At 30.1% G+C, this 47,247-nt stretch carries 45 protein-coding genes and 1 pseudogene; 27 read left to right on the forward strand and 19 right to left on the reverse strand.

Annotation, left to right across the window (positions count from 1 at the left end):
- The 3 genes and pseudogenes from ACVC2P_RS17470 to ACVC2P_RS17480 all read right to left on the reverse strand — a co-directional run.
- Positions 1 to 288 (reverse strand): annotated as a pseudogene (locus ACVC2P_RS17470) (DUF418 domain-containing protein); the annotation flags it as partial.
- Positions 289 to 738: 450 nt separating this feature from the next.
- Complete coding sequence (locus tag ACVC2P_RS17475; protein ID WP_452599733.1) at positions 739 to 1,113, reverse strand: DUF2200 domain-containing protein; 375 nt, start codon at positions 1,111 to 1,113, stop codon at positions 739 to 741.
- Positions 1,114 to 1,570: 457 nt separating this feature from the next.
- The gene (locus ACVC2P_RS17480; protein WP_452599734.1) at positions 1,571 to 2,242 is read right to left on the reverse strand and encodes an RNA polymerase sigma factor; all 672 of its coding nucleotides are present in this window, start codon (positions 2,240 to 2,242) and stop codon (positions 1,571 to 1,573) included.
- Positions 2,243 to 2,364: 122 nt separating this feature from the next.
- Here ACVC2P_RS17480 and ACVC2P_RS17485 point away from each other — a divergent pair, with 122 nt between their 5' ends.
- The gene (locus ACVC2P_RS17485; protein ID WP_452599735.1) at positions 2,365 to 2,748 is read left to right on the forward strand and encodes a hypothetical protein; all 384 of its coding nucleotides are present in this window, start codon (positions 2,365 to 2,367) and stop codon (positions 2,746 to 2,748) included.
- Positions 2,749 to 3,235: 487 nt separating this feature from the next.
- Here the strand turns inward: ACVC2P_RS17485 and ACVC2P_RS17490 are convergent, their stop codons facing one another.
- Positions 3,236 to 4,138 (reverse strand): T9SS type A sorting domain-containing protein, encoded by a 903-nt coding sequence (locus ACVC2P_RS17490; protein ID WP_452599736.1) that lies wholly within the window; start codon positions 4,136 to 4,138, stop codon positions 3,236 to 3,238.
- A gap of 263 nt (positions 4,139 to 4,401) precedes the next feature.
- On the opposite strand from ACVC2P_RS17490, the gene ACVC2P_RS17495 reads away from it, so the two are divergent.
- The 6 genes from ACVC2P_RS17495 to ACVC2P_RS17520 are packed head-to-tail and all read left to right on the forward strand — an operon-like array spanning position 4,402 to position 9,010.
- A complete protein-coding gene (locus tag ACVC2P_RS17495; RefSeq protein ID WP_452599737.1) occupies positions 4,402 to 4,818 on the forward strand; it encodes a thioredoxin family protein in 417 nt (138 codons plus the stop codon).
- Positions 4,818 to 5,813: an FAD:protein FMN transferase gene (locus ACVC2P_RS17500; RefSeq protein WP_452599738.1), complete on the forward strand. Its 996-nt coding sequence runs from the start codon at positions 4,818 to 4,820 to the stop codon at positions 5,811 to 5,813. Before ACVC2P_RS17495 ends, ACVC2P_RS17500 begins: the two co-directional genes overlap by 1 nt.
- Entirely contained in the window at positions 5,814 to 6,023 is a 210-nt protein-coding gene (locus ACVC2P_RS17505; protein ID WP_452599739.1) for a DUF4266 domain-containing protein, read from the forward strand. It abuts the gene before it with no gap.
- On the forward strand, positions 6,014 to 7,465 hold the full coding sequence (locus tag ACVC2P_RS17510) for a DUF3570 domain-containing protein (protein ID WP_452599740.1): 1,452 nt from the start codon (positions 6,014 to 6,016) through the stop codon (positions 7,463 to 7,465). The genes ACVC2P_RS17505 and ACVC2P_RS17510 overlap by 10 nt, the downstream gene beginning before the upstream one ends.
- Before the next feature lie 32 nt (positions 7,466 to 7,497).
- On the forward strand, positions 7,498 to 8,259 hold the full coding sequence (locus ACVC2P_RS17515; RefSeq protein ID WP_452599741.1) for a hypothetical protein: 762 nt from the start codon (positions 7,498 to 7,500) through the stop codon (positions 8,257 to 8,259).
- Between the two features lie 25 nt (positions 8,260 to 8,284).
- Positions 8,285 to 9,010: an outer membrane beta-barrel protein gene (locus ACVC2P_RS17520; RefSeq protein ID WP_452599742.1), complete on the forward strand. Its 726-nt coding sequence runs from the start codon at positions 8,285 to 8,287 to the stop codon at positions 9,008 to 9,010.
- Positions 9,011 to 9,099: 89 nt separating this feature from the next.
- On the opposite strand, the gene ACVC2P_RS17525 is transcribed toward ACVC2P_RS17520, so the two are convergent.
- Both ACVC2P_RS17525 and folK read right to left on the reverse strand, forming a co-directional pair.
- Positions 9,100 to 11,472, reverse strand: coding sequence for a hypothetical protein (locus tag ACVC2P_RS17525; RefSeq protein ID WP_452599743.1), 2,373 nt, complete (start codon positions 11,470 to 11,472; stop codon positions 9,100 to 9,102).
- Positions 11,473 to 11,566: 94 nt separating this feature from the next.
- Positions 11,567 to 12,691 carry a 2-amino-4-hydroxy-6-hydroxymethyldihydropteridine diphosphokinase gene (folK, locus tag ACVC2P_RS17530; protein ID WP_452599744.1) on the reverse strand — a complete coding sequence of 375 codons (1,125 nt, stop codon included), beginning with the start codon at positions 12,689 to 12,691 and terminating at the stop codon, positions 11,567 to 11,569.
- A gap of 75 nt (positions 12,692 to 12,766) precedes the next feature.
- Here folK and ACVC2P_RS17535 point away from each other — a divergent pair, with 75 nt between their 5' ends.
- The 4 genes from ACVC2P_RS17535 to rpsU all read left to right on the forward strand — a co-directional run bounded on the left by ACVC2P_RS17535 (position 12,767) and on the right by rpsU (position 17,261).
- On the forward strand, positions 12,767 to 13,474 hold the full coding sequence (locus ACVC2P_RS17535; protein WP_452599745.1) for a queuosine precursor transporter: 708 nt from the start codon (positions 12,767 to 12,769) through the stop codon (positions 13,472 to 13,474).
- A gap of 98 nt (positions 13,475 to 13,572) precedes the next feature.
- On the forward strand, positions 13,573 to 16,251 hold the full coding sequence (locus tag ACVC2P_RS17540) for an AsmA family protein (RefSeq protein ID WP_452599746.1): 2,679 nt from the start codon (positions 13,573 to 13,575) through the stop codon (positions 16,249 to 16,251).
- 100 nt (positions 16,252 to 16,351) lie between these two features.
- Entirely contained in the window at positions 16,352 to 16,975 is a 624-nt protein-coding gene (locus tag ACVC2P_RS17545; protein WP_452599747.1) for a LysE family transporter, read from the forward strand.
- Between the two features lie 91 nt (positions 16,976 to 17,066).
- Positions 17,067 to 17,261 (forward strand): 30S ribosomal protein S21, encoded by a 195-nt coding sequence (gene rpsU, locus ACVC2P_RS17550; RefSeq protein WP_452599748.1) that lies wholly within the window; start codon positions 17,067 to 17,069, stop codon positions 17,259 to 17,261.
- Between the two features lie 162 nt (positions 17,262 to 17,423).
- Here the strand turns inward: rpsU and ACVC2P_RS17555 are convergent, their stop codons facing one another.
- Positions 17,424 to 18,218, reverse strand: coding sequence for a DUF2797 domain-containing protein (locus tag ACVC2P_RS17555; RefSeq protein ID WP_452599749.1), 795 nt, complete (start codon positions 18,216 to 18,218; stop codon positions 17,424 to 17,426).
- Between the two features lie 42 nt (positions 18,219 to 18,260).
- On the opposite strand from ACVC2P_RS17555, the gene ACVC2P_RS17560 reads away from it, so the two are divergent.
- The gene (locus ACVC2P_RS17560) at positions 18,261 to 19,775 is read left to right on the forward strand and encodes a GH3 auxin-responsive promoter family protein (RefSeq protein WP_452599750.1); all 1,515 of its coding nucleotides are present in this window, start codon (positions 18,261 to 18,263) and stop codon (positions 19,773 to 19,775) included.
- Between the two features lie 319 nt (positions 19,776 to 20,094).
- A complete protein-coding gene (locus tag ACVC2P_RS17565) occupies positions 20,095 to 21,702 on the forward strand; it encodes an OmpA family protein (RefSeq protein WP_452599751.1) in 1,608 nt (535 codons plus the stop codon).
- A gap of 493 nt (positions 21,703 to 22,195) precedes the next feature.
- Here ACVC2P_RS17565 and clpX read toward each other — a convergent pair whose 3' ends face one another.
- From clpX to ACVC2P_RS17595, 6 genes are all read right to left on the reverse strand, one after another.
- Positions 22,196 to 23,428, reverse strand: a complete 1,233-nt coding sequence (gene clpX, locus ACVC2P_RS17570) for an ATP-dependent Clp protease ATP-binding subunit ClpX (RefSeq protein ID WP_452599752.1) — start codon at positions 23,426 to 23,428, stop codon at positions 22,196 to 22,198.
- Positions 23,429 to 23,489: 61 nt separating this feature from the next.
- On the reverse strand, positions 23,490 to 24,164 hold the full coding sequence (clpP, locus tag ACVC2P_RS17575; RefSeq protein WP_452599753.1) for an ATP-dependent Clp endopeptidase proteolytic subunit ClpP: 675 nt from the start codon (positions 24,162 to 24,164) through the stop codon (positions 23,490 to 23,492).
- Positions 24,165 to 24,258: 94 nt separating this feature from the next.
- The gene (gene tig / locus ACVC2P_RS17580; protein ID WP_452599754.1) at positions 24,259 to 25,587 is read right to left on the reverse strand and encodes a trigger factor; all 1,329 of its coding nucleotides are present in this window, start codon (positions 25,585 to 25,587) and stop codon (positions 24,259 to 24,261) included.
- Between the two features lie 98 nt (positions 25,588 to 25,685).
- On the reverse strand, positions 25,686 to 26,030 hold the full coding sequence (locus ACVC2P_RS17585; RefSeq protein ID WP_452599755.1) for a phage holin family protein: 345 nt from the start codon (positions 26,028 to 26,030) through the stop codon (positions 25,686 to 25,688).
- A 31-nt stretch (positions 26,031 to 26,061) separates the two neighbouring features.
- On the reverse strand, positions 26,062 to 26,826 hold the full coding sequence (locus ACVC2P_RS17590) for an alpha/beta fold hydrolase (RefSeq protein WP_452599756.1): 765 nt from the start codon (positions 26,824 to 26,826) through the stop codon (positions 26,062 to 26,064).
- Between the two features lie 132 nt (positions 26,827 to 26,958).
- On the reverse strand, positions 26,959 to 27,675 hold the full coding sequence (locus ACVC2P_RS17595) for a pyridoxine 5'-phosphate synthase (protein ID WP_452599757.1): 717 nt from the start codon (positions 27,673 to 27,675) through the stop codon (positions 26,959 to 26,961).
- An 88-nt stretch (positions 27,676 to 27,763) separates the two neighbouring features.
- Here ACVC2P_RS17595 and ACVC2P_RS17600 point away from each other — a divergent pair, with 88 nt between their 5' ends.
- The 9 genes from ACVC2P_RS17600 (at position 27,764) to ACVC2P_RS17640 (ending at position 36,555) form a co-directional block, all read left to right on the forward strand.
- On the forward strand, positions 27,764 to 28,423 hold the full coding sequence (locus ACVC2P_RS17600) for an acetoin utilization protein acuB (RefSeq protein ID WP_452599758.1): 660 nt from the start codon (positions 27,764 to 27,766) through the stop codon (positions 28,421 to 28,423).
- Between the two features lie 4 nt (positions 28,424 to 28,427).
- Positions 28,428 to 29,303, forward strand: a complete 876-nt coding sequence (locus ACVC2P_RS17605; protein ID WP_452599759.1) for an NAD kinase — start codon at positions 28,428 to 28,430, stop codon at positions 29,301 to 29,303.
- Positions 29,304 to 29,403: 100 nt separating this feature from the next.
- A complete protein-coding gene (porG, locus tag ACVC2P_RS17610; RefSeq protein ID WP_452599760.1) occupies positions 29,404 to 30,093 on the forward strand; it encodes a type IX secretion system protein PorG in 690 nt (229 codons plus the stop codon).
- Between the two features lie 56 nt (positions 30,094 to 30,149).
- A complete protein-coding gene (locus tag ACVC2P_RS17615) occupies positions 30,150 to 30,833 on the forward strand; it encodes an isoprenyl transferase (protein WP_452599776.1) in 684 nt (227 codons plus the stop codon).
- Positions 30,805 to 33,417, forward strand: coding sequence for an outer membrane protein assembly factor BamA (gene bamA, locus ACVC2P_RS17620; RefSeq protein ID WP_452599761.1), 2,613 nt, complete (start codon positions 30,805 to 30,807; stop codon positions 33,415 to 33,417). Before ACVC2P_RS17615 ends, bamA begins: the two co-directional genes overlap by 29 nt.
- Positions 33,418 to 33,656: 239 nt before the next feature.
- Positions 33,657 to 34,658, forward strand: coding sequence for an OmpH family outer membrane protein (locus tag ACVC2P_RS17625; RefSeq protein WP_452599762.1), 1,002 nt, complete (start codon positions 33,657 to 33,659; stop codon positions 34,656 to 34,658).
- A gap of 44 nt (positions 34,659 to 34,702) precedes the next feature.
- Positions 34,703 to 35,212 (forward strand): OmpH family outer membrane protein, encoded by a 510-nt coding sequence (locus ACVC2P_RS17630; RefSeq protein ID WP_452599763.1) that lies wholly within the window; start codon positions 34,703 to 34,705, stop codon positions 35,210 to 35,212.
- Between the two features lie 127 nt (positions 35,213 to 35,339).
- Positions 35,340 to 36,122: a glutamate racemase gene (gene murI, locus ACVC2P_RS17635; RefSeq protein WP_452599764.1), complete on the forward strand. Its 783-nt coding sequence runs from the start codon at positions 35,340 to 35,342 to the stop codon at positions 36,120 to 36,122.
- A gap of 76 nt (positions 36,123 to 36,198) precedes the next feature.
- Entirely contained in the window at positions 36,199 to 36,555 is a 357-nt protein-coding gene (locus ACVC2P_RS17640; RefSeq protein ID WP_452599765.1) for a GTPase, read from the forward strand.
- A gap of 53 nt (positions 36,556 to 36,608) precedes the next feature.
- Here ACVC2P_RS17640 and ACVC2P_RS17645 read toward each other — a convergent pair whose 3' ends face one another.
- Genes ACVC2P_RS17645 through ACVC2P_RS17660 form a run of 4 tightly spaced genes read right to left on the reverse strand, consistent with a single transcriptional unit; the run spans position 36,609 to position 40,934 of the window.
- Positions 36,609 to 37,121, reverse strand: a complete 513-nt coding sequence (locus ACVC2P_RS17645) for a gamma carbonic anhydrase family protein (RefSeq protein WP_452599766.1) — start codon at positions 37,119 to 37,121, stop codon at positions 36,609 to 36,611.
- Between the two features lie 16 nt (positions 37,122 to 37,137).
- The gene (locus ACVC2P_RS17650; protein WP_452599767.1) at positions 37,138 to 37,875 is read right to left on the reverse strand and encodes a LytR/AlgR family response regulator transcription factor; all 738 of its coding nucleotides are present in this window, start codon (positions 37,873 to 37,875) and stop codon (positions 37,138 to 37,140) included.
- 1 nt (position 37,876) lies between these two features.
- The gene (locus ACVC2P_RS17655; RefSeq protein ID WP_452599768.1) at positions 37,877 to 38,752 is read right to left on the reverse strand and encodes a DUF4349 domain-containing protein; all 876 of its coding nucleotides are present in this window, start codon (positions 38,750 to 38,752) and stop codon (positions 37,877 to 37,879) included.
- Positions 38,753 to 38,774: 22 nt separating this feature from the next.
- Positions 38,775 to 40,934 carry a tetratricopeptide repeat-containing sensor histidine kinase gene (locus ACVC2P_RS17660; protein WP_452599769.1) on the reverse strand — a complete coding sequence of 720 codons (2,160 nt, stop codon included), beginning with the start codon at positions 40,932 to 40,934 and terminating at the stop codon, positions 38,775 to 38,777.
- A gap of 212 nt (positions 40,935 to 41,146) precedes the next feature.
- On the opposite strand from ACVC2P_RS17660, the gene ACVC2P_RS17665 reads away from it, so the two are divergent.
- The 3 genes from ACVC2P_RS17665 to ACVC2P_RS17675 all read left to right on the forward strand — a co-directional run bounded on the left by ACVC2P_RS17665 (position 41,147) and on the right by ACVC2P_RS17675 (position 44,334).
- Positions 41,147 to 42,163 carry an SIMPL domain-containing protein gene (locus tag ACVC2P_RS17665; RefSeq protein WP_452599770.1) on the forward strand — a complete coding sequence of 339 codons (1,017 nt, stop codon included), beginning with the start codon at positions 41,147 to 41,149 and terminating at the stop codon, positions 42,161 to 42,163.
- Between the two features lie 58 nt (positions 42,164 to 42,221).
- Entirely contained in the window at positions 42,222 to 43,076 is an 855-nt protein-coding gene (locus tag ACVC2P_RS17670) for an SIMPL domain-containing protein (protein WP_452599771.1), read from the forward strand.
- Between the two features lie 103 nt (positions 43,077 to 43,179).
- The gene (locus ACVC2P_RS17675; protein WP_452599772.1) at positions 43,180 to 44,334 is read left to right on the forward strand and encodes a vWA domain-containing protein; all 1,155 of its coding nucleotides are present in this window, start codon (positions 43,180 to 43,182) and stop codon (positions 44,332 to 44,334) included.
- Positions 44,335 to 44,416: 82 nt separating this feature from the next.
- On the opposite strand, the gene ACVC2P_RS17680 is transcribed toward ACVC2P_RS17675, so the two are convergent.
- Positions 44,417 to 45,427 carry a PorP/SprF family type IX secretion system membrane protein gene (locus tag ACVC2P_RS17680; protein WP_452599773.1) on the reverse strand — a complete coding sequence of 337 codons (1,011 nt, stop codon included), beginning with the start codon at positions 45,425 to 45,427 and terminating at the stop codon, positions 44,417 to 44,419.
- A gap of 266 nt (positions 45,428 to 45,693) precedes the next feature.
- Between ACVC2P_RS17680 and ACVC2P_RS17685 the strand changes: the two genes are divergently transcribed.
- Together ACVC2P_RS17685 and ACVC2P_RS17690 are read left to right on the forward strand one after the other, a co-directional pair.
- Positions 45,694 to 46,596: a NifU family protein gene (locus ACVC2P_RS17685; RefSeq protein ID WP_452599774.1), complete on the forward strand. Its 903-nt coding sequence runs from the start codon at positions 45,694 to 45,696 to the stop codon at positions 46,594 to 46,596.
- Positions 46,597 to 46,717: 121 nt separating this feature from the next.
- Positions 46,718 to 46,918, forward strand: coding sequence for a dodecin family protein (locus ACVC2P_RS17690; RefSeq protein ID WP_452599775.1), 201 nt, complete (start codon positions 46,718 to 46,720; stop codon positions 46,916 to 46,918).
- 73 nt (positions 46,919 to 46,991) lie between these two features.
- On the opposite strand, the gene ACVC2P_RS17695 is transcribed toward ACVC2P_RS17690, so the two are convergent.
- Positions 46,992 to 47,247, reverse strand: a 256-nt coding sequence (locus ACVC2P_RS17695; RefSeq protein WP_452597130.1) for a T9SS type B sorting domain-containing protein, incomplete at its 5' end; no start/stop codon positions are given.

Here is a 47,247-nt window from a genome sequence, read left to right on the forward strand (position 1 = left end):
GGAAAATGACAGTGTATTGTCATCTAACATTTTTAAAGCTTGCATTGAAATTCCTAATCCGAAAAGTAAAGAGAAGATAGGAAAGAATTTAGTATAAAAAAATAACTGGAGAATTTTCTCTGAAATTAGATCTATATTTGATGTCCATTGTTTTGCAAATTCATCTTGGTTAAGAAAGGTAGAATTCATTATTACAATATTGACTACAAAAATTCCGAGAATTGCAAATCCTCGATATAGATCTAATAAATCAATTCTTTTTTTTGCTTTAGTTGGTTTTTCGTTCAATTTAAGGTTGTTTTTTTGTATCACATTTAAATTGTTTGTGATAAAATCTCATTGTATATTTCTGCAACTAATTTAGCTAATACGGATAGAATAGAAAATCTTAAAGGTTTTTTGAGAACTCTACATTGGAGATAAAATTGGAGATAAAAATTTCGCCACTTGATGATGAAATATAAGCAGAAGTATGATAAAGTTTACTTCTCTATTTATTTAAAGATTCTTTCTTACTAATACTAAACTCAAAAAAAGGAGCTAGCTTAAAATAATTAAAAGAGTTTTTATCTTCTAATTGTTTTTTGAATAACAAATCTCTCTTAAGCCGTTAGCCTCATTAAAAGTTACTATGTAATTATATTCTTCAGGGTATTTGTCAAACCCAAACTCTATTTTATTTTTTAGGCTAATATTGTATAGCGTGGTGGGCAAACGAGTTTTAATGCAGTGTAGGTTTTATTTTTCTTTACGTAAAATTTTTTCCATTTTACGGCCTCTTGCCAATTCATCAATAAGCTTTTCCATACGTCTACATTGTTTATACAATTCAAATTCATCCTCTATTTCTTCAATTCGATAACCACAAACGACTCCTTTAATTAAATGCGCGTTTGGATTTATTTTAGCTTTTTGAAAAAATGTCTTAAAGGTTACTTTTTCATCTATAAGTACTTGTAAATCATCTTGATTATAACCTGTAAACCATTCAATTACTTGGTTAAGCTCTTCTTTTGTTCTACCATTTTTCTCCAATCTATTAAGGTAAAGTGGATAAATGGATGCAAATATCATACTGGCAACCTTTTCATTCTTTTCGGCTGTAACTTTCATTTTTTATTGATTTTTTTAACTGATTCAACTAACAATACTGTGCATGTCTAGCTATTTACGAGTACAAAATTAGTTTTTTGTAATACAATATAATAAATTGTAATAAAACATTCTACACGCAGCCATTAGTAGTCACTAATTATACACGACTTAAGTTAGTTTTTTAATATAAATACCAAGTGTAGCAAGATGCTTTAAAACAACTTACATTATTAGTGGTAATACACAAAAACAGCACAAATATTCGTTGGTTATCTATGCGTTTATAAGTCATTGAATGATTTTCCTATATTCCATTTATTCTTTATACTCTTCAGGAAGAATGGTGATGAAATTAGAGCTGGTTCGTTTTTAATTTCTGCAGCATCAAAAAACACCTTTAGGTTTTTCGTTTTTTAAGACCAATACTTTGTGGCTTGTTTTTTCAATTAATAGCATTTTTATTTAATCCTTTACGTTATATATTTTTCATTACATTTTCAGTTATTCGGTCGCAATGGCTAAAGCCAAATTCAAAAATATCCTTGGTGCTCGATAGTTTATAAAGTATTTCTTTGAGCATATCCTTTGCTCGATGTAATCTTATTTTTACATTGGCAAGACTAATATTTAAAGTTGTTGCTACTTCCTTTAAACTCATTTCTTCCACTTCTTTCATTATATAAACCGTTCTATATTTTAATTCCAATTGGTCAATAGCATTTTCCAACAGTTGCTTTGCTTCTTTTTGAGCCATTTTTTCTTGCGGGTTTAATTCTTTGTGGTCTAGTAGTTCTAAAACAAAATCATCATCGGTGTTTTGGTTGAAACTATTTAAATGCAGTGTTTTATCTTTCTTTTTTAATTCTGCTAACGATTCGTTAATAGCAATACGAATTAACCAAGTTGAAAATTGAGACTGTAAATTAAACTGGTGTAATTTGGTATATGCTTTTATATAGCTATTCTGCATTACATCTTCAATCTCGGTTTCATCTTTAAGGTAACTTCTAATAATTCGATACAGTTTTTGGTTATTACGCCTTACCAAGATTTCATACAGTTCCTTCTCACCACTTAAAATACGCTGTATTACGGCCTCTTCTTTTATTTTATGGTTGTTGTAATCATTAATATTTATTGCTTCCATTTCCTGTTTGCTTTTCCTTTTAGATGCTGAAACTAAAAAAAAGATACAAAATTCTGTATCCTTTTTTTGATTATACCATCAAAAGGAGGTAACAACTTTTTAACACTTAAAATTTTCAGATTATGAACTCGAATGTACAATTAGTAAAAACTCTTTTAAAATACACTTTTGTGCTTGTCCCTATTGTGGCTGGACTAGACAAGTTTACCAACATTTTAACAGATTGGTCTCAATATCTTTCAGAGGGATTTGCAGGAATGTTACCTTTTGAGTCATCTACATTTATGATGATTGTTGGCTTTATTGAAATTGTAGCAGGTGTGCTTGTTTTAACCAAAACAAAAACTGGTGCTTATGTCGTTTCTGCTTGGTTAATAGCAATTGCACTAACTTTAATTTTTAGCTGGTCTTATGTAGATGTGGCTGTTAGGGATTTAGTGATGGCCATTGCTGCTTTTTCTTTAGCTAAACTCTCAGAAGTGTCCTTTGATAAAGCCAAGAATTAATATGACAAAATTTAAAGAAAACACACTCTTTGCAAAAGAAAAGTAAACAATTCTAATCATCACGTAACGGACGAAAACCCGTTGCGCGATGATGATTTAAAGATTAAGTTAATTGCAGAGAAATTTAAGGATATCGTAGAAATATTAGGTTTTGGTCTTACTAATATATAGTGTAAGAGGTTCTGTTATTTAAAAGCAAGTTAAAACACCCTAGAACTAACTAAAAAAATACAAACCAAAAATGTACAAATATGTGCCATTGAATAAGCCAAACAGTCCACTATGCATAATACCTTCTCTCCATAACCAGAAACTACTTATGTATTGGTTTTTGACAATGAAGAAAAAGGTATTACACAAGAGGTTTTTAGTGCTAGCGGTATACTGTAGAAATTCCTCAATTTGGCACTAAACATCTCTGTAAACTCTATGTTGTTTTGGTTTAGGAATTAAAGCGCCTAATTAATAAAACATATTATATACTTATTTATATAACTATTTTCTTTGTAATTACTCCTTTACTACACCTAGCTTTTACAATATAGACACCTTTATTTAAAGTAGATAAGTTAATAGTATGGTTAGGCATTTTATCATTAACATTTTTTGTTTTTACAAGTTTACCACTTATTGTAAATATTGATAATTTTAAATACTCTATGTTTATTATTTTTAGCTCTTTTGTTTTATTATAAAAATAGATTCCGCTATTAATTGACTCATAAGAGCTCACAGATAATATGCTACTATCTATTGTTAATTGTAATAATGGTGTTTGATTACTATAACTTCCTACTGCTGGTGCTGCACCTGTATACCCTCTAGCATATATTACGGCATTATCGCCTAAATTATTAACTAAAAAAGAAGGCGATTCTCCACACCCAAAGAAACCGCCTAATGCATCATCATAATTATTTTCGAAATAAATAAGAAGATTAGATGTGCCATCGTATACAAAAGGCGTCATTAAATTTATAGTTGTCCATTCGTGTGGAGATCCTGTACCACGAAGCCAAGTAACATCTCCCTCAAAAACTTTTGTCATTGTATTAGCATCTGGTCTATTTGTAGAAGTAAATGAATTTGCAGATGTTAACATTATATAAACTTTTTGATTGGTTGCTGTATCAAAACTACAAGCGCTGCTTCTACAATCTGCAATAAAAGAAATTGCTGTTATTAAACCTTGATTTGTATAATTAATGTCTGATGCTTTATAAATTATACTACTCCAACTATTCTGGCCAGAAAAGCCATTATAATTTGCTGGAGCTAAACTCGATGTAGAACTCCCACATAAAGGATTATTACCAATTGTAAATGTAGTAGTTTGAGCAAACATAATTCCTGTAATTAAGTAAAATGCAAAGGTTGTAATTTTTTTCATTGTCTTTTGTTTTAACTGTTTCTCACAGTTATATTATTCTTAATAATTAAACTTTATTTTATAATAAAAAGTAACCTCCTAACTATCAATCAACAAACTTTTAAACCTTTGTTAAATCAACCAATTTTTTAAAAAAAATGTAAATAAATTTGTTCTATTTAGTCTTGGAGATTACTTTTGCCAAAAATACTATTATTATTTAGACTAAATAAAAATAATGTTTTTTTTATTAAAAAAAATTAACGTCTTAACATCAATAGCTTATGAAATTCATGATTGTTTTATCCCTATTCACTTTACTTTTCTCTACTAAATGGCACACAAATCTGGAAGAAGGAATCCAAGAAATAAAAAATACGGATAAAAACATTCTTCTAGTTTTTTCAGGTTCTGATTGGTGCAAACCATGTATTCAACTTAAGGAAAATGTTTTTCAATCTGAAGCTTTTAAAAGTGTAGCTTCCCAAAAATTTGCTCTTGTTAATATCGATTTTAAAAGAGATCAGAAAAACACATCTAAAGACATTATACAATACAACGAATCTATTGCTGAAAAATATAATCCAAATGGTTTTTTCCCTTACGTTCTAATTTTAAATCAACAAGGAGAAGTTATAAAATCCATAGAAGGATACAAAGGGGAAACTTCTAATTATTATATAGATTCTTATTTAAAATAATGGCATTAAAACATTTACAAACCATCATAGTTGCAACAATTATGATGTTCTCTCTTATAGTTAATGCTCAAGATATCTATAAAAAAAATGCCAAACTAATGGGTGTTGATTTTCAATTTGCTGTCGTGGCAAATTCTAAAAAAGAAGGTGAGTATTTTTTACAGGTTGCAATAGATGAAGTAAAACGAGTTGAAGCACTTATATCTTCATGGAATGATAACTCTCAAACTTCATTAATTAATAAAAACGGAGGTAAAAAAGCTGTAAAAGTAGACATAGAATTATTTAACCTCATAAAACGTAGTAAACATATATCAAAATTAACAGATGGGCACTTTGATATTTCTTTTGCTTCTATTGATAAAATATGGTATTTCCATAAACCTTTAGTTACAGTTCCAGATAGTATAGCTATAAAAAAATCAATACAATACATTAATTATAAAAATATCATTTTAGATGATAAGACTCAAACTGTTTTTTTAAAAAAAGAAGGAATGAAAATTGGTTTTGGGGCCATAGGTAAAGGTTATGTTGCAGAGAAAGTAAAAGAAAAATTAAAAAGTGTAGGGGTTACAGCTGGTCTTATAAATGCATCAGGAGATATTAGCTGTTGGGGAGATCATCCTATAACAAAAACATGGAAAGTAGCAATTACTAATCCTGACAAAACAAAGAACGATTTAGCATCTTTTGATTTGTATAACTCATCTGTTGTTACTTCTGGTAATTACGAAAATTACGTAACTATAAACAATAAACGTTACTCACATATTATAAACCCAAAAACAGGTTGGCCTTGTCAAGGCATTAAAAGTGTTACTGTATTTTCTATGAATGCTGAATTAGCAGATGCCTTATCAACAACAGTATTTGTTATGGGGAAAGACAAAGGCTTAAACCTAATAAACCAATTAAAAAATATAGAGTGTTTAATTGTTGATGACAACAATAATATGCATTACTCAAAATCTTTAAAAACGAAATTTAATTAAATGAAATACTTAATTGTACTATGCCTAACCATTTTGTGTGTTAGCTCGTGTAAACCCATAAAGGCTTATCAAAAACAACATTTAAATGACGAGGATATGCAACTATCGTCAAGCGCAATAGAACGTTTCGAAATTAATTTTCAAAATTACCGCGAAGGTGCATCTGGTGCTAATGGTGGAAAAACAGGAGGAGGATGCGGATGCAACTAAAATATATTTTATTTACGGTATTATTTATAGGTTTTTATAATGTTTGTCTCTCTCAAGAAACAGTAAAACAACTTCCGCCAACAGAAGTTAGTATTCTATACAACTATTATGAACAAGATGGTAATAATGGAGCGGTAACAGGTGGCCTTGGTACTGAAGCTTTAAAAAACTCCTCACCTATTGTAATTATTAATGCTCCTTTAAGCGAAACAAATGCTATATCTGTATCTGCTGGTATAGATTATTACACCTCAGCATCTAGTGCCAATATAGATAAATACTCTACTGGAGCTAGCTCTAATACAGAATCTGCAATTTCTGCAAAAGATGTTCGTAAACACATCTCTTTAGATTATTCTGAATTTAATACAGAAAATAATACAACTATAGGGTTTGGAGCTGGTTACTCTAAAGAGTATGATGTTACCTCAATTAATTTTGGGATTAATTGGAGTAAGAGCTTCAACAACAATAATCAAAAATTATCTATAAAAGCTAATATGTTTATAGATCGTTGGTTATTAATTTACCCCGGAGAAATTAGAAATCCTAACTCTAATAATGGCTATGACGATGATGAGGATGATGACGATGATGAGGATGATGACGATGACGATGATAACGACGATAATGATGATAACGATGACAATGATGACGATGATGACAATGATGACGATGATGATGATGATGATGATGACGAAGATGACGACGATGATGATGATAAAAGAAGTTATTCTAATAAAGATGATGACGATGATGATGAGTATGGTAACGCCAACACTTCCAATGTTGATTTTGAAAAAGACACGAGATATACTTACAATATTGGAATAGATTTTCAAACCAATATTACTAAGCGACTTAACTTTGCTACTATTTTAGATCTTACATACCAAAACGGAATTTTATTTACACCTTTTCATAGAGTATACTTTAATGATGGTATAACTAATGAAGAAGATAAAATTGTAAGAGTAGAAAGTCTACCAAGAAGCCGTGTAAAAATGGCATTAGGTTTTAGAGCTAATTATTTTTTAACCAATAGAGTCATTACACGCTTATATTATAGATATTATTATGACACTTTTGGTTTATATGGGCATACTTTTAATATAGAAGTTCCTTTAAAACTAACTCCTTCTATAACATTTTATCCTTTTTTTAGATACCATTATCAAGATGATAACGACTATTTTCAACCATACGGGCAACATGATTTAAATGCTATTTATTACACATCTGATTATGACTTGTCTACTTTTTCAAGCACTAAAGCTGGATTGGGTATAAAGCTTTCCCCTCCAAAAGGCATTTTTAGCTTTAATACTTCTAGCTCAAATCGATTTAGGATGAAACTTCTTGAGTTTAGATATGGCCACTATAAAAGAACAACTGGTTTAAGTGCAGATTCATTTACGCTTAATACAAAGTTTACTTTTTAACATAGATCTATAAAATTGTTATACACAAAACCATGAGACAATTACATGTATTCCTTTTATTCTTTTTTTTATTAATTATCTCTTGTTCTAAACGAGATTTAGATGTTATTTATAATGGAGATACAACAATAACCAACCCTAATTTAGGTTCAGGTAATGAAGATGAGGAGGAGGAGGAGAATGAAGAAGATGAGGAAGATGAAACTATAACTATTGTTGGAGAAAATTATATATGCGGTTCTTCTATAACTTCATTTGTACCTGCTCGATATAACGGTTTTGGAATAAACAGCTGGTCTGTGGTTATTTATAGAGCCGAGAATATAGATTACGATAGTAGCGGTACAATAACATCTTTAAGCTACCTAATAGACTGTAAATCTGGCGCTTGCGAAGCCTCTCCAGTAACAAACCAACGTATCTTTTTTAAACTAACAACCGAAGATACTATTACCTCTACAAGTTACCCAAACATAGACAGTATGACTGAAGTCTATAATGGAAACATTATATGGAAAGCGGGTACGACCATAGATTCTAGCTGGACAGATATAGAGCTAAACACTCCTTTTGTTTACGATGGGAGTTCAAACATTATGGTATATTTTGAAAATGGCAACGCAGATACTGTAGGCAGTATTTTAAGTTGTGTTGGAGAAACACCTGCTTTCCTTTGGGACTATCTAGGAGAAAACAGATCGTTACATGCCACCTATAACACAACACCATCTACTCCAGCCAGTACTCCTACTATAGATACATTAACACCAATTACAAGATTCACCTTTAATTAACTCTACTTTAAAAGGTAATAGCTCTATGAAAAATTCTATAACAAAATACATTCTATATATATTATTGCACGTTTCTATTATACTAAACGCTCAAAACAAGTTTTATCTTGCGGGAGAGTTAGAAGGGGGACAGCTTTCTACATCTTACAACTCGATTAGCAAGTTAAACACTTCTACTCCATCTGTAGTTAGTTCAGAACGAAATAATATGGCTATAAAAGTGTCTATTTCTGGAATAGTAGATTTTAAAAACAAGATATCTGCTGAGCTAGGAATTAGTCAAAATATTAGGTTTTGGAATTTAGAAGGGCAAAAACTAAATAATAACCTTATAGTTAAACATCGCTTATGGTATACTTCTATTTTTTTAGGCGGATGGTATGAGCTTCCTATACTCTCAAAATCATCTAAGTTTCAAATATATGGTGGTTCACGTTTTTCTTTAGATTTTTTAAATTTTGATTCTGTTAATGACTCCGATGGTAGTGATGACAACTATGTGATTTCTTCCACAAAACAGTCTAAAACAACTAGTATAACTATAATCCCTGAGATTGGCTTGAAAGGAACTTTTAAAAATGGAGATCAATGGTTATTAGGTATTAAATATTATGTTCCCATAAACGCCAATCTTATTGAAGGTACAATAAAACATTATGTAAATAATAATTTAAATGAAACCATTAATTATAAGTCAACAGGTCAAGTTTTAGCTGCTTCATTTAGATACAATTTTAAATGGGTTAAGTAATTATTTTTCAGCATACTAAAAACATTACTATTTAAGCTAACCATGGCTTCAACATTCCTAAACGTTTTATTTCTACTACAACATACTATTTAGTCTAAAAAAACACTACTACTAATCAATTTTCCATGTTCCGTATAACCTTGAATAACAAACATTTTTCTATTATTAGCTTCATTGTTCTTTATCTTAAAAACAGTTTCTCCTAATGCATTAGTTACTAAATTAGGTTTCCAGTCTATTTCTTGATTTTCTGTTCCCGTGGCATAATTATAAAGTGGACTATAATATTTTTTAGATTTATCGTATCCGTTTTTAAAAACATAGTGTTTAAATACTTCTTTAATCCCTTTTTTATAGTTTTCTGTTGTAAAAATGGCAATTCTATCGTATGGATGTTTTGGTCCAGCACCATGGTTAAATGCAACAGTTTTTATATTTTCCATTTTAATTTCCCCTACTTGTGTTAGACTCATTACATTTACTCCTGGTTTTCTAAGGTCAATACCATCTAAAATAACAGCTGTTAAGAACCGATATATTCGTCCACCTATTGATCTTGGTATATTATCGGACAATTGCTCTCTACCTAGTTCATCAACAATAATTTTAAGTCCTCTATCTTCTCTTAAATACACTTCTAGTGTTAAATTGTTTTTAATGTATTTTTCTGGAATATCTAACTCGTTAAAGGCTCCTAAGTCAAAAACTTGTTTTCTATATTTATCTATAAATGCTTTATCTAAAACTCCTTTTACAACTTTCCGCTTTCCTTTTATCTCAACCTCATCAAGCTTATTTATACCTTTTATATTTAAATTCCCCACTTTTTGTTCTTCTGTATACACTTTTTCAAATTTTGAATACCGTTTTTGAAAATAGTATGCTAATTTATCTTTATTAACCATAACTGTATCAAAAGATATATTTCTTGGCTTTTCAAAAAAGTTAACTCCAGTTCCCTTTAAAAACGAAAGCTTAATTGAATCTCCTTTAAACACAAGTAAATTTTTAAATTTAAAATCGTGCTTACCATTTAAAAAAGTTTCAGTTACTATTTGATTATTTTTTGATAATAATGCTAATACATTAGATTTTAAAGGTGTTACACTGCCTTTTAAACTAAATCCTTGTTCAAAATTATATTTATTTTTAGGTCTTATTTTTTTTATATAAGTATCTGTTGTGTATGCCTCCCAACCTTGAGTAAGCAATAAGATATCTATATGTTGTAATCTATTTTTATTGTCCTCATTAAAATAATAAGCTGGATTTTCTACATAACCCTTTACATAAGGTGTTAGTAAAAATGCACTTTCAATAGTAGCAGTTTGCAAATAATTGCTACTCTCACGTAGCACAGACAAACTCGTATTACTATTTACTTTAGCGTCTTTTAATTTTAATTTATAAATTATAGAATCATTTTGTGCCGTTAACTTACTTAAAATGACTTCTTGTTTTTCTGTTTTTTTATAAACAAAGAATTTTCGTTCAAGAATAGGGGTACTTTCTTCAAAAACCGTAACTGTATTTACTCCACTAATAAAACCTGCTTTAGGTACGCTAAATTTAATAGCAGATGTATCTACAATATTTACTCCTACATAATCTACCAACTTACTGTTTTGATGAAACAAAAGTGTATAGTTTTTTTTAGCTTCTTTTACAGATTTTAAATTGGTTTTTAATTCTAAGTTTAAAGTTGTCTCTGTAGATTTTGTAGTATTTAAAACAACCCCTTTAGATTTTGCTTTAGGTATTTTAACATTAATTATTGTATCGTTTGTTTTAAATTCTGCTGTATAGTTCTCTGAAGGTAAATAATAAAAATCCACCTTGCACATTCCTAAATGTTCATTTGAAAATTGTGCGACTTTCTTTTTTTCTGAATCTAAAATTCTACCTGTATAATTAACGCTTCTTCCATTTAGTAAAGCTTTTAATCCCAAAGTATTCTCTACACCCTCAAGTAAATATCCTCCTTGTGGAAATACCTGAACATCATAATTTGCTATAGCTACTGTATTTTCTATTATTTCATCAACTATTTCTATTTTTTGAAGACACTTATTTTCTTCTCCAAAGTTTTTCATGTAATTCGTATTGGCTTGAATATAATAATTGCCTCCTTTTATATCTCCAAATAGTTCAAATTGTCCATTTCCTACTCCGTTTTTAATAAGTACGTTTTGAGTACTTACTAGTTTGCCTAATTCTGAAAATAGACTTACATATAGCAGCGTTGTTTTGTTAGAGGGCTTATTATTGTCGGTAGCAACATAAGCTTTAAACCAAATAACATCATTTATTAGATATTTAGTTTTATTAGTGTGTACAAAAACTTTTTCGAAAATTAGTTTTTCTTTTTGAAACGTTTCTAGAATAGGTTTTACAGGTGTGTTTTGAGCATAATTGATGGTAATAAAAAATAAGGTAATAATTAGAGTAAAATGTGTTTTCATTTGATTGATGAATTTTCAAGGAAACATCAATTATCCCGCCAAAAACACAGGTACTCAACTGTTTTTAACAAAAATATTACAATCAACAATAAAATCACTCACAAATCTGATCTAAAACCCAAAGATAGTCAGCACGGTTATTCACAAAATCTTTATTAGAAATATCTATAATTTTGATATTGAGTTCGGTTTGATTTTTTAAAAATTCTAAATACCCTGAATTAATTTTTTCTAAATATTCGCTTTCAATATTTTGCTCATAGTCGCGACCACGTTTTTTAATATTTTCTTGGAGTCTTTGGGTATTTTGATAAAGATATATATAAAGTTCTGGCTTAGCTATCTCTTTATACATAAGATAGAACAACTTCCTGTATAGTTTAAACTCATCTTCCTGCAGTGTTATTTTCGAAAAAATTAATGATTTAAACACATCGTAATCGCTTACTATAAAATCTTTAAACAAATCTAATTGTGCTAAATCGTCACTTAACTGTTGGTAACGATCTGCTAAAAAAGACATTTCTAAAGTAAAAGCATAACGCTGTTTGTCTTCATAAAATTTTGGTAGAAATGGATTATCCGCAAAGCGTTCTAAAATAAGCTTTGCATTATAATCGTTAGATATTTTAGTTACTAAACTTGTTTTCCCTGCACCTATGTTCCCTTCTATAGCGATATAGTTATACTTAGAAAAATCATGCGTTTTACTTGGGTTTTTTAGCCATATGTTAATAGGTTCTAAAACACTTTCGTCCTCACATCTCCCCAATAACTCTAACACTGTTGTATTATATTTTTCATGTTTAAATTTAGCAGCAATGTCTTTTAATGGCTCTAATACAAATTTGCGTTTATGGAGCTCTGGGTGCGGTACTTGTAATGATTTTGTATTAACCGTTTTTTCTTCATAAAACAAAATATCTAAATCTATAGTACGCGCTTCGTAGCCTGCAGTTTGTGTACGTACACGCCCTAGTTTTTTCTCAACAATTAATAATTCTTGTAATACCTCTTCTGCTTCTAAATGTGTTTCTATACCAATACAAGCATTATAAAAATCATCACTCTCAAAACCATAAGCTGGAGACTTATATACTTTAGAAATTGTTTTTATTGCTCCAACAGAAGTGTAAATAGCATCTATAGCGAGTTGCAAATTTTTAAACTTGTCTCCTTTATTGCTTCCTAACGATATGTATACTTTATTAAACTGCATCTATAAGTGCGGCAAAATAATGAAAAGTAAATGTATTCTTTTATATTTACTACAAGTATTTATTAACCATTTTCAATGAACATAAAAGATAAACTTGCTGCACAACGTATTTACCTTTTTTTAGGAGCGCTTTTCATAACGTCTTTAGTTGTTTCTAATCTTATTTTTCAAAAGTTCTTTTATTGGTATCCTCTAGACATTGAAATTTTTGGAGCTAAGCTTTTTGAAATCTCTGTTGGCATTTTACCTTACCCTATTACGTTTTTAATTACAGATTTAATTAGTGAAATATATGGTAAAAAGCGTGCTAACGATGTCGTTATAGCTGGTGTGTTTGCTTCTGTTTTTTCTTTATTAATTATTTTCGCAGCCCAAGCTGTTCCTGCAACATCATGGTCTTATGTTAATGACGATATGTTTTCTACTGTTTTTGGAAATTCTTCTATTGCTGTTTTTGCTAGTATGCTTACTTATTTGTTTGCACAGTTTATAGATATTCATATATATCATCGTATAAAAAAGGCTACTAAAGGCAAACATTTATGGTTACGAAATAACCTCTCAACTTGGTTTTCTCAATTTGTAGACACCTTTACTATTTTAATTTTACTCTCTACTTTTGGTATTATAGACTGGAGCAACTTTAAGGGCCTTTTAATAAGTGGTTTTTTATTTAAAGTATTTGTAGCCTTATTCGATACCCCATTTATATATCTAGGCGTTTTTCTTTTTAAGTTAAGATTTAACGTAAATGCAACAAATGATGAAATAGACTTATTGTAAATTTGCTCAATAAAAAAACTATTTACATTATTGATACGTAAATAATTAATGTAATCGTAGATTAAATTACCTAACATAAGCCTACATACCTTATCTAAATGAAAAAAATATTAAAAATTACTGGAATATCTTTACTCGTTATTATTATCCTGCTAATTACAGCGCCTTTTATTTTTCAATCTCAAATAAAAGATATGGTGCGTAATTTTATAAATAACAGTGTTAATGCTAAAGTAGAATTTGCAGATGTTAACTTAAGTTTTTTAAGTAGCTTCCCGCAAGCCAACGTAACTGTTGATGAATTAAAAATAACCAACTTTAAACCTTTTGAAGATGAAACTTTAGCCACTGTTAAATCTTTGTCTTTTGACATGTCTGTTTCTGAGTTATTTAAAACCGCAAGTGAAGGCCCTGTAATTGTTAATGCAATAGCTGTAAATGAAGCATTGGTTACTTTAAAAACAAATAAGTTTGGAGATGTTAATTATGATATTGCTAAAAAAGATGATAAAGCGACTTCCAAAACAGAATCGAAATCTGGTGGTTTTACTTTAGATATTAAAGATTATAATATAAAAAATAGTGTTTTAAACTATATAGACGAGCTTGCTAAAACGCATATTTCAATTACCGAATTAAACCACAATGGTAATGGTACGTTCTCTGAAACCGTTTCAGAATTAAACACTAAAACTAATGCTAACATTAGTTTTAAAATGGATAGCACAGAATATTTAAGTAATAACAAAATAAATTTAGAGGCAATTATTGGCCTAGATTTAGAAAATAATAAATATACTTTTAAAGACAATAAAGCTGTATTTAATAATTTACCTTTATTCTTTAAGGGTTACGTACAGCAATTAGATAACGGACAAGATGTTGATATTACTTTTGAAAACACAAACAGTTCCTTTAATGACTTTTTCGCGTTATTACCTGCTGCATATACTAAAAACATTAGCAACATAGAAACCACAGGAAATTTTAATGTTAATGGAACAATTAAAGGTCTTGTTACAGACGAAACTATCCCTACTTTAGATATTAACATTACTTCAAAAAATGCCGCTTTTAAATATCCTGATTTACCCAAGCGTGTTGAAAACATTAACATCAATGCAGCCATAAAAAATACAACAGGTAAAACCGATGATACTTATGTTGATTTAAAAGCTTTAAATTTTAAAATAGACCAAGATGTTTTTAAGTCGTCTGCGACACTAAAGAATCTTACAAAAAACATTGCTATTGATGCCCATATAGATGGTATTTTAAACTTAGAAAACATTACAAAAGCTTATCCTATAGAATTAGAAAACGAATTAAGTGGTATATTAAAGGGGAATTTAAATACTGCTTTTGATATGAAAGCTTTAGAAACAAATGCTTATGACCGTATTAAAAACAATGGTAATGTAAGTATTAGTGATTTTAAATTTTCTTCTAAAGATATTGTAAACCCTATTAACATCTCTAAAGCAGATATTAATTTTAAGCCAAAAACTATAAATTTAGAAAGATTCGACGCCACCTCTGGAACTACAGATTTAAATGCTAATGGAACAATTAACAACTTATTAGGTTTTTTATTAAGCGACAAGAAACTTAAAGGAAACTTTAATGTGCTATCTAACACCTTTAAGGTAAGTGATTTCATGGTTGAAGGCGGCTCAGATCAGCCAGTAAATCAAAGTACAGAACCTGGTGATGCGTTAAAAATACCTGCATTTTTAGATTGTACTATTAATGCAGATGCAAAAACCGTATTGTATGATAATTTAACGCTAAAAGATGTAAAAGGCACATTAATTATTAAAGATGAACAAGCTAATTTGCAAAATGTAACTTCTAGTATTTTTGATGGAAACCTGTCTATGAGTGGCTTGGTAGATACTAAAACAAAAACACCTAAGTTTAATATGGATTTAGGCATCTCTAACTTTGACATCTCTAAATCTTTTAACGATTTAGATCTATTTAAAAGTTTAGCCCCTATAGCCAAAGCCTTGCAAGGTAAATTAAACAGTAGCATATCTCTTTCTGGAGATTTAGGAGACGATTTTACGCCTGCTTTAAATACAATTTCTGGAGGTGCTTTAGCAGAGTTATTAACTACAAAAATAGAACCCAAAAATGCAGAAGTATTTAATGCTTTAAAAGGCGCTATTAATTTTATAGATTTCGATAAGTTAGATATAAAAGACATACAAACACACTTAAAATTTAATAACGGAAAAGTTGATATTTCTCCTTTTAACTTTAATTATAAAGATATAGGTATTACCGTAGGCGGTTCTCATGGTTTTGATCAATCTATGGATTACAATCTTGTATTAGACGTTCCTGCAAAATATCTAGGAAGTGATGTAAATCGTTTAATAGGTAAAATTAACAACCCAGAAGTTAATAAGGTATCTATTCCTGTAAAAGCAAATATTGTTGGTAGTTTTACAAAACCCAAAGTGTCTACAGACCTTACTAGTGGGGTTAGCAATTTAACAAAACAACTTATAGAAATAGAAAAACAGAAGTTAATAAATAATGGTAAAGATAAAATTACAGATATACTAGGAGATGCATTAGGAGGGAATAAAGGTAATGACTCTACAAAAACAACAAACAACTCTATAAAAGAGGTTTTTGGAAATATCATTAAAGGAAACAAAACTAAAAACGATTCTACTACCACAGACTCTAGTAATACAAAAAGTAATATTGTTAAAGACGTTTTTGGCATTTTTGGTAAAAAGAAGAAAAAGGACAAACAAAATTAATCTCATTTTTTATTTATTCTACTAGATTAAATTATTCTTTTTCTTAAAAATAAAAAGATTTCTATTGTAAGGCTTTAGTTACTCATACAACTAAAGCCTTATGATTTTAATATATTTTATAATAGGTATTTTGGCAGCATTTATTGGAGCGATTCCTCTTGGTGCTTCTAATATTATTGTAATAAACACAACATTAAAACAGAATGCTAAACAAGCCTTTAAAATAGCCGTTGCTGCTGGAGTAGCCGAAGTAGTATTGTCTTTTTACGCTTTACATTGTAATACCTTTGTAAAACACTTTATAGAACGAAACCAATGGATTCAATTAATGATAATATTTATATTACTTTTTGTTGGTGGTTTTTTGTTCTTTAAAAAACAAAAAGAGAAAGCAAAAAATAAACAAAGCATTACCAGTTCTAAATATTTAACAGGTTTTTTATCTGGTATTTTAAACCCGCCTGTATTAGTCTATTGGTTAGTTGCTATTGGTTTTATTAACGAAAGCCTATACATGCTATCATTAGAATCATCTTTAGCAATTTTATTTTTATTTTTTACAGGAGTATACTTTGGTAAATTGCTTACCTTATATTTATACAGTAAATTTAGCTTAATCATAAAAAGCAAAGTACAGAATATCTCTTTGGTTTTAAATAAAGTAACAGGTGTTTTACTTATATTTATAGCCATAATTAATGCAGTAAAACTTTATTTAATATAATTTACATAAAAAAAACAATAGCTATTGTGTAAATTAAAAGTTATATGTATTTTTGCAACCTGAAATTTAAGAACACACATAATTTATACATATGTTAAGAATTGAAATTAAAGACGGAGAAAATATAGAACGCGCACTTAAACGTTACAAAAGAAAACACAGAAACGTTAAAGTGATGCAAAACTTAAGAGAAAACCAGTTTTTCACTAAGCCTTCTGTAAAAAACAGACGTCAGATACAAAAAGCTTCTTACATTCAAAGTTTAAGAGACGCAGAAAACGTATAATTAGTATATCTAATTTTAGTGTTTTCTTTTATATATAACCTTACATTAAATAATGTAAGGTTTTTTTGGTTTGTAGCATTTCAAATATAAAATTACTATAGACAAAAAGAGTCGTAGCAATTTATAGTGTACGACTCTTTTTCTTCATTACAGGTTTATGTATTATGCAACACTAATAGAAACAACATAACCTTCGTTTCCTCTAATATTAAAAACGGTATCATCTTCAAAAATAAGATACTGCCCTTTAATACCTTTTAACACGCCTTCGTAAGTTGGAGTCTTCTTTAAGTTTAAGCTTTTAGGTTTTAGTGGATATTGCTCTACGGGAAACTGCAAATGTGTTTCCTCATTATTTTCAATATAATATGGTTTAGCTTCTGCAGGGATATATTCTTTTAATCGCTCTCTCCATTCTGGTAAGCTTTCATCTTCCCCATCATTTTTTAACATTTTTCGCCAATTCGTTTTATCGGCAACATGATCTTTTAAAGCAACTTCTGTTATTCCTGCCAAATACCTATTTGGCACTTCTACTATTTCTATAGCTTCATGAGCTCCTTGATCTATCCATCGTGTAGGTACTTGCGTTTTTCTGGTAACGCCCACTTTAACATTACTAGAATTTGCTAAATACACAATATGAGGTTGTAGTTGTGCTCGCTTTTCGTATTCTAAATCTCTATCCTCTTTATCTAAATGAGCCGTACTTAATTCGGGACGCATGATCCAGTCTGCCGCTTGTGGCACTTCAAAAAAACAACTTTTACAAAAACCTTGTCTATATATAGGTCTATTTAAGCTACAATTTAAGCATTGATGTTTGATAAACTGAAAGCGTAGTGACTTATTTATCAATTGATTCATGTTTAGGAAATCATTTTCAAACACTAAGTAATATTGTATAGGCTTGGCAAACTCCGTTTCCATTTTTCTTAAAACACCTTGGTAAGTCATAAAAAAAAGTCTTATTTTTATTGCTCAAAGATACTATAAAATATGCCAATTCCTTTAGTAAACTCTATTGCTTCCTGGTTTTTAAAAAAACGTTTTCATCAAATAGAATTATTTTTAAAGTATCCTAATGAAGTGCAAGAAGAACTTCTTTTCTCTTTATTAGATAAAGCTAAAGACACGCAAATTGGAAAAGAATACGATTTTGCATCTATAAAAAGCTATAGCACTTTTGCCGAACGTGTTCCTGTAAAAAACTATGAAAAATACCAAGATATTATAGAACGCGCTAGACAAGGCGAGCAAAATATTTTTTGGCCAAGCCCAATTAAATGGTTTGCAAAATCTAGTGGTACAACTAGTGCTAAAAGTAAATTTATTCCTGTTAGTCCAGAATCTCTTGAAGATTGCCATTATGCAGCCAGTAAAGACTTACTGTGTATGTACCTTAATAATAATGAGGGCTCTCAATTGTTTACAGGTAAGGGACTAAGGTTAGGTGGAAGCAAAGAACTTTATAAAGAAAACGGAACTGTCTTTGGGGATTTAAGCGCTATTTTAATTGATAATATGCCTTTTTGGGCAGAGTTTAGCAGCACCCCAAGTAGTAAAGTCTCTTTAATGAGTGAATGGGAAACAAAAATGCAAGCTATAGTTGATGAAACTATTAACGAAAATGTAACTAGTTTGGCAGGAGTACCCTCTTGGATGTTGGTTTTATTAAACAACGTTTTAGAGTCTACGGGTAAAAATAATATTTTTGATATTTGGCCAAACTTAGAGGTCTATTTTCATGGAGGCGTTAGTTTTACACCATATAGACAACAATACAAAAACATTTTACCAAATAAATCTTTTAAATATTATGAAATCTATAATGCTTCAGAAGGTTTTTTTGCAATACAAGACAGAAATAACTCTAGCGAATTATTATTAATGTTAGATTATGGAATTTTTTACGAATTTATTCCTATGGAAACCCATGGTACTCCAAATGAAAAAGTGATTCGTTTAAGTGAAGTAGAACAAGGCAAAAACTACGCTGTTTTAATAACAACTAATGCTGGCCTTTGGAGGTATAAAATTGGAGACACCGTTCGTTTTACCTCTATTAACCCATATAGAATTAAAGTTTCTGGCCGAACAAAACATCATATAAATGTATTTGGTGAAGAACTTATAATAGAGAATGCAGAAGATGCTTTAAAAAAAGTTTGCAAAAAAACTAAATCGGAAATAGTAGACTACACTGCTGCTCCAATATTTATGGAAGGTAAAGAAAAAGGAGGGCATGAATGGCTTATAGAGTTTAAAACACCCCCTAAAGATATTAACTATTTTAATGAGTTATTTGATAATGCTTTAAAATCATTAAATTCTGATTACGAAGCTAAACGTTACAATAACATTACTCTCAATAAACCACAAATTAATATCGCAAGAGAACAACTTTTTTACGATTGGTTAAAACAGAATAACAAACTAGGTGGTCAACACAAAGTACCAAGATTATCTAATTCAAGACAATATATTGATGAGCTTTTAAAACTGAATCTGTAGCTTATTTACCGTTCGTCGATGAACGAATAGTCATCTACAACTAAAATCACCGACAAAATGCAACTTCTATCGTTATGTGTTTTTTAACAAAAAACACCAATGAAAAATTCTTATAAAAAATCGATTTAATAAAGATATTTTTTAATAAAAAAGGCATTTTGATGAAAAAAATTTAATAAAAAAAGTCTTAAACACATCTATCGACAAACGGCAATCTTCATTTTTTAACAAAACGAATATTCATGCTTTTAGTCTAATAAATTGCAGATAACTTACAGTCTTGTAGTAATTTCGACGCGTAAATAAAATTCTATTACTAATGAAAAACTACATTTTAATTTTCGCTTTCTTATTCTCAGTAAGTTTTGCTTCTGCTCAAGATTCTTCAGAAGACTTATTAACTGATAATTTAGTTAATGGATTAAATGTTTCAAATTCTAAAGATATTATTAATACTAATGGATTTGAGTTCACAACTTTTGATGCTGGTATTAATACTAAATTTTCTGAATTTGGTTCTGGTTTCTTTATGAACAAATTTATAATGGTATCATCTAAAAAATTAGGTGGTTTAGCTAAAGTAGATAAAAACACTAATGAAGGTTACAAAAACTTATTTTGTTTAGACGTAAAAAAGAATGGTTCTTTAAAATTACCATTATTATTTTCTAGAATTATTAATACAAGAGGGAGTGAAGGACAAGTATCTTTCTCACCAGATGAGAAGACAATGTACTTTACTAGAGCTACAGAAGATAATTCTATGATATATAAATTATATAAAGTTACTTTAGAAGAAGGATCTCATGGTAATTGGATTAACCAAGAAATGTTAGATATTGATGTAGAAGGTTACTCTTTTGAAAATCCGTATGTAAGTAAAACTGGTAAGGAATTATATTTTTCTTCTAACATGCCTGGAGGTTTAGGTGGTTACGACTTATATGTAGCAACAATTAAAGCAGACGGGACGTTAGACACGCCAAGAAATTTAGGGAATACTATTAACACTAAGTACGATGACAAATATCCATCTTTATCTTTAGATGGAGAGTACTTATATTTCTCTTCTAAAGGACACAGAAATATCGGTGGGTTTGATGTGTTTAAAAGTAAGATTACTAAAAAAGGATATAGAGCTCCTTTAAACTTAGGAAATACTGTAAATACAAAATATGACGAAGTTGCCTATTTTATGGCTTCAAACAATAAAGGTTATATAAGCTCTAACAAAGCATCTGGTAAAGGGAGTTATGACATATACAAGTTCTCTTTCGATATAGCAACTCAAAACATAAAAGGAAGAGTTTTAGATTTAGACACTCAAATACCTTTACCAAATACAGTAGTTATGTTACTTGATGAAGAAGGAGAAGAAATTGCTAGACAAACTACTGGTGATGATGCTACTTATAGTTTTGATGTTACTCCATTTGAGAACTATACAATTAAGACTACTAAAGATGGTTTTGACGATGCTTCAATAGCATTTACATCTAATAAAGGAGATGACACTACTTATAAAAAGAATTTAGAGTTAAATTCTACTAAAGCAGAAATTGTAGAAGTTGAAGATAAATTAATGATTTCTATAGAAAACATTTACTTTGACTATGCAAAATGGAGTATTAAGCAAGAATCTCAGATTTCTTTAAACAAAATATTAACGGTTCTTAATGAGAACCCTGAAATGAAAATTGAAATTAATGCACATACAGATAATAGAGGTAACAATAGTTACAACTTAAACTTATCTAAAAAACGTGCTGCTTCTGCAATGAAATATTTAATTGAAAAAGGAATTAATGCAGATCGTTTAATCTCTAATGGTTATGGAGAGACACAACCTTTAGTAGATTGTAAATCTAATTGTACTGATGAAGAATATCAAGCAAACAGAAGGATTGAATTTATTATCCTAGACTAAAAAATTATTTAGGATAGTATAGCTATTAATCATTCTTGAAAAAAACCACTTTTAATTCTATAATTGAAAGTGGTTTTTTGATTATTACAGTTCTACTAAGTTTTTAAATTAAGTACGTGAAGCTATTTATATGGCCGTATTATTAAGAAAGCCTTAAATCAATTATTTACGCACCAAAAGTAAAACCTTCTTTATAAATTGCGGTTTGCCTCTGCCTCTATTCCTTTTATTTTTTCCTTGAGATTAAGAGAAAGCACATAGCTTCGCTTCTACTATAATCTTAATTTATAGAGTTCCTCCACCTACCTATCTTGCATGATATATTAATTAAATGGGTATTCCATTTAACGTATTAATCAGGAAGCTTCTCTTCTTCCTCTAATTAACCTCAATTATGTTTTAATCGACTTCGCCTAACTATTTTTATAACTAAAAAAAGCCATTTCTATATAATATAGAAATGGCTTTATATTTAATACTATTTAAATCTTATTTACGAAACTGCTTTAAGTTTCTTTATTGTGGATTTAGATAATTTTTCTTCTGCATAAGCTTTAGTTATGCTCAACTTCTTAGTATCGCTTCCTGGAAGCTCAAACATGGCATCTGTTAATATTTCTTCACAAAGAGATCGCAGACCACGAGCACCAAGTTTATACTCTATTGCTTTGCCTACTATAAACTCTAAAGCTCCTTCTGTAATATTAAGCTCAATCTCATCCATTTTAAACAGTTTTTTATACTGTTTTATAATGGCATTTTTGGGCTCTGTTAAAATAGCACGCAATGTGTCTCCATCCAATGGGTTCATGTGCGTTAACACAGGGAGCCTACCTATTATTTCTGGTATTAATCCAAAATCTTTTAAGTCTTTAGGTGTAATGTACTGCAACAAATTGTCTTGGTCTACCACATCTTCAGATATTGATGCGCTATACCCTACAGCTTGCATGTTTAATCGTTTAGAGATAACACGCTCAATACCATCAAAAGCACCTCCTGCTATAAATAAAATATTTTCTGTATTGACTTCAATAAATTTTTGATCTGGATGCTTACGCCCACCTTTTGGCGGAACATTAACCACAGTGCCTTCTAAAAGTTTTAATAACGCTTGCTGTACACCTTCTCCAGATACATCTCTTGTAATCGAAGGGTTATCACTTTTACGCGCAATTTTATCTATCTCATCTATAAATACAATACCTTTTTCTGCTTTTTCTAAGTTATAATCTGCAGCTTGTAATAAACGAGTTAAAATACTTTCTACATCTTCTCCTACATATCCAGCTTCGGTTAATACGGTAGCATCAACTATAGCTAAAGGCACGTTTAACATTCTGGCTACCGTTTTAGCCATTAAAGTTTTACCTGTTCCTGTTTGCCCTACCATAATGATGTTAGATTTTTGAATCTCTATATCATCGTTACTTGGTGGCTGTAATAATCGTTTATAATGATTGTATACAGCTACAGACATTACTTTTTTTGTAAACTCCTGCCCAATTATATACTCGTCTAAAAACCCTTTTATTTGCTGTGGCTTTCGTAATATAAGCTCTGCAGACAGCTCACTATTATCACTTTGCTTAGATTCTTCTAAAACAATACCATGAGCTTGTTCTATACAACGATCGCAAATGTGTGCATCTAATCCAGCTATTAACAAGCTGGTTTCAGGTTTTTTTCTACCACAAAACGAGCATTCTAATTCTTCCTTTGCCATTCTTTAATTATCTTAATCTGTGATTATTATTATTTTTAAAAACAATAATAATATTTGTTTTTTAATCACGAGTTAATATCTCGTCAATCATACCATATTCTTTAGCTTTATCTGCTTTCATCCAGTAATCACGATCACTGTCTTTATAAACTTTGTCGTAATCCTGTCCAGAATGCTTACTTATAATTTTATAAAGCTCTTCTTTTAATATTAAAATCTCACGTGCTGTAATTTCTATATCACTAGCCTGTCCTTGTGCTCCTCCTAATGGTTGGTGAATCATAACACGAGAATGTGTTAAACCACTACGTTTACCAGCTGCTCCTGCACATAATAACACAGCTCCCATAGAGGCTGCCATTCCTGTACAAATTGTAGCAACATCTGGTTTTATAAACTGCATTGTATCGTAGATACCTAATCCTGCATAAACGCTTCCTCCTGGTGAGTTAATATATATTTGAATATCCTTAGAAGCGTCTACACTTTCTAAAAATAATAATTGTGCTTGAATAATATTTGCAACTTGATCGTTTATTCCTGTTCCCATAAAAATGATACGATCCATCATTAAACGAGAGAATACATCAAAAATCGCAATATTCATTTGACGTTCTTCTATTATATTAGGTGTCAAGTTTGTAGGGTACATACTACTAATAATTTTATTGTAATACATGCTGTTAATCCCTTGATCTTTTATTGCAAACTTTTCGAATTCTTTTCCGTAATCCATATTTTAATTTTGTTTTATATTTAAACTAAAAGCGTTGAATTCTATATAGAATTCAACGCTTAAAGATAATGATTATTCTGTAAAAGAACGTGGCTTATTTATCGCCATAAACTTCTTTAACAAATTTTTCGTACGTTAATTCTTTTGTTTTAATATTAGCCTTTTCTTTGTAAAGGTTTAATAATTTCTGGCTTACTACTTGCTCAGATATACGTTTTACCTCATCTTGATTAGATAATACACGCGCTGCGATATCTTCTAACTCTTTTTCTGAAGGGTTTGTTTGACCAAATTGTGCCATCTGCATTTTAATCATTCCTTTCGCACTTTCTTTAACGTCTTCGAAATCTAATTTTATATCATTAGCTTCCATTAACTTACCTTCTATTAATTGATAACGTAAGCTTTTTTCAGATTTTTCGTATTCTTCTTTAGCTTGTGCTTCGTCAATTTCTTTCTCTCCTGCTGTTTGCATCCATTTTTGAAGAAATGTTGCTGGTAAATCGAATTTAGTATTTTCTACTAAATACTCTGTTACATCATTCAATAATTTTTGATCTGATTGTTGAACAAACTGTTTTTCAGCATCTTCTTTAATCTTATCTTTTAATTCTGTAACAGATTTCACAACATCTTTACCAAATAACTTATCAAATAATTCTTGATCTAAATCTGCTAATTCACGCTCATTTATTTCAGTAATTTCAAATGTTACTTCTATATCTAAACCGTGTACTTTATCGTGCTCTAATTTTAAAGCATGTTGTAATTCGTGCTCATCTGTATAAAGCCCTTTAGTTTTTAAAGCGATAGTATCTCCTACTTTAGCACCTACAAATTGCTTTTCTGTTGCTTTACCTTTAAATTTATCTAAAGTTAATGTTACAGTGTTTTCTATTCCTTCTTCTTCGTTAGTAAAAGTACCTGTTATTTCACTATCTTTTGCTACTGTATCTTGAGATATTAATTTCCCGTATTGTTTTTGAATACGCTCTACTTGCTCATCAATCATTTTATCGTCTGCAACGATGTTGTAGTGCGTTATTGCTTTTTTAGATTTTAAATCTACAGTAAATTCTGGTGCTAAACCTAACTCAAACTCAAAAGAAAAATCATCTCCATCCCAGTTAATGTCATCTTGTGGCTTAGGTAGTGGTTGCCCTAAAACATCTAACTTTTCTTCTGTTAAATATTTATTTAAAGCATCTTGAAGTAATTTATTTACTTCATCTACCAATACTGCTTTACCGTATTGTTTTTTTACCATTCCCATTGGCACATGACCTTTTCTAAAACCTGGAATGTTTGCTGTTTTTCTATAATCTGTTAAGATTTTTTCTACTTTATCGCTATAATCGTCTTTAGCAATATCAACTTTTACTACAGCGTTTAATGCATCAATATTTTCTCTTGTAATATTCATCTTGAATAATATATTATTTTTAATACCTAAAAATGGAGTGCAAAAGTACTACTTTTTTAGACGTTATCAAAGATTTTAATTACTTGAATAGCAAGATTCTATTTATCGCTTTTTAAGAAGGAATGAAATATAGATTGCAATATAGACAGTAGAATACTAAATAGTATAGCCCACCAAAAGTTACTTACCGCAAAACCGTCTATTAATTTATCGGCTAATAAAATTATTAATGCGTTAATAACTAATAGAAAAAGCCCTAGTGTTACTAATGTTATCGGCAAGGTTAGCAATACTAATATTGGCTTAACGATAAGGTTTAAAACAGATAATACCACAGCAACAATTATAGCTGTAGTGTAACTATCTACATTTACTCCTTTTAATACATTAGCTAATACAACTACAGCTATGGCATTTAATAGTAAGCGAATAATTAGTTTCATAATAATTTATATAATTTGGATTAATAGTCTTTCAATTTACAAAATTAATTACAGCTTCATAAAAATCCTCTGGGTTTTCAGCATGTAACCAATGTCCCGCTTTTTTAATCGTTTTTATTTTCGCTTCTGGGAAGTGTGTTTGTATTATAGCTTCATCTTCTAATGCTATATATTCACTTTTATCCCCTCTTAAAAATAGAGTCTGTTTCGTAAATTTAGCATGGGTTGGCAAAGCTTCTCCTACTTCGCTTACATTTTCGGCTAACACTGCTAAATTGATACGTAAGCCTAACTGCCCTTTTTCTACCCAATATAAATTTTTGAGTAAAAACTGACGTGTTCCAAATTCGCTCACATAATTGGCTAGCACTTTATCTGCAGCTGTTCTTGTTTTTATTTCATTAAAATCCAAAGCCTGCAATCCATTTAAAATAGCATCATGGTGCACTGGGTAAAAACGAGGTGATATATCTGCTATTAATAATTTAGATACTACTTCTGGATATTCTGTAGCAAATAGCATAGCTGTTTTACCTCCCATAGAGTGCCCCAATAACACAACATCTTTTAATTGATGTGTTTTACAATAGTGCTTTAAGTCTTCCACCATAACTTCGTAATCAAACGCATTATCATGAAAACTTCTTCCGTGATTTCGTTGATCTACAAGGTGTACTTCAAAGTTTTGTTCGGCAAATTTTCGTCCTAACGTTTTCCAGTTATCGCTCATTCCTAAAAAACCATGTAGAATAATAAATGGTTTGCCTTCTCCCAATATATTTGAATGTAATATCATTATTGTTTATTCTTTTTCTTGATGCGAAATAAATCCAATACTATTTGTTTTATTTTATTCCTTTTTTTGACACGAATTTCACTAATTAACACGAAACTTTCTCAAACCTACTGCCTACTGCCTACTGCAAAACTATCCCTTCAATTTATTTAAGTACATATTTACCACATTTTCTATACCTAAGTATAAACTTTCCGAAACTAAAGCATGACCAATAGAGACTTCTAATAGTCCTGGAATATTTTGTTGAAAAAACTGAATATTATCTAACGATAAATCGTGTCCTGCATTTACTCCTAATCCTAATGAGTTTGCTAATTCTGCACATTTAGTATAAGGTTCAATAGCTTTAGTATTGCCTAAACTGTATTGATGCGCAAAAGCTTCTGTGTACAACTCTATTCTATCTGTCCCTGTTGCTTTCGCGCCTTCTATTTGCTTTAATTCTGGGTCCACAAAAATAGATGTTCTAATACCTTCTTCTTGAAATTGTTTTATTACATCTACTAAAAAATCTTTATTTGTAATAGTGTCCCAACCGGCATTACTTGTTAAAGCATCTACTGCATCTGGTACTAATGTTACTTGTGTTGGTTTTATATTTAAAACCATATCTACAAACTTAGGATTTGGGTTACCTTCTATATTATATTCTGTATAAACCACAGGTTTTAAATCGTAAGCATCCTTATATTTAATATGGCGTTCGTCTGGTCTTGGGTGTATAGTTACGCCTTCTGCTCCAAACCGTTGTACATCTTTAGCAAATTGCACAACGTTAGGTGTATCTCCTCCTCTAGAGTTTCTTAATGTTGCAATCTTATTTATATTAACACTTAATTTTGTCATTTGTACTTAATTTAAAGGCAAAAATACGAAGTAGATCAGCGGTTTTATACTATTTTTTAATTAATTTGCATAATACTAAATTGTAATAATGAATCTTTCAACATACATAATAAACGATATAAAACCACTTACAAATACAGATAATGTTAGTGAGTTACAGTTATTATTCAATCAACTAACTTATTCTCATATCCCAATTAAAGATGAAGAAGGGGTTTATCTCGGTTGCTTGTCTGAAACAGATGTTCATTGTTTTGAAAGTAAAAAGCAGGTTAAAGATTGTAGTTATGCTATTGAAGGGTTCTTTGTAAGAGACCAAACTAATTGGTTAGATGTATTAGAAGCTTTTGCCCAAAACGGCACAAACATAATGCCTGTTTTAAATGTAAATAACACTTATTTGGGGTATTATGAGCTTAATGATATTATAGGCTTATTTAACGAAACACCTTTCTTTTCTGAAGCTGGAGCTATTTTAATAGTCGAAAAAGGCCTAGTAGATTACTCGTTTAGCGAAGTTAGCCAGATAGTAGAATCTAACAACGGCAAGTTATTAGGCGCTTTTATTTCTAAAATAGAAAATGATGTTGCGCAAATAACATTAAAAATAGGGAATACTAGCTTAAACGATATCATGCAAACCTTTAGACGTTACAGTTATAATGTTATTGCAGGGCAAGAAGAAGATAGTTATATCGAAAGTTTAAAAGAACGCTCAAATTATTTAAATAAATACCTAAATATATAATTGTATGAAGGTAGCTATTTACAGTCAATATTATAAAAACAAATCTTTAGAGTCCTTCAATGTTTTATTGCATGTGCTTTTAGATAAAAAAATGACTGTTTTTATTGAACATAATTTTCTTAAAAACTTAAACTCTGCTATACAAAATAATTCGGCAATACAATCTTTTTCTAGATTAGATGATACTTTCGATTTATTAATAAGTATTGGAGGAGATGGTACTATTTTAAGAGCCATTACCTATTTAAAAGATTTAAATATACCTATTGTAGGAATTAATACTGGTCGATTAGGCTTTTTAGCAACCATACAACATGATGAAATAGAAAAAGCAATACAACAAATATTAGATAAAGATTATACTTTATCTAAACGCACCTTGCTATCTATTGAAACATCTCCTTCTAATAGTGATATTGTAGGATTAAATTTTGCACTCAACGAAATAGCAGTAAGTAGAAAAAACACAACTTCTATGATTACTGTAGAAACCTACCTTAACAATGAGTTTTTAACATCCTATTGGAGTGATGGTTTAATTATTTCTACTCCTACTGGTTCTACTGGATACTCATTAAGTTGCGGAGGACCTGTAATTACGCCAGACACAACAAGTTTTGTACTTACTCCCATAGCGCCACATAATTTAAGCGCAAGACCTTTAGTTATTGAAGACTCTACAACCATACAATTAAAAGTTAGTGGTAGAGAAGATAATTATTTAGTGTCTCTAGATTCTAGAATAGCAACATTATCTAACGAAACCATAATTACTTTAAAAAAGGCAGATTTTACGATTAACATGATAGAACTCAACGATGAAAGCTTTCTGGATACTCTTCGTAAAAAATTACTTTGGGGAGAGGATAAGCGTAATTAAACAATAAATTAAGCTAAAAACAGTTTTTAGACTATAACTATTTGATTCAAATTATTATAGGCACATCTTATTTATTATATTTGCAAACTTTTGAAGATTTATGAGGTATTTAACCATTATAGTATTAATATTTTTAAGCACTCAATTTAGCACTGCTCAAATACACGAAATTGGTGTATTTGCAGGAGGAAGCAACTTTATTGGAGATGTAGGGTCTACTACATATATAGCTCCAAAAAACCTAGCAATAGGCGCTATATATAAATGGAACAGAAGTCCAAGACACTCTTTTAGAGCTTCATTAACATTCACAGATTTAGAAGGTATTGATAAAGATTCCGACGACCCAAGTAGAATTATTAGAGGGTACGAGTTTAAAAATAAAATTATAGAGTTTTCTGCAGGAATGGAGTTTACCTTTCTAGATTTTAACCTTCATAGTGGAGACAATGTGTCTACACCCTACCTATATTCTGGTATTAGTATCGCTAAACATGACAACTATTTTTTCTCTAATGGGGTTATTCAATCTGAGGAAACTACTAGTTTCGCTTATGGTATACCTATGGTATTAGGTTATAAAATGGCTGTAGCAGACCATTTTGTTCTTGCACTAGAAGTAGGTGCTAGATATACATTTACAGATGAAATTGATGGAAGTGTTCCAGATACTAAAGAGAATATAGAACGCTTAAGTTTTGGAAATGTTAATAATAATGACTGGTACACCTTTACAGGTATAACTTTAACATATACCTTTGGAAGAAACCCCTGTTATTGCAATTATTAGAAGTGGATATAACAAAAATAAATACAAAACAATTACCTAAGCATATCGCCATTATTATGGATGGTAATGGGCGCTGGGCCAAACAAAAAGGTATGTTACGTGCTTTTGGTCATGAAAATGGTACTAAATCTGTTCGTAATACTGTGGAGGCTTGCGCCGAGTTGGGTATAGAAAACCTAACACTTTATGCTTTTTCTACAGAAAACTGGAATAGACCCAAATTAGAGGTAGACACTTTAATGAAATTACTCGTGTCTTCTCTAAAAAAAGAAATTAAAACACTCATAGACAACAATATTAAATTAACAGCTATAGGTAACCTGAAATCCTTACCTAAAAAAGTATATCGCGAGTTACAAGAAGTTATTGAAACGACTAAAGATAATAAGCGAATGACTTTAACCTTAGCGTTAAGTTACGGTTCTAGAGAAGAACTGTTAAATACAGTGAAAGAAATAAGTATTAAAGTTAAAAATAATATAATTTCTACTGAAAATATTGATGAATCAATTATTAATGAGCATCTTTACACGCAAAATTTACCAGACGTAGATTTACTAATTAGAACTAGTGGAGAACAACGTATAAGTAATTTTTTATTATGGCAAATAGCCTATGCCGAATTATATTTTACACCTATACTTTGGCCAGATTTTAAGAAGCAACATTTGTGTGATGCTATAATTGAATATCAAAAAAGAGAAAGACGCTTTGGAAAAACAAGTGAACAAATCAGCTAAACAATTACCTTTGAAAACATATTTACAATACGCACTAATTGTATTATTTACAATTAGTAACTTTATTACACAAGCGCAAAACACACCGGCTACAAATGGTAAAAAATATACCATTGCAGAAATAACAGTAAAAGGAAATACTTCTTTTAGTGGGCAAACCATAATTACTTATTCTGGACTTAGAAAAGGAGATGAAATTTTTATACCAGGAGAAAAAATTAGTAAAGCCATAAAAAAACTATGGAAATCTAATCTTTTTAGTGATATTGAGCTATACTTAACAAAAGTAGAAGGGCAAAATGCCTATATAGAAATAAGACTTTCTGATTTACCTGAATTAGTAGATGTAAAAATTACTGGTATAAAAAAAGGAAAAAAAGAAGCATTAATAAAAGACAACAAATTAAATAAAGGAACTAAGGTTACTGAAAATTTAATTACAACTACAAAAAACTACCTTCAAAATAAATACAAAAAGGAAGGCTATTTAAACACCAAAGTTAATGTTAACGTTATAGAAATACAGGATTCTGTAAAGAAATCACGTGTTAATATGGTAGTAGCCATAGACAAAGGAGACAAAGTAAAAATTAAAGACATTACTTTTGATGGCAATAGCGTTTTAAGCGATAAAAAGCTTAGAAAGGCAATGAAAAATACGAAGAAAAAGAACCCTATTCGTATTTTTAAACGCTCTAAGTATATAGAAGCAGACTTTAAAGAAGATTTAGTAACAGTTATTGATAAATATAAAGAAAACGGTTATAGAGATGCGCGTATAATTTCTGACACATTAACCAAAAATAGCGATGGTTCTATTAATATAGGTATTAAGGTAGAAGAAGGAGAAAAGTACACGTTTGGAAATATAGAATTTATTGGAAACACAGTCTACTCTGATGAGGAATTAAAACGTAAGTTAAAAATAGATAAAGGAGATACTTATAATGGTGTACTATTAGCTAAAAGAATTGCAGATAATACTAGACCAGATGGAGATGATATTACTAACTTATACCAAGACAATGGTTATTTATTTTCAACAATAAACCCAGTAGAAGTTAATGCAGATGGAAATGTTATAGATATGGAAATTAGAATTACAGAAGGAAAACCTGTATACTTTAATAAAATATCTGTAATAGGTAATGAAAAAACTAATGACCATGTTATTTATAGAGAATTAAGAACACGACCAGGGCAATTATACCGTAAAGCAAATGTTGTAAGAACCGTTCGTGAATTAAGCCAGTTAGGATTTTTTGATGCTTCGCAAATAGACCCTCAATTTAAAAATGCAAATCCAGAAGATGGAACTATAGATATAGAATATGGCGTTGTAGAATCTGGATCTAGCCAAATAGAGCTACAAGGTGGTTATGGCGGAGGAGGTTTTATAGGAACTTTAGGGTTATCTTTTAACAACTTTGCATTAAAAGATATCTTTAAAAAAGATGCTTATAGACCAATCCCAACTGGAGATGGACAAAGATTAGCATTACGTTTACAAGCAAGTCGTTTCTTTCAAACTTATAGTTTTTCATTCTCAGAACCTTGGTTAGGAGGTAAAAAACCAGTTCAGTTTTCGACATCTTTATCGCATACAAAGCAATTTTTATTTAACCCGCAAACAAGAAGAGCTGATAAAAACAGACGTTTCAACATTACAGGAATTACAGTTGGTTTAGCAAAACGTTTAGCTATACCAGATGATTATTTCACATTATCTCAAGCGTTAAGTTTCCAACACTATAATTTAAAAAACTATAATACAGGTTTATTTACTTTTGGAGATGGATACTCTAATAACTTATCGTATACAGTAGGCTTAAGTCGTAACAATACCGCTAATGACCCTGTATTTCCTACTCAGGGATCTAATTTTTCTGCAACAGCTAAATTGTCTATTCCATACTCTTTATTTAACGGAGTAGACTATAAATCGTTACGAGAAGAGCGCGCAGCTAACCAAGCTATCATTAGGGATTCTAACAATGCTGTTGCAGATAGAAACGAAGCCTCAGCGAGAATTTCTGAAATAGACCAAGAACGTTTTAAATGGTTAGAATTTTATAAAATTAAGTTTAAAGGCGATTGGTATACAAAAGTAGTAGACAAATTTGTATTTAAATCTTCTATAGAATTTGGATTCTTAGGCGCATATAATCAAGATAGAGGAGTTATACCTTTCGAGCGTTTCTTTGTAGGAGGAGATGGATTAGGAGCAGTAAGTTTAGATGGTAGAGAAGCTATTGCCCTACGTGGTTACCCTAACCAATCTTTATCTACTCAAGATGGAGGTACTATTTATAATAAATTCTCATTAGAGCTACGTTACCCAATAACATTAAAGCAAAGTGCTAAAATATATGCATTAGGTTTCTTAGATGCTGGAGGTTCTTATAGCAACTTTAGAGATTACGATCCGTTTAATGTTAACAGATCTGCTGGGTTTGGAGTTAGAATATTCATGCCTGCATTTGGTTTATTAGGTATAGATTTCGGTCATGGTTTCGATGCTTTACCAGGCCAAACTGTTAAACATGGTTGGGAAACTCACTTCATTATAGGGCAACAATTCTAAAAAAAAGAAGCTTAAATATTCCAATTTATATGCTAATAAGTATGTTAGGATTTTTTAAATTTTTATTTTTGGCACGATATTTTCAAGGTACAGTTTGAAGATTTGATTCATGAATTAAAAATTTTAAAATTAAAATTCATTACTTTTATTCAATTAATTCAAAATAAAAGCAGAATCAAAACAATCATCTGTGAATTTTTGAGTTTATAGGAGTAATAAATATTAAAATATTAAAACAGATGAAATTAAAAGTTCTTTTTTTACTGACTTTAGTGTCTATGCTAAGTCTATCCGTTAATGCACAACGAGGTGTAAGAATTGGATACATAGATACAGAATATATTTTACAGAATGTTCCTGAATATGCAGAAGCAACGTCTCAATTAGAATCCAAAGTACAAAAATGGAAAGGAGAAATTGAAACTAAATTAAGTGGTATTGAGCAAAAACGTAAGGAGTTAAATAACGAAAAAGCACTTTTAACTAAAGAACTTATAGAAGAACGCGAAGAAGATTTGTTTTTTGAAGAAAAAGAAATCTTAGAATACCAACAAAAACGATTTGGTCCAGAAGGTGATTTAATGATCCAAAAAAGACAATTAATGCAGCCGGTACAAGATCAAATATTTCAAGCGGTACAAGACATCGCTAAAAAGAAAAAATTTGATTTTGTTTTTGATAAATCTGCAGATGTAGTAATGCTTTACTCAGCTGAACGTTTTGATATTAGTGAGCAAGTATTAAGAACCATAACAAGGACTTCTAAACGTAAGCAATTAAAATATAAAGCAGATAAAAAGAAAGCTAAAGAAGAAGATCTTACAGTAGAGGTTAATGAAGAGAAGGATGCTAGACAGTTAGCAGCAGACAAGAAAAAAGCAGATAGAGAGAAATTAGTAGAAGAGCGTAAAAAGAAAATTTTAGAAGCTAGAGAAGCAAAGAAAAAAGAAGCAGCAGAACGTAAAGCTAAAATATTAGAAGAGCGAGCAAAGAAAAAAGAAGCAGCTGCAAATAAAAATACACCTCCTGCTACTGAAACAGAAGAAGGAGAAGATGCTAAACCGAGTGAAGATGGTGCAGAAGCACCAAAAACTAGAGCGCAAATTTTAGAAGAACGTAAACAAAAAAAATTAGCAGATAGAGCTGCTCGTAAAAAAGCATTAGAAGATAGAAAAAAGAAAATCTTAGAAGATCGCAAAAAAGCTAAAGAAGAGAAAGAGAGCGAAAAAGACGACAACTAAGACTTAATAATTAATATTTATAACACACAAATACTATTTTAAAAATGAAACAATTTAAAACATTATTAATTGCTGCAGCATTATTTATAGGAGCAACTAGCTTTATGAGCGCACAAAGTAAAGTAGCGCACATTAATACGCAAGAATTAATAAAAGGGATGCCAGAAATGGCAGCTGCTAAAGCTGAGATGGAAAAGTTAGGAAAGACTTATGAAACAGACATCCAGGCATCTGCTAAAGAGCTTCAAGATAAAATGAAACTTTACGATTCGCAAGCAGCTTCTCAAACAGATGAGGAAAACAGAAAACGTGTTGCAGAAGTACAAGGAATGGAACAATCTATTCGCCAATACCAAGCTCAAGCTCAACAAGATTTACAAAACAAAGAAATTGAATTATTAAAACCTATTACCGAAAAAGCTAAAGCAGCAATATTAAAAGTTGCTAAAGCACAAGGTTTCGATTATGTTTTAGATTCTACTCAAGGTGGAGGAGTAATCGTTCATGAGGGTAAAGATTTACTAGAAGATGTAAAAAAAGAATTAGGATTTTAATTAAAACTCTAAACAAATTACCATATAAAAGCTACCTTTTTTAAGGTGGCTTTTATATTTTTATAGCTGCACATTTTTACTACTTTATAATTAAAAAAACCATAAATTTAGCAGAGATAAAACTAAAATGAATAAACAACCAATAGGCATATTCGATTCTGGAGTTGGTGGCACTTCTATATGGAAAGAGATCTACACACTTTTACCTAACGAAAGTACTATTTATTTAGCAGATAGTAAACACGCACCTTATGGACCTAAAGGAGAAGATAAAATTATAAAACTTAGTATTAAAAACACAGAGTTTTTAATAGCCAAAGGCTGTAAGCTTATTGTAGTCGCTTGTAATACCGCTACAACTAATGCTATAAAAGTATTAAGAAAACGATACTCTGTTCCTTTTATAGGTATAGAACCAGCTATAAAACCTGCTGCTTTACAAACAAAAACTAAAGCTATCGGCGTTTTAGCAACTAAAGGGACTCTTACAAGTCATTTATTTCATGAAACTACAGATTTATACTCTAATGGCATTACAATTATAGAGCGTGTAGGAGAAGGCATTGTTCCATTAATAGAAAGTGGTAATATAAACTCTAAAACTATGCAGGACTTACTTAAACTATATATGCAACCCATGCTAAACGCCAATATAGATTATTTAGTTTTAGGCTGTACACATTACCCATATCTTATCCCTCAACTTATTAAAATATTACCTCAACACATTAAAATTATAGATTCGGGCGAGGCAGTAGCTAAGCACACTAAAACAGTTTTAGAAGCTAATGCATTGTTAAACCCAACAGTAATGAAACCTAAGCATCAGTTTTTTACTAATGCCAATAATGCAGATGTTATGAGCTCTTTACTGGGCAAACACTATAATGTTTCTTTTTTAGACTTTTAAGTTCTTAACCTTCTAAGTTACTACTATTCTCAACGCCTTCGAGTAAGTTTTCTAGATACTATTAGACTAAAAGGTAATGAGTAAACTGCTATTTATTTATAATGCCAATTCGGGAATTGGGAACATGGTTTTAGATGTTGCCCATAAATTATTTCGTCCAGAAACGTATGCCTGTAACCTTTGTGCTATAACACATAATACTTTTTCTGAAAATAAAACATGGAAAGCCTTTAGACTACAAAGTACTATTGATATGGACTTTTTACATACCGATGAATTTGAAGCAAAATATAAAGACACTTACTTTACTTATCCTATTATTTTAAGAGAAGATAATAATACACTTCAGCCATTGTTAAAAACAAGCGTTATTAACAAACTAGAAACTGTTGATGATTTAATTAATACTATTAAAAAACATATAAATCTGTAACTTTTAGTCCCTTATAGAATTAAGCATTGTGCTTACTTTACTAGAGTTTATAATTATTTAAACCAACCTGAGTACTTAACATAATTTTCTGCAATTCTGTTAATTTCTCCATTAATAAGCTCTTTACTTATATCCTTTACTTTTTTTGCAGGTACACCTGCATAAATGCTTCCAGATTCTACAACAGTATTTTGTGTAACTACTGCTCCTGCTGCAACAATGCTGTTACTTTCTACAACACAATTATCCATAACAATACTCCCCATACCTATAAGCACATTATCATGAATAATGCAGCCATGTACAATAGCATTATGTCCTATAGATACATTATTACCAATAGTTGTTGGGTATTTTTTATAAGTACAATGTACTACTGCTCCATCCTGTACATTTACTTTATTACCTAATGTAATATAATGTACGTCTCCTCTTAGTACAGCATTAAACCAGATACTACATTGTACTCCCATTTTTACATCGCCAACAATTGTTGCATTTTCAGCAATATAGCAATCTTCAGGTATTTGTGGTGTCTTACCATTTACGGGTTTTATAATTGGCATATATTAAGTTTTATAATTATTTAAAGTACGATAATAGTTCGGCTTTTTTATTGGCAGAAACCATAACCTCTTGTCCATTAGTTAAAATCACACTCCCACCCTTTCCTTTAATGTATTTTACTATTTCATTAACATTAACTAAGTAGCTTTTATGTATTCTTGCAAAATTAGAATCTTTTAGCACATCTTCGAAATACTTAAGTGTTTTACTAACGACTTTCTTTTTATTGGAGTTTAAGTATATTTCGGTGTAATTATCATCTGCTTTACAAAACAAAATATCTGCAGTGTTTAAAACCTCGAAACCATCTTGTTGCGGTATTGTTATTTTACCATCGACCTTTTGTGTAGTTTTTGGCACTAGAACTTGGTCTTGCAATGCTTCTTCTTTTGTTTTTATTTCCACAACATAATCTACAGCTTTTATTAATTCGTCTATAGAAATAGGCTTCATTAAATAATAAGATGCATGAGCATTTAAAGCGTCTATAGCATAGTGATTGTAGGCAGTAACAAAGATCGTCTCAAACGTTCTGTCGCCCACTTTTTCTAATAAGTCGAAAGCATTACCATATGGCATTTCTACATCTAAAAACACTAGGTCTAAGGGCTCTTTTCTAATTAATTCTAAGGCTTCATTTATGTTTGCAGCTTCGCCTAATATTTCAACATTTGGGCAATATTTACTTAAGTAGTTTTTTAGTATTTCTCTACTTGTTTCTTCGTCTTCAACTATAATTGATTTTAATTTCATTTTAGTCCTGAAGTTTTTTTATGATTGATTTAAATAGATTTAGTTTGTCTAATATTAATAACACGAAATAGACAAATCCTGTAATAAAAAATAGAATTAATAACAGCTGTAGGTAAGTAGAAACCGCCCACTCTAAAGCTACTTTTATACGATGTAGCATGCTTATTTCTTGTTTTACACCTTCAGCAAGCGAAAATTTTATAGTACAAAACTCATTCTCAGCATCATAATTTCCTAATTGCACACCTAAATCTTGTAACGCTTCTTCTATACTTAAAATTCTGTTTTCAAGATCTATATATTCTTCTATTTTGCCCCCTTTAGTTTTTAATTCTATTAACGATGTTCTTATTTTTAATAGCGATTCTTTTTTAGCGTTTAGCTGCTTATACTCGTTTGTTTTATCTTTTTTAGTTATTTCTTTAGACTGTACATTACCTATCTTAGACAACTCTGCATATAAATTATCAAATCGATCTGGTTGTACTCCTATTAATAACTGTAATCTACGACGCCCTTTATTTCCGCTATTTTGCTCAAACTGAATAATAGCATCTTCGCTTTTTATAGCCGCTGTAACGTTTTTCTTTTCTTTCTCAAACTCTGAAGATTTTGTATTTACAGTTGCTATTTTCTCGTATTTCTGATCTACACTTATTGCCCCTTGAGGCGCATTTGTATTCGCTTTAATTTTATATTTTTTTGAAGCATAATTAACTCTAGAGTTAGCTATTTCTTGAAAAAATGTATTTGCTTGCTCGTATTCATTTATTTTAATGGTATAACCATAGGCCAATCTAAATAAGAATAGTACAATGAATACTATTATTAAGTACAGTATTCCTTTTTTTAATCGTTTTTTAAATGTTTGCTTCATAATAAGTCTAATTAGCTTAATTCTAGTCTTTTTTTAAGGTCACCACAACTTTTGTTCCTTTATCTCCTTCGTCCTGATAATCATCAATAAACACATCAACTTTATCTTTATACATCTCGTTAAGTATTGTAACACGTTTTTTGATGTTTCCCATGCCTTTTGAATTTTGTTTTTGTTGATTTTGCGTTTTTAATGCTTTCGATTTTTCACGTCCAATACCATCATCTGCAACTATAATTTCTATTTCGTCTTCAGATTTTTTTGTAATTGAGATGTCCAGTTTACCTTTACTTTCTTTATATCTTAACCCATGCCATACGGCATTTTCTATATAAGGTTGTAACAGCATAGGCGGTATCTGGAATGCCTCGACGTCTATAGTGTCGTCTACTGTTATACTATAATCAAATTTATCTTTAAATCTAAAATGTTCTAACTTAGTATATAAATCTAATAACTCTACTTCTTTTTGTAAAGGGATAAAATCTTCCTCACTATTCTCTAAAACGGCTCTCATTAACTTTGAAAAATCCGATAAATACTTATTTGCTGTTCTTTCATCGTTAGTAGCTATAAAACTATTTACCGAGTTTAAAGCATTAAATATAAAATGTGGGTTCATCTGGCTTCGTAACGATTTTAATGCTAATAAATTATTAGCTAATCGTTGTTGTTTTATATACTTAAACATTAAATAGGCCGTAAACAGTAATAAAAACACACCGCCTATAAGAGAGTAAATAATAATTTTTTGGTTTTTATCTTTTTCATCACTTAGCGCCCTATTCAACTCTGTATTAGACTCTAAAGATTTTATTCTCGCTGCATCATTTCTTATTTTTTGACTAGAACGCTTTGCCCTTATAATGTCGTCATTCATTTTCTTATTCAGCTTTTCTACAGATTTTGTATACTCTTTATATGCTTTTAATGCATTAACATAGTCTCCAGCATCTTCATACACTTCGGTTAGTTTTCGTGCCGCGTCATACTCTACAATTAAATCTTCTTTCTCTTCGGCCTCTTTTATGCTTTCCTTTAAATAAGGAATAGCCGCTTTATAATTTCGTTGTAAATAATAGGCATTCCCAATTTTATAGTTTTGTTTTTGTACTGTTAAAGGGCTTTCGTTATCTATTATAGAATCTTTTTCAATGTCTTTAATAACTTCTATAGATTCTTTTCGTAACTCTATTTCCCTATCAAAAAACTGATTAGAATTATTAAAATTTGCTACTTTTAGCTTTTCTTCTACAGCTCTAGTTTTATTCTGTTTAGAAGCCAAATCTAAAGAATTGTCAAAATATTCTTCGGCTTTATTTATAGCTCCTTTTTTATTATACGATTCTGCTATTTTAGAATTTAAGTTAGTAACCTTTAAGGAGATTAAATGCTGTTTTGCTTTTTCTAATCCTTTATTATATGCTTCTATTGCTTTTTCATATTTGTTGATTTCAAAATAGACATCTCCAACTCCCTCATGGAATTCTACTAACTGATAATTAGATAACTCTTCTTCTTTTAAATCTTTATATACAGATAAACTTTCTTGATAGTTTTTATTCTTTTTATAAGCTTCTGCTAATTTTAAGCTTACTTCATTTGTTTTTAAGCTATTAAGGCTAATTCTGTAATAATTAACTGCCAAATCGTATTGTTTCCAATACATATAAACGTCTGCTAAAACCTCGTAAGCTTCTGCATTATTTTTTACAGATTTACTTTGCTTAATACTTTCGGTTATAAATTGCACACTTTTTTCTATAGATTTCTTCTTGTAAACAATTGCAGAATCTATAGTACTATTAAAGGTTGTGTTTCTTTTGTTTTTAAAAACTCCAGACCTTTCTGTATTTGGTAATACATCTACAATTATTCTTTCATTATCTTTTATTGTATGGTATATGGTTTCAAAATCTTTGTGGCTAATTCTTAACTCGTCTCCTTTTCTTACTTGAATTCTAAACTCTCCAGCAAGGTTAGAAGACGTATAAGCACCTCCATTAACTTCTATATTGGCATCTTTAATTGGGTTATATGTATCATTCTCTCTTACAAAGCCTCTAACCGTAAAAAGGGGTAATGCTTCTTTCCCTTCATTATGCATGTCGCTTTGCGCTATGGTTATAACAGGACATAACAATAAAAAACATAATACTATATATATAATTCTAAATTTCATTTCTTTTTAATTACTAAAGGATAAACTTACACACTTTAGTTGGTATAATAAAATAGCTAACTGTAAAACAGTAGGCTGTTTAAGCCTAAATATAAAGCTTTACTCATTTTTTTGTCCTCTTCACTCATTTACTAGTAGAGTTCGCTCATTATCTGTTTACTTATAAAAAACTTAAACATATGTTTATCAGCAAATTATTTATATACAAGCACATGAAAACTAAAATTTTAATTCTATTATTAACCTCTTCTATTTTTTGCCAAGCTCAAATAAGAGGTAATGCAACAACTATTTCTAGGCAAAACGTAATGAGCTCAAAAGCTTTAGGAAATGCGACTATTTACAACAACCAAGTAAATAACTTTAGGCATGCTAATTTAGTTCCTAATCCAACAATTACAATAAATGTAAAAGCACTACATAATGTTGTTGCAGATGCATACACTGCTGTTTTTAATGTTACACAAATTGGAAAAACATCTGAAGAAGCAAATACCTTAATGAGAGAACGTATAGCTAAAGTAAAAAGCACGCTTTTATCTAAAGGAATCCTTCCTAAGGATTTTGTAATAGATGTTATCTCGTTTGTACCTGTTTATGAAACGGTTGTAGAACGTAAATTATTTAGTAAAAAGTATAATGAAGTTCCAAAAGGGTTTGAATTACAACAGAACATTCATATTAAATTTAATAAAGTAGAACAATTTGAAAACATCCTTTCTGCTTGTGCAAATAATGAAATATACAACTTAGTTAAAGTTGACTATTTTATAGATAACATACAACAGGTATATACCAAACTACGTTTGGAAATATTAAAAACCTTAAAAGAAAAAAAACAATTTTATAGCGACTTAGGCTTCGATTTAAAAACATATACTCCAAATATAGCAGACACAAAATATTGTCATTTTCCAAGAGAGTTTTATAAAAACTATCAAGCATTTAATAGTATCTCTTTAGAAGCTATTAATAAAAAAAAAGGTATTGTTACTGCAAAAAAACAAACATCGTATTACTACGATCCTATTACTTTTAAAGACTACGATGTGGTTATTAATCCTGCAATTGTAGAACCTGTTATACAAATAGGAATGGAAATTAAATTACAGTATAGCCCTAAACCTAAAGCCGTAAAACCAATTGAAAAAGAGGTTATAAAAAACAAATACTTCATTATATCTAATGATGGTGCAATTAATTTAAAAGAGTTAAAACTAGAAAATTAATATTATGATTTTAGCACACAGATACATACTAGTCCTTTTCTTATATTGTTCCACCTATATGAGTTACGCTCAAATTACAGGTAATCAAATCTATAATAAAAACAATTACAATGCGGGTGTAAGGCTAACCAGAAACAGCATCCAAACCAATACTAATGGCTTAACCATTACATCTCAAGTATTATTAAATAAGTTACCTAATAGTTTTATAGTCACATTAGGTATTAATCAAGAAGCACAGACAGTTAAAGCTTGTAACACAAAAATTAATACTAGAATTAGTAACTTAAAAAAGGCTTTAAAAACATTAGGTCTTACAGACGAAGACTTCTACGTTGATTTTATAACACAAACTAAAATCTACGATTACAACATTGAAAGTAGTAAAGCTTCGCAATACCAAAAAGGGTTTGAAATTAAGAAAAACCTAATCATTAAACTTAAAAATATTAATGACATCGATGCTGTTATAGAACTTAGTTCGGAACAGGACATATACGACGTTATTAAAGTGGATTATGTAAATGATTCTGAAGATGAAGTGTATGAAACCTTATTTGATGAGTGTATTAAAATAGTTGAACAACGCAAAAGAATATACTCCAAACTAGCGAAACCAAAATTTAAAAAGGCAATTCATATTGTTTCAGATAAATTTTATAGTGTACACCCTAAATCTCAATATAAACAGTATCAAGCTGTAGAATCTTCTAATTTATCTGTTACCAATAGAAATTACTCAGCACACTATATAAAGAAAGAAGCGAGAAAGCATAAAACCTTTTACCATGAGGGTGAAAACCCATCTGCTTTCGATAAAGTTATCGGGACAATCTCTCCCAAAATTGGTATTCAATATGTAATGACCTTAACGGTGTCTTACGAGTTTGAAACAAAACAAGAAAAACATTAATATCACAATAGTATGAAACGAGCATGCTAAAATCTTTATCATTCAAGGACATGATTAATAGCGAACAGCATGTGACCATTGTAAATCAAAAAATTATAAACACATGAAATCGATTATCACAACACTAACAATAGTTACACTATTACTATTTACGTCGTGTAACGCCAATACAAAAAAAGAAAACGACAGTTATGCTTTTAATAAAGCAAGTACGAATACACCGCCAAAACACTATATAAAAGTAGCACTTTTATTAGACACTAGTAATAGTATGGATGGGTTAATAGATCAAGCTAAAGCACAATTGTGGGATATTGTCAATGAACTCTCTTACGCTAAATGCAACAATAAAAAGCCAAACTTAGAAATAGCATTATACGAATATGGAAATGACAATTTAAATGGAGAGGAAGGTTTTATACGACAAGTACTAGCTTTTAGTAATGATTTAGATGAAATATCTAAGCAATTATTTTCTTTAACAACAAAAGGAGGTAACGAATATTGCGGACAGGTTATTACTACGGCTTTAGATCAATTAAAATGGGGTAGTAACCCTAATGACTTAAAATTAATTTTTATTGCAGGTAATGAGCCTTTTACTCAAGGAAAAGTAAGTTATAAAGAGGCTTCTAAAAAAGCTATAAACAAAGCGATAACTATTAATACTATTTTCTGCGGAGATTATGAACAAGGTGTTTCTGGTTTTTGGAAAGATGGTGCAGATATTACAAAAGGCAACTACATTTCTATTAACCACAATAAAGCAACAGCCTATGTCTCTACTCCATACGATGATGATATATTAGAATATAATAAAAAATTAAATAACACCTATGTTACCTATAATGCCATAGGAAAAGAAAAGATGGAGTTACAAGTCGAGCAGGATTTTAATGCTAAAGGATATAGTAATGCCAATGCTGTAAGCAGAACGGTAAGTAAAAGCTCTCACCTATATAAAAATTCTAATTGGGATTTAATAGATGCTTCAGAAGATGAAAACTTTAAATATGAAGAGTTAAAGCAAGACGAATTACCTATAGAATTAAAAAATAAAAGTAAAGAAGCTATAAAGGCATATATTTCTAAAAAAAGAGAGGAACGTAAAGCCATACAAAAGAAAATTCAGGAGCTTAACACCAAACGCAAACAACATATCCTTAAACAAAATAAGTCTCAAACTAACGACTTAGAAAACGCTATGATTAAGGCTATAAAAGCACAAGCAAAATATAAAAATTATAACTGGGAATAAATAAAAAGCTTGAATTGCATCTAAACAAAAAGCGCCTCGATTAATAATCGAGGCGCTTTTGTATAATATAATAATTAACGGCTTAGTTAATTGCTGGACAGTTACAGCTATAATGTTCTTTTCTACAACCAAAGTTATATCCTAATGTTATTTGGTGAAATCCTCCATTATTAAATACAACTGAATTAGATTGGTAACTATATGTATATGCAAATACAAAGTTATTTACATCAACCCCTAAAATTGGTGTAATGTATTGTAATTTTTGACTACTTACTCCAGACCCATCAACAAACTCAGCTCCATCTAAACTTCTTCTATATGATAAACCTCCCCATACTTTTCCAAAGTCCATTGATTTGTATGCTTTTGCATTAATATCAAAAAACGCTTCCTCTGTAGCATCTCTATAAACAAACATTGCAGAAGGCTCAAAGCTCCAATCACTACTGTAATTACTAAAAGTATTACCAACAGATACAATATAAGTTCTAAGGTTATCAAAACTTAAACCTTGCTCATTAAAGTTAACACCATCATTTTTTAATAAATTCTTTACAGTTGCATGTGCATAGAAATCGTATAAGTGGTAAGAAAAACCAAAATCTACATTAAAATTGGTGGCAGATTGCTCTATTCCAGATATAATTGGATCTGGCCCATCAAATAAAAACGTAGTTTCATCTAACTTATACTGTATAGCACCTGCACTTAATCCAAACGATAGCATATTTAAATCTACTTCATTTCTAGAAAATAATATATGGTGAGCATAAGTTAAATAAGCTCCAGTTTGCGAATGGAATCCATTTTGATCTGAATAAACAATTCCTCCAACTCCAGATTGAGACTCCCCTATTCTACCATTTATACTAGCAGTTAATAATTTTGGAGCGTCATCTTGACCAAACCATTGCTGGCGTCCAGTAATTCTAACTTTAGAACAGTTAGCAACTCCAGCCATAGAAGGGTGAATTAAATAATAATTATCTGTTAAATAATCTGAATAAATTGGCAGCCCCTCTTGAGCCTTAGCAAATTGAGTAAAGAAAAATACTGAAACTGCTAAAATAAGTAACCTTTGTAATCTCATAGTCTTTTTTTTCAAGGTAAATATGTTGGTATTTAGATTTACACCTCTTCTTTAATTATTAACTCTCTTTTGTCAAAAAAATTATAAACGTAGCCAAATATATAAATTTACTTGCTATAAACAGACAGACAAAAGTTAAAGCTACCAATATAAAAAGGATTTATCACATATACTAAACATTTTAATAAATTGAAACCCTACTTTAAAATCCAAATATAGGATATCTCTACTTTTCTTTTAGTATTTTTGCAAAAAAAAAGAGCAAAATGAATCCTTTTAAAGTCTCAATACAAGAAACTTCCAATAATTCGATCATAAAATTTGAATTAAATCAATTTATAACACAACATCAAAGCTTTGAATTTAATAATATAGACGAAGCAAAATCATCTCCTCTAGCACAACAATTATTTTATTTACCATTTGTTAAAAAAGTTTACATTACAAGTAATTTTGTTGCAGTAGAGCGTTTTAATATCGTGGAGTGGCCAGATGTACAAAATGAAGTTGCTGAACAAATTGAAACTTATTTAAATGATGGAGGTATTGTTATAGAAGAAAGTATTGCTCCAAAAAAAGTACCTGTAACTGTTTATGCAGAAAGCACCCCAAATCCTTCTGTTTTAAAGTTTGTTGCTAATAAAAAAATAGTAACTGCCGCCTATGAGTTTGTTTCTATAGATACAGCTAAAGCCTCACCCTTAGCTACAGAGTTATTTCACTTTCCATTTGTAAAAAGTGTGTTTTTAGATGAAAACTTTGTGTCTATAACAAAATATGATGTTGCAGATTGGAATGAAATTACAAGTGAACTTCGTGAGTTTATTAGAAGTTTTATTGAAAACGGAAAAGAAATAGTGACTTTAAATGCTCCTGAAGTCATAGAAAAAACAACAGAAAACGTTGATGCTCACTTTGAAACATTAGATGATATCTCTAAAGAAATAGTAAATATCCTAGAAGAATATGTTAAGCCAGCTGTAGCAAGTGATGGAGGGAATATTCAATTTGAATCATACGATCCTAACTCTAAAATTGTTAAAGTTATTTTACAAGGCGCATGTAGTGGTTGCCCTTCCTCTACTTTTACATTAAAAAATGGTATAGAAAACATGTTAAAAGAAATGTTAAAAGGTAAAGTAAATAGTGTTGAGGCTATAAATGGCTAATCTTATCTATAAAAACGGTAGTTTATCTAATAAAAAATTTCATTTAATCATAAAACCCAATGACTTCATAGCAATATTTGTAATTTTAAATTAATAAATTATTAATTTAAATAAATATATTATGGCAGTATTAAAAGTTATTGAAGTATTATCTAACTCAGAAAAAAGTTGGGAAGACGCAACAAAAAAAGCAGTAAAGCATGCTTCTAAGAGCGTTAAAAATATTCGTTCTGTTTATGTACAAGATCAAAGTGCAAGTGTAACAGATGGAGAAGTATCAGATTTTAGAGTAAATTTAAAAATCACTTTTGAGGTTAAATAAAACCAATCAAAATATTAATACAAAAAAGCCTGAGTTTAAACTCAGGCTTTTTTGTATTAATATTTTCTATAACTTATCGTTTCAACGCAAAATGGGCCTTAAACGTTTTCACTTCATTAGTGCTCGGTTCTCTGTACTGTACCGTAAACCAATACGTACTATTAGGCATTGGGTTGCCATTATAGGTACCATTCCATCCACTTCCAGAAGGACTTAGTTGTTTTAATAGCTTGCCATAACGGTCAAAGATATAAATAATAGCATCTGGTTGTCCAGCTAAGCCATAGATGTTCCACGTATCGTGGTACCCATCCCCATTAGGTGTAAAG

This window comes from Pontimicrobium sp. MEBiC01747 (genome assembly GCF_053601635.1).

Excerpts from the sequence above, each read along its gene's own strand:
- ACVC2P_RS17475 (WP_452599733.1), bottom strand. The coding sequence starts at position 1,113 with ATGAAAGTTACAGCCGAAAAGAATGAAAAGGTTGCCAGTATGATATTT.
- ACVC2P_RS17480 (WP_452599734.1), bottom strand. The coding sequence starts at position 2,242 with ATGGAAGCAATAAATATTAATGATTACAACAACCATAAAATAAAAGAA.
- ACVC2P_RS17485 (WP_452599735.1), top strand. The coding sequence starts at position 2,365 with ATGAACTCGAATGTACAATTAGTAAAAACTCTTTTAAAATACACTTTT.
- ACVC2P_RS17490 (WP_452599736.1), bottom strand. The coding sequence starts at position 4,138 with ATGAAAAAAATTACAACCTTTGCATTTTACTTAATTACAGGAATTATG.
- ACVC2P_RS17495 (WP_452599737.1), top strand. The coding sequence starts at position 4,402 with ATGAAATTCATGATTGTTTTATCCCTATTCACTTTACTTTTCTCTACT.
- ACVC2P_RS17500 (WP_452599738.1), top strand. The coding sequence starts at position 4,818 with ATGGCATTAAAACATTTACAAACCATCATAGTTGCAACAATTATGATG.
- ACVC2P_RS17505 (WP_452599739.1), top strand. The coding sequence starts at position 5,814 with ATGAAATACTTAATTGTACTATGCCTAACCATTTTGTGTGTTAGCTCG.
- ACVC2P_RS17510 (WP_452599740.1), top strand. The coding sequence starts at position 6,014 with ATGCAACTAAAATATATTTTATTTACGGTATTATTTATAGGTTTTTAT.
- ACVC2P_RS17515 (WP_452599741.1), top strand. The coding sequence starts at position 7,498 with ATGAGACAATTACATGTATTCCTTTTATTCTTTTTTTTATTAATTATC.
- ACVC2P_RS17520 (WP_452599742.1), top strand. The coding sequence starts at position 8,285 with ATGAAAAATTCTATAACAAAATACATTCTATATATATTATTGCACGTT.
- ACVC2P_RS17525 (WP_452599743.1), bottom strand. The coding sequence starts at position 11,472 with ATGAAAACACATTTTACTCTAATTATTACCTTATTTTTTATTACCATC.
- folK (WP_452599744.1), bottom strand. The coding sequence starts at position 12,691 with ATGCAGTTTAATAAAGTATACATATCGTTAGGAAGCAATAAAGGAGAC.
- ACVC2P_RS17535 (WP_452599745.1), top strand. The coding sequence starts at position 12,767 with ATGAACATAAAAGATAAACTTGCTGCACAACGTATTTACCTTTTTTTA.
- ACVC2P_RS17540 (WP_452599746.1), top strand. The coding sequence starts at position 13,573 with ATGAAAAAAATATTAAAAATTACTGGAATATCTTTACTCGTTATTATT.
- ACVC2P_RS17545 (WP_452599747.1), top strand. The coding sequence starts at position 16,352 with ATGATTTTAATATATTTTATAATAGGTATTTTGGCAGCATTTATTGGA.
- rpsU (WP_452599748.1), top strand. The coding sequence starts at position 17,067 with ATGTTAAGAATTGAAATTAAAGACGGAGAAAATATAGAACGCGCACTT.
- ACVC2P_RS17555 (WP_452599749.1), bottom strand. The coding sequence starts at position 18,218 with ATGACTTACCAAGGTGTTTTAAGAAAAATGGAAACGGAGTTTGCCAAG.
- ACVC2P_RS17560 (WP_452599750.1), top strand. The coding sequence starts at position 18,261 with ATGCCAATTCCTTTAGTAAACTCTATTGCTTCCTGGTTTTTAAAAAAA.
- ACVC2P_RS17565 (WP_452599751.1), top strand. The coding sequence starts at position 20,095 with ATGAAAAACTACATTTTAATTTTCGCTTTCTTATTCTCAGTAAGTTTT.
- clpX (WP_452599752.1), bottom strand. The coding sequence starts at position 23,428 with ATGGCAAAGGAAGAATTAGAATGCTCGTTTTGTGGTAGAAAAAAACCT.
- clpP (WP_452599753.1), bottom strand. The coding sequence starts at position 24,164 with ATGGATTACGGAAAAGAATTCGAAAAGTTTGCAATAAAAGATCAAGGG.
- tig (WP_452599754.1), bottom strand. The coding sequence starts at position 25,587 with ATGAATATTACAAGAGAAAATATTGATGCATTAAACGCTGTAGTAAAA.
- ACVC2P_RS17585 (WP_452599755.1), bottom strand. The coding sequence starts at position 26,030 with ATGAAACTAATTATTCGCTTACTATTAAATGCCATAGCTGTAGTTGTA.
- ACVC2P_RS17590 (WP_452599756.1), bottom strand. The coding sequence starts at position 26,826 with ATGATATTACATTCAAATATATTGGGAGAAGGCAAACCATTTATTATT.
- ACVC2P_RS17595 (WP_452599757.1), bottom strand. The coding sequence starts at position 27,675 with ATGACAAAATTAAGTGTTAATATAAATAAGATTGCAACATTAAGAAAC.
- ACVC2P_RS17600 (WP_452599758.1), top strand. The coding sequence starts at position 27,764 with ATGAATCTTTCAACATACATAATAAACGATATAAAACCACTTACAAAT.
- ACVC2P_RS17605 (WP_452599759.1), top strand. The coding sequence starts at position 28,428 with ATGAAGGTAGCTATTTACAGTCAATATTATAAAAACAAATCTTTAGAG.
- porG (WP_452599760.1), top strand. The coding sequence starts at position 29,404 with ATGAGGTATTTAACCATTATAGTATTAATATTTTTAAGCACTCAATTT.
- ACVC2P_RS17615 (WP_452599776.1), top strand. The coding sequence starts at position 30,150 with ATGGATGGTAATGGGCGCTGGGCCAAACAAAAAGGTATGTTACGTGCT.
- ACVC2P_RS17625 (WP_452599762.1), top strand. The coding sequence starts at position 33,657 with ATGAAATTAAAAGTTCTTTTTTTACTGACTTTAGTGTCTATGCTAAGT.
- ACVC2P_RS17630 (WP_452599763.1), top strand. The coding sequence starts at position 34,703 with ATGAAACAATTTAAAACATTATTAATTGCTGCAGCATTATTTATAGGA.
- murI (WP_452599764.1), top strand. The coding sequence starts at position 35,340 with ATGAATAAACAACCAATAGGCATATTCGATTCTGGAGTTGGTGGCACT.
- ACVC2P_RS17640 (WP_452599765.1), top strand. The coding sequence starts at position 36,199 with ATGAGTAAACTGCTATTTATTTATAATGCCAATTCGGGAATTGGGAAC.
- ACVC2P_RS17645 (WP_452599766.1), bottom strand. The coding sequence starts at position 37,121 with ATGCCAATTATAAAACCCGTAAATGGTAAGACACCACAAATACCTGAA.
- ACVC2P_RS17650 (WP_452599767.1), bottom strand. The coding sequence starts at position 37,875 with ATGAAATTAAAATCAATTATAGTTGAAGACGAAGAAACAAGTAGAGAA.
- ACVC2P_RS17655 (WP_452599768.1), bottom strand. The coding sequence starts at position 38,752 with ATGAAGCAAACATTTAAAAAACGATTAAAAAAAGGAATACTGTACTTA.
- ACVC2P_RS17660 (WP_452599769.1), bottom strand. The coding sequence starts at position 40,934 with ATGAAATTTAGAATTATATATATAGTATTATGTTTTTTATTGTTATGT.
- ACVC2P_RS17665 (WP_452599770.1), top strand. The coding sequence starts at position 41,147 with ATGAAAACTAAAATTTTAATTCTATTATTAACCTCTTCTATTTTTTGC.
- ACVC2P_RS17670 (WP_452599771.1), top strand. The coding sequence starts at position 42,222 with ATGAGTTACGCTCAAATTACAGGTAATCAAATCTATAATAAAAACAAT.
- ACVC2P_RS17675 (WP_452599772.1), top strand. The coding sequence starts at position 43,180 with ATGAAATCGATTATCACAACACTAACAATAGTTACACTATTACTATTT.
- ACVC2P_RS17680 (WP_452599773.1), bottom strand. The coding sequence starts at position 45,427 with ATGAGATTACAAAGGTTACTTATTTTAGCAGTTTCAGTATTTTTCTTT.
- ACVC2P_RS17685 (WP_452599774.1), top strand. The coding sequence starts at position 45,694 with ATGAATCCTTTTAAAGTCTCAATACAAGAAACTTCCAATAATTCGATC.
- ACVC2P_RS17690 (WP_452599775.1), top strand. The coding sequence starts at position 46,718 with ATGGCAGTATTAAAAGTTATTGAAGTATTATCTAACTCAGAAAAAAGT.